The sequence below is a fragment of the Mycolicibacterium llatzerense genome (genome assembly GCF_025331195.1).
GTDB lineage: Bacteria > Actinomycetota > Actinomycetes > Mycobacteriales > Mycobacteriaceae > Mycobacterium > Mycobacterium llatzerense.
The window spans coordinates 984033-1041703 of the sequence record NZ_LXOV01000001.1; the positions used below are offsets into that span (position 1 = coordinate 984033).

At 67.4% G+C, this 57671-nt stretch carries 53 protein-coding genes (1 of these 53 only partly in view); 19 read left to right on the top strand and 34 right to left on the bottom strand.

Going from position 1 to position 57671, the window contains the following annotated elements:
- Together A7G45_RS05055 and A7G45_RS05060 are read left to right on the top strand one after the other, a co-directional pair.
- On the top strand, positions 1-638 hold a 638-nt coding region (locus A7G45_RS05055; protein ID WP_260934441.1), incomplete at its 5' end, for a PIN domain-containing protein.
- Between the two features lie 85 nt (positions 639-723).
- A complete protein-coding gene (locus tag A7G45_RS05060) occupies positions 724-3747 on the top strand; it encodes a trehalose monomycolate exporter MmpL3 (protein WP_260934443.1) in 3024 nt (1007 codons plus the stop codon).
- Here A7G45_RS05060 and A7G45_RS05065 read toward each other — a convergent pair.
- Positions 3707-4879 (bottom strand): AI-2E family transporter, encoded by a 1173-nt coding sequence (locus A7G45_RS05065; RefSeq protein ID WP_260934444.1) that lies wholly within the window; start codon positions 4877-4879, stop codon positions 3707-3709. The genes A7G45_RS05060 and A7G45_RS05065 overlap by 41 nt on opposite strands.
- 153 nt (positions 4880-5032) lie before the next feature.
- On the opposite strand from A7G45_RS05065, the gene A7G45_RS05070 reads away from it, so the two are divergent.
- The 3 genes from A7G45_RS05070 to A7G45_RS05080 are packed head-to-tail and all read left to right on the top strand — an operon-like array spanning position 5033 to position 7701.
- A complete protein-coding gene (locus A7G45_RS05070) occupies positions 5033-6142 on the top strand; it encodes a lysylphosphatidylglycerol synthase transmembrane domain-containing protein (RefSeq protein ID WP_260937984.1) in 1110 nt (369 codons plus the stop codon).
- Positions 6129-7340: a M23 family metallopeptidase gene (locus A7G45_RS05075; RefSeq protein WP_260934446.1), complete on the top strand. Its 1212-nt coding sequence runs from the start codon at positions 6129-6131 to the stop codon at positions 7338-7340. The genes A7G45_RS05070 and A7G45_RS05075 overlap by 14 nt, the downstream gene beginning before the upstream one ends.
- Complete coding sequence (locus A7G45_RS05080; protein ID WP_260934448.1) at positions 7330-7701, top strand: DUF3054 domain-containing protein; 372 nt, start codon at positions 7330-7332, stop codon at positions 7699-7701. Before A7G45_RS05075 ends, A7G45_RS05080 begins: the two co-directional genes overlap by 11 nt.
- Before the next feature lie 52 nt (positions 7702-7753).
- On the opposite strand, the gene A7G45_RS05085 is transcribed toward A7G45_RS05080, so the two are convergent.
- Positions 7754-8125, bottom strand: a complete 372-nt coding sequence (locus tag A7G45_RS05085; RefSeq protein WP_260934451.1) for a heme-binding protein — start codon at positions 8123-8125, stop codon at positions 7754-7756.
- Positions 8126-8225: 100 nt separating this feature from the next.
- Positions 8226-8756: a hemophore gene (locus tag A7G45_RS05090; RefSeq protein WP_260934453.1), complete on the bottom strand. Its 531-nt coding sequence runs from the start codon at positions 8754-8756 to the stop codon at positions 8226-8228.
- A gap of 412 nt (positions 8757-9168) precedes the next feature.
- Here A7G45_RS05090 and A7G45_RS05095 point away from each other — a divergent pair, with 412 nt between their 5' ends.
- Together A7G45_RS05095 and A7G45_RS05100 are read left to right on the top strand one after the other, a co-directional pair.
- A complete protein-coding gene (locus A7G45_RS05095; RefSeq protein WP_260937986.1) occupies positions 9169-12096 on the top strand; it encodes an MMPL family transporter in 2928 nt (975 codons plus the stop codon).
- Positions 12093-12632, top strand: coding sequence for a helix-turn-helix domain-containing protein (locus A7G45_RS05100; protein ID WP_260934454.1), 540 nt, complete (start codon positions 12093-12095; stop codon positions 12630-12632). Before A7G45_RS05095 ends, A7G45_RS05100 begins: the two co-directional genes overlap by 4 nt.
- 18 nt (positions 12633-12650) lie before the next feature.
- On the opposite strand, the gene A7G45_RS05105 is transcribed toward A7G45_RS05100, so the two are convergent.
- Both A7G45_RS05105 and A7G45_RS05110 read right to left on the bottom strand, forming a co-directional pair.
- A complete protein-coding gene (locus tag A7G45_RS05105; RefSeq protein WP_260934457.1) occupies positions 12651-13340 on the bottom strand; it encodes a hypothetical protein in 690 nt (229 codons plus the stop codon).
- Entirely contained in the window at positions 13337-14005 is a 669-nt protein-coding gene (locus tag A7G45_RS05110; RefSeq protein WP_260934458.1) for a hypothetical protein, read from the bottom strand. The genes A7G45_RS05105 and A7G45_RS05110 overlap by 4 nt, the downstream gene beginning before the upstream one ends.
- A 59-nt stretch (positions 14006-14064) precedes the next feature.
- Here A7G45_RS05110 and A7G45_RS05115 point away from each other — a divergent pair, with 59 nt between their 5' ends.
- Positions 14065-16038 carry a M13 family metallopeptidase gene (locus tag A7G45_RS05115; RefSeq protein ID WP_260934459.1) on the top strand — a complete coding sequence of 658 codons (1974 nt, stop codon included), beginning with the start codon at positions 14065-14067 and terminating at the stop codon, positions 16036-16038.
- A 67-nt stretch (positions 16039-16105) separates the two neighbouring features.
- On the opposite strand, the gene A7G45_RS05120 is transcribed toward A7G45_RS05115, so the two are convergent.
- Positions 16106-17176, bottom strand: coding sequence for a L,D-transpeptidase (locus A7G45_RS05120; protein ID WP_260934461.1), 1071 nt, complete (start codon positions 17174-17176; stop codon positions 16106-16108).
- Between the two features lie 224 nt (positions 17177-17400).
- On the opposite strand from A7G45_RS05120, the gene A7G45_RS05125 reads away from it, so the two are divergent.
- Positions 17401-17700, top strand: coding sequence for an MTH1187 family thiamine-binding protein (locus A7G45_RS05125; RefSeq protein WP_043985609.1), 300 nt, complete (start codon positions 17401-17403; stop codon positions 17698-17700).
- On the opposite strand, the gene ricR is transcribed toward A7G45_RS05125, so the two are convergent.
- The gene (gene ricR, locus A7G45_RS05130; RefSeq protein ID WP_043391193.1) at positions 17701-18054 is read right to left on the bottom strand and encodes a copper-sensing transcriptional repressor RicR; all 354 of its coding nucleotides are present in this window, start codon (positions 18052-18054) and stop codon (positions 17701-17703) included.
- A gap of 75 nt (positions 18055-18129) precedes the next feature.
- On the opposite strand from ricR, the gene ilvD reads away from it, so the two are divergent.
- Both ilvD and A7G45_RS05140 read left to right on the top strand, forming a co-directional pair.
- Complete coding sequence (gene ilvD, locus A7G45_RS05135; protein WP_071288480.1) at positions 18130-19830, top strand: dihydroxy-acid dehydratase; 1701 nt, start codon at positions 18130-18132, stop codon at positions 19828-19830.
- Positions 19831-20044: 214 nt separating this feature from the next.
- Entirely contained in the window at positions 20045-21199 is a 1155-nt protein-coding gene (locus tag A7G45_RS05140) for an ankyrin repeat domain-containing protein (protein WP_260934467.1), read from the top strand.
- 38 nt (positions 21200-21237) lie between these two features.
- Here the strand turns inward: A7G45_RS05140 and A7G45_RS05145 are convergent, their stop codons facing one another.
- Positions 21238-21861, bottom strand: coding sequence for a TetR/AcrR family transcriptional regulator (locus tag A7G45_RS05145; RefSeq protein WP_131630718.1), 624 nt, complete (start codon positions 21859-21861; stop codon positions 21238-21240).
- An 85-nt stretch (positions 21862-21946) separates the two neighbouring features.
- Here A7G45_RS05145 and A7G45_RS05150 point away from each other — a divergent pair, with 85 nt between their 5' ends.
- Both A7G45_RS05150 and A7G45_RS05155 read left to right on the top strand, forming a co-directional pair.
- Positions 21947-22921 carry an oxygenase MpaB family protein gene (locus A7G45_RS05150; RefSeq protein ID WP_043985607.1) on the top strand — a complete coding sequence of 325 codons (975 nt, stop codon included), beginning with the start codon at positions 21947-21949 and terminating at the stop codon, positions 22919-22921.
- 9 nt (positions 22922-22930) lie between these two features.
- Positions 22931-24274: a cytochrome P450 gene (locus A7G45_RS05155; RefSeq protein ID WP_260934470.1), complete on the top strand. Its 1344-nt coding sequence runs from the start codon at positions 22931-22933 to the stop codon at positions 24272-24274.
- A 58-nt stretch (positions 24275-24332) separates the two neighbouring features.
- On the opposite strand, the gene A7G45_RS05160 is transcribed toward A7G45_RS05155, so the two are convergent.
- The 8 genes from A7G45_RS05160 to A7G45_RS05195 form a co-directional block, all read right to left on the bottom strand.
- Complete coding sequence (locus tag A7G45_RS05160; RefSeq protein ID WP_260937988.1) at positions 24333-25142, bottom strand: PaaX family transcriptional regulator C-terminal domain-containing protein; 810 nt, start codon at positions 25140-25142, stop codon at positions 24333-24335.
- 94 nt (positions 25143-25236) lie between these two features.
- Entirely contained in the window at positions 25237-26448 is a 1212-nt protein-coding gene (locus tag A7G45_RS05165; RefSeq protein WP_260934471.1) for a saccharopine dehydrogenase family protein, read from the bottom strand.
- Positions 26445-27515: an alpha/beta hydrolase family protein gene (locus A7G45_RS05170; protein ID WP_260934473.1), complete on the bottom strand. Its 1071-nt coding sequence runs from the start codon at positions 27513-27515 to the stop codon at positions 26445-26447. The genes A7G45_RS05165 and A7G45_RS05170 overlap by 4 nt, the downstream gene beginning before the upstream one ends.
- A gap of 116 nt (positions 27516-27631) precedes the next feature.
- Positions 27632-28378 (bottom strand): DAPG hydrolase family protein, encoded by a 747-nt coding sequence (locus A7G45_RS05175; RefSeq protein WP_260934474.1) that lies wholly within the window; start codon positions 28376-28378, stop codon positions 27632-27634.
- Positions 28375-29715 carry an FAD-binding oxidoreductase gene (locus tag A7G45_RS05180; protein WP_260934476.1) on the bottom strand — a complete coding sequence of 447 codons (1341 nt, stop codon included), beginning with the start codon at positions 29713-29715 and terminating at the stop codon, positions 28375-28377. Before A7G45_RS05180 ends, A7G45_RS05175 begins: the two co-directional genes overlap by 4 nt.
- A gap of 177 nt (positions 29716-29892) precedes the next feature.
- Positions 29893-30330, bottom strand: coding sequence for an SPW repeat protein (locus A7G45_RS05185; RefSeq protein WP_260934478.1), 438 nt, complete (start codon positions 30328-30330; stop codon positions 29893-29895).
- 141 nt (positions 30331-30471) lie between these two features.
- Complete coding sequence (locus A7G45_RS05190; protein WP_260934480.1) at positions 30472-30852, bottom strand: hypothetical protein; 381 nt, start codon at positions 30850-30852, stop codon at positions 30472-30474.
- A gap of 26 nt (positions 30853-30878) precedes the next feature.
- On the bottom strand, positions 30879-31511 hold the full coding sequence (locus A7G45_RS05195) for an O-methyltransferase (protein ID WP_276554928.1): 633 nt from the start codon (positions 31509-31511) through the stop codon (positions 30879-30881).
- A 117-nt stretch (positions 31512-31628) separates the two neighbouring features.
- Here A7G45_RS05195 and A7G45_RS05200 point away from each other — a divergent pair, with 117 nt between their 5' ends.
- The gene (locus tag A7G45_RS05200; protein WP_260934483.1) at positions 31629-32630 is read left to right on the top strand and encodes a DUF4331 family protein; all 1002 of its coding nucleotides are present in this window, start codon (positions 31629-31631) and stop codon (positions 32628-32630) included.
- A 35-nt stretch (positions 32631-32665) separates the two neighbouring features.
- Here A7G45_RS05200 and A7G45_RS05205 read toward each other — a convergent pair whose 3' ends face one another.
- The 4 genes from A7G45_RS05205 to A7G45_RS05220 form a co-directional block, all read right to left on the bottom strand.
- Positions 32666-33157: a TIGR04338 family metallohydrolase gene (locus A7G45_RS05205; RefSeq protein WP_260934484.1), complete on the bottom strand. Its 492-nt coding sequence runs from the start codon at positions 33155-33157 to the stop codon at positions 32666-32668.
- Positions 33158-33169: 12 nt separating this feature from the next.
- A complete protein-coding gene (locus A7G45_RS05210) occupies positions 33170-33919 on the bottom strand; it encodes a DUF2786 domain-containing protein (protein ID WP_043391212.1) in 750 nt (249 codons plus the stop codon).
- A gap of 76 nt (positions 33920-33995) precedes the next feature.
- Positions 33996-35027, bottom strand: coding sequence for an alpha/beta hydrolase family protein (locus A7G45_RS05215; RefSeq protein ID WP_260934487.1), 1032 nt, complete (start codon positions 35025-35027; stop codon positions 33996-33998).
- 13 nt (positions 35028-35040) lie between these two features.
- Positions 35041-35880 (bottom strand): alpha/beta hydrolase, encoded by an 840-nt coding sequence (locus A7G45_RS05220; protein WP_260934489.1) that lies wholly within the window; start codon positions 35878-35880, stop codon positions 35041-35043.
- A 60-nt stretch (positions 35881-35940) separates the two neighbouring features.
- Here A7G45_RS05220 and A7G45_RS05225 point away from each other — a divergent pair, with 60 nt between their 5' ends.
- Together A7G45_RS05225 and A7G45_RS05230 are read left to right on the top strand one after the other, a co-directional pair.
- On the top strand, positions 35941-36975 hold the full coding sequence (locus A7G45_RS05225; RefSeq protein ID WP_260934491.1) for a sigma-70 family RNA polymerase sigma factor: 1035 nt from the start codon (positions 35941-35943) through the stop codon (positions 36973-36975).
- Between the two features lie 181 nt (positions 36976-37156).
- Positions 37157-38281, top strand: a complete 1125-nt coding sequence (locus tag A7G45_RS05230) for an NDMA-dependent alcohol dehydrogenase (protein ID WP_043391875.1) — start codon at positions 37157-37159, stop codon at positions 38279-38281.
- Between the two features lie 71 nt (positions 38282-38352).
- Here A7G45_RS05230 and A7G45_RS05235 read toward each other — a convergent pair whose 3' ends face one another.
- From A7G45_RS05235 to A7G45_RS05255, 5 genes are all read right to left on the bottom strand, one after another.
- The gene (locus A7G45_RS05235; protein WP_260934496.1) at positions 38353-39276 is read right to left on the bottom strand and encodes a DUF4349 domain-containing protein; all 924 of its coding nucleotides are present in this window, start codon (positions 39274-39276) and stop codon (positions 38353-38355) included.
- 293 nt (positions 39277-39569) lie between these two features.
- The gene (locus tag A7G45_RS05240; RefSeq protein WP_043985653.1) at positions 39570-40346 is read right to left on the bottom strand and encodes an SDR family NAD(P)-dependent oxidoreductase; all 777 of its coding nucleotides are present in this window, start codon (positions 40344-40346) and stop codon (positions 39570-39572) included.
- A 51-nt stretch (positions 40347-40397) separates the two neighbouring features.
- Complete coding sequence (locus A7G45_RS05245) at positions 40398-43427, bottom strand: alpha/beta hydrolase family protein (RefSeq protein ID WP_260934502.1); 3030 nt, start codon at positions 43425-43427, stop codon at positions 40398-40400.
- 144 nt (positions 43428-43571) lie between these two features.
- A complete protein-coding gene (locus A7G45_RS05250) occupies positions 43572-43976 on the bottom strand; it encodes a hypothetical protein (RefSeq protein WP_131630715.1) in 405 nt (134 codons plus the stop codon).
- A 45-nt stretch (positions 43977-44021) separates the two neighbouring features.
- The gene (locus A7G45_RS05255; protein ID WP_260934504.1) at positions 44022-44465 is read right to left on the bottom strand and encodes a MarR family winged helix-turn-helix transcriptional regulator; all 444 of its coding nucleotides are present in this window, start codon (positions 44463-44465) and stop codon (positions 44022-44024) included.
- 67 nt (positions 44466-44532) lie between these two features.
- Here A7G45_RS05255 and A7G45_RS05260 point away from each other — a divergent pair, with 67 nt between their 5' ends.
- The 3 genes from A7G45_RS05260 to A7G45_RS05270 all read left to right on the top strand — a co-directional run bounded on the left by A7G45_RS05260 (position 44533) and on the right by A7G45_RS05270 (position 47092).
- A complete protein-coding gene (locus A7G45_RS05260) occupies positions 44533-45303 on the top strand; it encodes a pirin family protein (RefSeq protein WP_260934506.1) in 771 nt (256 codons plus the stop codon).
- A gap of 170 nt (positions 45304-45473) precedes the next feature.
- Complete coding sequence (locus A7G45_RS05265; RefSeq protein WP_260934507.1) at positions 45474-46580, top strand: phosphodiester glycosidase family protein; 1107 nt, start codon at positions 45474-45476, stop codon at positions 46578-46580.
- Positions 46580-47092 (top strand): hypothetical protein, encoded by a 513-nt coding sequence (locus A7G45_RS05270; RefSeq protein ID WP_260934509.1) that lies wholly within the window; start codon positions 46580-46582, stop codon positions 47090-47092. Before A7G45_RS05265 ends, A7G45_RS05270 begins: the two co-directional genes overlap by 1 nt.
- A gap of 117 nt (positions 47093-47209) precedes the next feature.
- On the opposite strand, the gene A7G45_RS05275 is transcribed toward A7G45_RS05270, so the two are convergent.
- The 9 genes from A7G45_RS05275 to A7G45_RS05315 all read right to left on the bottom strand — a co-directional run.
- Positions 47210-49552, bottom strand: a complete 2343-nt coding sequence (locus A7G45_RS05275) for a hypothetical protein (RefSeq protein WP_260934510.1) — start codon at positions 49550-49552, stop codon at positions 47210-47212.
- A gap of 490 nt (positions 49553-50042) precedes the next feature.
- Positions 50043-50906 (bottom strand): mammalian cell entry protein, encoded by an 864-nt coding sequence (locus A7G45_RS05280; protein WP_260934512.1) that lies wholly within the window; start codon positions 50904-50906, stop codon positions 50043-50045.
- Positions 50873-51436, bottom strand: coding sequence for an Rv1363c family protein (locus A7G45_RS05285; protein WP_133425779.1), 564 nt, complete (start codon positions 51434-51436; stop codon positions 50873-50875). Before A7G45_RS05285 ends, A7G45_RS05280 begins: the two co-directional genes overlap by 34 nt.
- Positions 51436-52407, bottom strand: coding sequence for an RDD family protein (locus A7G45_RS05290; protein ID WP_260934516.1), 972 nt, complete (start codon positions 52405-52407; stop codon positions 51436-51438). Before A7G45_RS05290 ends, A7G45_RS05285 begins: the two co-directional genes overlap by 1 nt.
- Positions 52404-53048, bottom strand: a complete 645-nt coding sequence (locus A7G45_RS05295; protein ID WP_260934518.1) for a hypothetical protein — start codon at positions 53046-53048, stop codon at positions 52404-52406. Before A7G45_RS05295 ends, A7G45_RS05290 begins: the two co-directional genes overlap by 4 nt.
- Positions 53018-54577, bottom strand: coding sequence for a virulence factor Mce family protein (locus A7G45_RS05300; protein WP_226520320.1), 1560 nt, complete (start codon positions 54575-54577; stop codon positions 53018-53020). Before A7G45_RS05300 ends, A7G45_RS05295 begins: the two co-directional genes overlap by 31 nt.
- A gap of 3 nt (positions 54578-54580) precedes the next feature.
- Positions 54581-55768: a virulence factor Mce family protein gene (locus A7G45_RS05305; RefSeq protein WP_377041979.1), complete on the bottom strand. Its 1188-nt coding sequence runs from the start codon at positions 55766-55768 to the stop codon at positions 54581-54583.
- Positions 55768-57387, bottom strand: coding sequence for a virulence factor Mce family protein (locus tag A7G45_RS05310; RefSeq protein ID WP_226520319.1), 1620 nt, complete (start codon positions 57385-57387; stop codon positions 55768-55770). The genes A7G45_RS05305 and A7G45_RS05310 overlap by 1 nt, the downstream gene beginning before the upstream one ends.
- 10 nt (positions 57388-57397) lie before the next feature.
- On the bottom strand, positions 57398-57671 hold the final stretch of the coding sequence (locus tag A7G45_RS05315) for an MCE family protein (protein WP_226520318.1). Its footprint extends 1292 nt past the window's final position; the window shows 274 of its 1566 coding nt (coding positions 1293-1566); its start codon lies off the right edge, out of view — the gene reads right to left on this strand; the stop codon is at positions 57398-57400.

Sequence of the window (57671 nt, forward strand, 5' to 3'; positions counted from 1 at the left end):
CCCGGCCGCACCGGGTGCTGCTGGTCTGGGACGCACCGAACCTCGACATGGGCCTCGGGTCGATCCTCGGTGGCCGGCCGACCGCCGCTCACCGACCGCGATTCGACGCGCTGGGCCGGTGGCTGCTGGCCCGCACCAACGAGATCGCCAGCGGCAGGCGGCCGGACCAGCCGCCGGTGGCTCTGGAGCCCGAGGCGACGGTCTTCACCAACATCGCCCCTGGTAGTGCCGATGTCGTGCGGCCGTGGGTGGAGGCGCTGCGCAACGTCGGTTTCGCGGTGTTCGCCAAGCCCAAACTCGACGAGGGCAGCGACGTCGACAGCGACATGCTCGCGCACATCGCGCTGCGCCGCAGCGAGGGTCTGGCCGGCATCTATGTAGCCTCCGCCGACGGCCAGGCGTTCCGTCAACCGCTCGAAGACATCGCCCATGACGGCACTCCCGCGACCGTGGTCGGATTTCGCGAACATGCCAGTTGGGCGTTAGCGTCGGATACCTTGGACTTCGTCGACCTGGAAGACATCCCTGGTGTCTTCCGGGAGCCGCTGCCGCGAATCGGCTTGGATTCGCTGCCTGATCAGGGCGCCTGGCTGCAGCCCTTCCGGCCGTTGTCCGCGCTGCTGAGCTCGCGCGTTTAGGAACAACTACAGATGACGTGTGCGGTGGCCGAAAATGGCAACAACTTTGAGCAGGACTTTATGCAGATAATCGTGAGGAGCTGACGTGTTCGCCTGGTGGGGTCGAACGGTGTACCGATTCCGATACATAGTGATCGGTGTCATGGTCGCACTGTGCCTGGGTGGCGCCGTATACGGGTCCAGCCTCGGCGAGCATGTCACACAGAGTGGCTTCTACAACGAAGGCAGCGAGTCCGTCGCCGCGTCGGTCCTCGGTGACGAGGTCTACGGCCGCGACCGGACCAGCCTCGTGGTGGCGATCCTGACGCCGCCCGACGACAAGAAGATCACCGACCCGGCGTGGCAGAAGAAGGTCAGCGCTGAGCTGGACACCTTCGTCACCGACCACAAGGACAAGGTCGTGGCCTGGGTCGGGTGGCTGAAGGCGCCCAGCGACGGACTGAAGAAGATGACGACGCAGGACCTGCGGCACACCTTCATCACCGTCCCGATCAAGGGCGACAACGACGACGCGATCCTGAAGAACTACCAGGCCGTCGCCCCTGACCTGTACAAAGTCAACGGCGGCAACATCAAGCTGGCCGGCCTGGAGCCGCTCGCGAGCGAGCTGACCGGCACCATCGGCACCGACCAGAAGCGCGCCGAGCTCGCGATCGTGCCCCTGGTCGCGGTCGTGCTGTTCTTCGTCTTCGGCGGTGCGATCGCCGCCGCGCTGCCCGCGATCATCGGTGGTCTGACCATCGGCGGCGCGCTCGGCATTCTGCGGTTCACCGCCGAGTTCGGGCCGGTGCACTTCTTCGCCCAACCCGTCGTGACCATGATGGGCTTCGGTATCGCCATCGACTACGGCCTGTTCATAGTGAGCCGATTCCGAGAAGAACTGGCCGAGGGATACGACGTCGAAGCGGCGGTCAGACGTTCCGTCATGACATCCGGCCGGACCGTCGCGTTCTCCGCCGTGATCATCGTCGCGTCGTCGCTGCCGCTGCTGCTCATCCCGCTGGGCTTCCTGCGGTCCATCACCTACGCGATCATCGCGTCGGTACTGCTGGCCGCGTTCCTGTCGAACACCGTGCTACCCGCCGTCCTCGGCATCCTCGGCACCAACGTCGACGCGCTGGGTGTGCGCACCCTGTTGAAGGTGCCGTTCCTCGCGAACTGGCCGTTCTCGCGCAAGATCATCGACTGGTTCGCCGAGAAGACGCAGAAGACCAAGACCCGCGAAGAAGTCGAGAAGGGCTTCTGGGGCAAGTTGGTCAACGTCGTGATGAAACGACCGTTGGCGTTCGCCGTGCCGATCACCATCGGGATGATCCTGCTGGTCATCCCGCTGGGACAGCTGGCCCTCGCCGGTATGAGCGAGAAGTACCTGCCGCCGGACAACTCGGTCCGGACCGCGCAGGAGGAGTTCGACCAGATCTTCCCCGGCTTCCGCACCAACGCCCTGACCCTGGTCATCAAGAGCGACAACGGGCAGCCCGTCACCGACCAGCAGATCGCCCAAGTCCGGGCCAACGCCGGCACCATCAGCGGGTTCGTGACCCCGGACGGCAACGACAAGTCGAAGATGTGGGCCGAGCGGACCTACCAGGAGGGCGGCACCAAGGACCCGTCCGTCCGGGTGCTGTCCAACGGCCTCATCAACAGCGGCGACGCCGCCGAGAAGATCCACGAACTGCGCACCCTGCAGGAACCGCACGGCGTGCACGTGATGGTCGGCGGCACGCCCGCGCTGGAGCAGGACAGCATCAGCACGCTGTTCGACAAGCTGCCGTTGATGGTGTTGATCCTGGTGGTCACCACCACCGTGCTGATGTTCCTGGCGTTCGGCTCGCTGGTGCTGCCCATCAAGGCCGCCCTGATGAGCGCCCTGACCCTTGGCTCGACAATGGGCATCCTGACCTGGATGTTCGTCGAGAACGGGCACGGTTCCGGGCTGATGAACTACACCGCACAGCCGCTGATGGCGCCGATGATCGGCCTGATCATCGCGGTGATCTGGGGTCTGTCGACCGACTACGAGGTGTTCCTGGTGTCCCGCATGGTGGAGGCCCGCGAACGCGGCATGTCCACCGCCGAGGCCATCCGGATCGGTACCGCGACGACGGGTCGCCTGATCACCGGCGCTGCGCTGGTGCTGGCCGTCGTCGTCGGCGCGTTCGCGTTCTCCGACCTGGTGATGATGAAGTACCTGGCGTTCGGCCTGCTGATGGCGCTGCTGCTCGACGCCACCGTCATCCGGATGTTCCTGGTGCCGGCTGTCATGAAGCTGCTCGGCGACGACTGCTGGTGGGCACCGCTGTGGATGAAGCGCGTCCAGCAGAAGCTGGGTCTCGGCGAGACCGAGTTGCCCGACGAGCGCAAGCGTCCCGCAGTCCGCGAACCCGAGGACCCGCGTGCCCTGGTCGGTTCCGGGGCCCCGGTCCGCGCGCCGCACGATCCGACGCATCCGGCTGCCGGCCAGCGTGCCGTCCCGACCCGGATCAACCCGGGTCAGCCGCAGCCGCCGAGTCAGGCACCGACCAACCGGATGCCGAGCGCTCCCCCGCTGCCACCGGTCCTGCAGGCCCCGTCTGTGCCGCCGTCGGCCCCGCCGGCTTCGCTTGCTCAGTCCACTGAGCCCACTGAGCCCGCTGAGCCCGCTGAGCCCGCGACCACGCGATTCAGCGCCGCCAAGGGCGCTTTCCGCAACGTGGTGTCGAACGTGACCCGCGCGGTCACCCCGCAGAACGACCCGACGCCGCCGACCGCGGCGATCGGTGACCCGGCGACCACCGCCTTCGGTCAGCCCTCCGATCCCGCCACCACGGCGTTCCGCGCGCCGGGTGGTGTCCGGCCGGCCGAGCCGGGCCAGGGTGCCAGCGGCAACCGGGAGATCGAGTCGTGGCTCGGTCAGCTGCGGGGCAACCTCAGCGCCTCCGGACCGCAGATCCAGACTCCGTCAGACGCGCCCGCCGATCAGGGCAACGAGCCGACCACGGCGTTCCGCGCCCAGCCGGCTGACGCCCCGGATTCCACCGAGAAGATCGACACCGGGGAGACCCAGCGTCGCGGTACCGGCGGCGGGGTCAGCGCTGCGGATCTGCTGCGCCGCGAGGGCCGTCTGTAGCAGACGGCGTCGGCCCCTGCGAGACCGTCGCGGCGGCTACCGCACCGGCCTCGGCGAGTAGCTCGGCCTCGGTGGCCTCAGGATCGCTGGCGATCAGCACCCGGATGGCGCTGTTGAGGAACGCGACGATGGGCACGGCGATCAGTGCGCCGATGATTCCGGCGGTGACACCGCCACCGGCGATCGCCAGCACGACGGCGAGCGGGTGGACGGACACCGCGCGGCCCATCACGATGGGCTGCAGCACGTGGGCCTCCAGCTGCTGCACCGCGATGATCAGGCCGAGCGCGATCAACGCATAGATCCAGCCCTTGGCGATCAGCGCCACCACCACCGCCACGAAACCGGTCAGCACGGCACCGACCAGCGGAACGAACGCGCCCAGGAACACCAGGGATGCCAGTGGCAGAGCGAGGGGCACCCCCATGATCGCCAACCCGGTGCCGATGCCCACGGCATCGACCAGAGCGACCACGAACGTCGCGCGGACATATCCGATCAGCGAGCCGAATCCGGCCCGGCCGGCATCCCGCACCCGGTCCCGGACCGAGGCCGGGAAGATCCTGGTGACAAAGGCGTAGATGTCGCGGCCGCCGTGCAGCAGGAAGATCAAGGTGAACAGGACCAGCAGCAGCCCGGTGATGATCTCGGTGAGCGCGCCGGCGGTGGAGAAGACCCCGCTGGTCAGCTTGGCCTGATTGTTCTTCAGGGCGTCGATGGCGGTCTGCCCGACGCTGTTGATCTGATCGCTGCTCAGATGCAGGATCGGGCCTTCGGTCAACCATTTGCGGGCGCCGTCGATGCTCTTGGCCACCTGCTCGACCAGCGCCGGGGCGCCGTCGATGAACTGGAAGACGACGAACGTCAGGATGCCGCCCATCACCACGATGGAGCTCAGCAGCATCGCCGCGACGGCCGCACCGCGCGGCAGTCCGCGCCGCGTCAGCAGGTCCACGGCAGGCAGCAGGAACGCTGCCGCCAGGGTCGCCAGCAGCACCGGCACCACGATGACCTCGAGCTTGATGACGACCCACAGCACGGCGAGCACCGCACCGAAGATCGCCAACAGCCGCCATGACCAGGCTGCGGCCTTACGTACCACCGGATCGACCGCTGCGTCGGCTTGTGACATGGGCGCCAGCGTAGCGCCGCGGGATGACACCGCGACGTTGTTGCACAATGCTTACCGCACACGGCGAGCCGCCCGCGACACGCCGGATACGCTGTGTGCGTGTCGCACGAGGCTTCAGGAGGTCCGCTGACGGCTCGCCGTCGCGGCTCCTGGATGGCGTGCCGTCGCGGTGACGCCCGTCCGCAGTCGGGTCGGACGCGCGGCAAGTACTGGTGGCTGCGCTGGGTTCTCATCGGCGTCGCCGTCGCCGTGCTGACCATCGAGATCGTGCTGGTGTGGGAGCAACTGGCCAAGGCGTGGCGCAGTCTGCTGTCTGCGAAGTGGTGGTGGGTCGCCGCGGCGGCCGTCGCGGCCCTGGCCTCCATGCACAGCTTCGCGCAGATCCAGCGCACCCTGCTCCGCTCGGCCGGCGTCGAGGTCAAGCAGTGGCGGTCCGAGGCGGCGTTCTACGCGGGCAACGCGCTGTCCACCACATTGCCCGGTGGTCCGGTGCTCTCGGCCACCTTCGTGTACCGCCAGCAGCGGCTGTGGGGCGCGTCGCCGCTGGTGGCGTCGTGGCAGCTGGTGATGTCCGGGGCCCTGCAGGTGGTCGGCCTGGCCCTGCTGGGGTTGGGTGGCGCGGTCCTGCTCGGCGCGAGCAAGAACCCCCTGTCACTGATCTTCACGGTCGGCGGTTTCGTGGCACTGCTGCTGCTGGCCCAGACCGTCGCCGCCAACCCGCAGCAGATCGACGGCATCGGGGTGCGGCTGCTGTCGTGGTTCAACTCGTTGCGCGGCAAGCCCGCCGATACCGGGCTGGACGGCTGGCGCCGCACCCTCAACCAGCTGGAGTCGGTCAGCCTGAGCCGCCGGACCTTGACCGTCGCGTTCAGTTGGTCGCTGTTCAACTGGGTCGCCGACGTCGCGTGCCTGGCGTGCGCGGCCTATGCCACCGGCGGGCATCCGTCGCTGGCCGGCCTGACGGTCGCCTACGCCGCGGCCCGCGCGGTGGGGGCGATTCCCCTGATGCCCGGTGGGCTGCTGGTGGTCGAGGCGGTGCTGGTGCCCGGCCTGGTGTCCAGCGGCATGACACTCGCGGCGGCCATCTCGACGATGCTGATCTATCGACTGGTCAGCTGGATCTTCATCTCGGCGATCGGCTGGGTGGTGTTCTTCTTCCTGTTCCGCACCGAGAAGGACTTCGACCCAGATGCTCCCGGCTCCTCTGACGCCGCACCGCGTCCAGCGCCCGACGCGCCCGAGGCACCGCATGACACCGGGTAGCCGGGCGGCGGCGCTCCTGCTCGTCGCCGCGCTCACCTCCTGCGCACCGGTCCCGAAATCGGTTCAATCATCCACTCCGCCAAGCAGTTCCACCAGTTCCGCCGAGCCGATCGTCACGCCGGTGCTGGCCGACGTCGTGGCCGCGCCCGTCCCGGTTCCGGCCACCGACGGCCGCGTGCACCTGGCGTACGAACTGCTGCTGACCAACACCTCGCCCGAGCCCGTGACGGTGGACTCTGTCGCCGTCATGGGGCCGGCCGGCCCGCTGCTGCAACTGTCCGGCGCCGGCCTCGGCTACTGGACCCGGACCATGGGCACCCGGGTCAGCACCAACGAGCTGGGCCCCGGCCAGCGGTCGATAGTGTGGTTGGACGTCAGCCTGGCCGCGGGAAGCGCGGTACCCCAACAGCTTTCACACCGCGTGGTGGTCAAGGTACCCAAGCCGATGCCGCCGCTCGTGCCGCCGGTGGTGACCGAGAACGTCGCGCCCGTGACGGTGTCCGACCACAAACCCGTCGAACTCGAACCGCCGCTGCGCGGCTCCGGCTGGCTCGATGCCAACAGCTGCTGCGACATGACGCCGCACCGGATGGCCCTCAACCCGATCGACGGAAAGCTCTGGGCCGCAGAGCGATTCGCCATCGACTATGTGCAGCTGCAGGCCGACGGCCAACTGTTCAGCGGGGACCGCGCGAAGACGGACAGCTACCTCTACTTCGGCTCCGAGGTGCACGCGGTGGCCGACGGCCCGGTGGTGGCCGTGCTCGACGGCCTGCCCGAACAGGTGCCCGGCGTGGACCCGACCGGACTCACGCTGGCGCAGTACGGCGGCAACCACGTCGTCCAGGACCTCGGGAATGGGAACTTCGCGTTCTACGCGCACCTGAAGACCGGCAGCGTCAAGGTCAAGCCCGGTGATCGGCTGAGTACCGGGCAAGTCCTCGGAAACGTCGGCAATACCGGCAATTCTACTGCGCCGCACCTGCATTTCCACGTGATGAGCGCACCCGATCCGTTGCGCGCCGACGGCCTGCCGTTCGTCCTCCGGTCGTTCAAACTGACCGGCCGACTGGCCGACATGGCGGCCGCCGACGCCCTCGAGGTCGGCGGCCCCGCCCGGCTGGGCCCCGGCTTCACCGCCCGCGACGAAAACAATGTCAGCCCACTGAATCTGGACGTGATGACCTATGACAACTGAGCAGGCCACCGGAAACCGCAGCGCCGCACTGGCTTTCCTCGCCGATGTGGTGTGCGTGGTGATCTTCTGCACCATCGGCCGGCGCAGTCACGCCGAGGGCATCACGCTGGCCGGGGTGGCGCACACGAGTTGGCCGTTCCTGACCGGGACCGTGGCGGGTTGGGCGCTGTCGCGAGGCTGGCGCCGCCCGACGGCGCTGAACCCGACCGGGTTGGCGATCTGGGTCAGCACCGTCGCGATCGGCATGCTGCTGCGCAAGGCCTCAGGTCAGGGCGTCGCGGTCAGCTTCGTGATCGTCGCCTCGACGGTCACGGCCATCCTGCTGCTCGGCTGGCGCGGCGTGGCTCGATTCCGCAAGTGATTTGTGCACGAAAATCCGCGCTGGCCGCGGATTTTCGTACACAAATCCCTAGTTAGCGGGCGGCAGGGCCGGGGAGACCGCAGCGGTCGCGGATGTCCTTGAGCGGCTGCCGGATGCCCTGCAGCTCGGCCTTCGTCTGCGGGTTCGCGGCCAGGTACTGCTTGACCTTGGCATGCGACTGATCCTTCGACAGGCCCCGCAGGCTGGTGAAGAAGTCGTTCACATCCGGGTGGGTGAACAGGTAGGCGGAGGTCGACGCCTCAACGCCTGACTTGACGCCGGCTATGTCCGCAGAGGTGCAGTTCGGCGGCAGATCGTCGGCGAGAGCCGACGGGGCGGCACCGAACAGCACGCTGCCGGCGATCGCGCCGGCGCCGATGAAGCCGGCAACAGCGCGTCGCTTGGCCAGAGCGGTGAGCATCATGTGGTCAAACCCCTTCGTCGAGAGCTCCGGTAGCGGAACCCCGACGGGGCTACCGGCCCCACAAAGATAAGCAGAAGAGCTGGCTGACCGCCTGTTGTGCCTAGCGTGCGGCGGGTTGCGCCGCCGAGACCGCCTGGGCCGGCGGCACCGTCACGCCGGGCAGGGTGGGCGTGAACGGCACGGCGCCGGGCACGCTCGGCATCGCGGGCAGCGTGGCCGGCAGGCCGCTGCTCTGCTGCGCCGACTGCATCAGCCCCATCATCTGCGGCAAGGTCAACGGCAGCTTGCACTGCGAGGACAGCGTCACCAGCGGCGCCTGGAGGTTCTGCAGCGCGGCACCCTCCTGCGGGTTGGCGTCGAAGTAGGTCTTCAGCGCTGCCAACGACTGCGGGCCGGGTTGCTGCTGCGAGATGGTGGTCAAGGTCTGGTTGGCGACCGGGTGTGCATCCAGGTAGGTGCCGGTCGAGGTGGCCACCATGCCGATGGTCTTGGCGACCTGGCTGGCCGCGCACGGATCCTGGCCCGCACCGGCCGACGGGGCACCGAACGACGTCACCACGACACCGCCGAGCGCAGTTACAGCGAACACCCCGGCAAGTCCACGGCGAACGGTCACACTGGTCGTCTTCATGGCAAATCTCCTCACGGGTTTACCGGCCAACTACGGCCGTGTAAACACTCGGCAAACACTGCTTTCCCGGGGTGGCACCTGAAGACGTGCCGGACCGCATCCGGGATTGGGCTCCCGCCATCTTGCCATCGGCGCCGGGTCACTGCCCAATCCACACAGCAAACATCCAGGTCACCGGCCGGTTGGCTGCGGCCCGAGCGACGCCCCAACCGTCACACCCAGGGTTGCTGGCGGGTCCCGAAATTGCCCGGTTGCAGTTGGATCAAGGTTCCCGCCAGGCGCCTCAACGGCGCTCGCGAGCCGGTCACCCTACCCCATACTGGGGTAGGGTCGGCCGCACGCAACGCCGATCAAAAGCACTCCGGTGGCAACCGGGACGACCGCAGGAAGAAGGTTCGCCATCCAGCAGTTGATGATGCGGCTGAGCGGTCTGCTTCGGCGTTGGCGCTGGGCGGTTTTCGCCACCTGGCTGCTGCTCATGGTGCCGTCTCTGTATCTCGCGGCGACCCAGTCCAGCAATCTCAGCGGTGGCGGGTTCGAAGTCGCCGGCTCCCAGTCCCTGCACGTCCAGTACGAGCTCGAGGACCACTTCCCCGACGAGGGCGCCTCGCCGCTGGCCTTGGTCGCGGCCCCGAACGCCAACGCGTCGCAAGAAGACATGACCGCCGCCGTCGACGAGCTGAAACGCATCGCCGCGGGCTTCTCCAACGTCAAGGTCGTGCCCGACCCCACACAGGCCGAGCCGCAGGCCGGCAAACCCTACGTCGTGACGTTGCGGCTCGACTTCAACAACAGCGGCGCCGTCGACATCGCCAAGAAGCTGCGTAAGGCCGTCGGCGTCGAGGGCGGCAAGCCCGGTAAGACCGCCGACGGCAAGGTCCGGCTGTACGTCATCGGGCAGGGTGCGCTCGGCGCGGCCGCCAGTGAGACCACCAAGCACGACGTCGCCGAGGCCGAGAAGTGGAACCTGCCGATCGTGCTGATCGTGCTGCTCGCGGTGTTCGGGTCACTCGCCGCCGCGGCCATGCCGATGCTGCTCGGCGCCTGCACGGTGATCGTGACGATGGGCGTGGTCTACCTCCTGTCCATCTGGGTCACCATGAGCGTCTTCGTGACGACGACGCTGTCGATGTTCGGCATCGCGCTGGCCGTCGACTATTCGCTGTTCATCCTCATGCGCTTCCGCGAGGAGCTCCGTGCCGGCCGGGACCCGGAACAGGCCGTCGACGCGTCGATGGCGACGTCCGGGCTCGCGGTACTGCTGTCGGGGCTGACGGTGATCGCCTCGATCACCGGCATCTACCTGATCGGCACGCCGGTGCTGTCGTCGATGGCCACCGGCGCCATCCTGGCCGTCGCCGTCGCGGTGCTGACCTCGACCACCCTGATCCCGGCGGTGCTGGCCACGTTCGGCAAGCGGGTCGCCAAACGCTCGTCGTGGCTGCACGTCACGCGCCGCCCGGACGTCACGCAGTCACGGTTCTGGACCCAGTGGACCGAACGCACCATGCGGCGTCCATGGCTGTCGGCGCTCCTGGCCGCCGTCTTCCTGATCGCTCTGGCGGCACCGTCGTTCGGCATGCAGCTGGGCAACAGCATGCTGCGGCAGTTCCAGCCGACCCACGAAATCCGGGGCGGCGTGGCCGCGGCGGCCGAAGCGCTGGGCCCAGGTGCCCTCGGCCCGATCCGGGTCCTGGCGACGTTCCCCGACGCGACGGCCTCCGACCCGCAGAACACCGCGACCCTCGACGCGCTGCACCAGACCATGACGCAGGCGCCTGACGTGTCGCAGGTGGCACCGCCGGTGTTCAGCAACGACAACCGCAGCGCCCTGTTCTCGGTCGTGCTCGCGGTCGATCCCGAGGACCTGGTCGCGCGCGATTCCATCACGTGGCTGCGGCAGCATCTGCCGGGCGTCGCGGGCCCGAATGTCGCGATCGCGGTCGGCGGACCGACGGCGCTGATCATGGACTTCGACCACCGCGTCGCGAACACCGAGGTTCTGGTGTTCGTCTTCGTGTCGCTGATCGCGTTCGTGATGCTGCTGATCTCGATCCGCTCGGTCGTGCTGGCGCTCAAGGGCGTCCTGATGACGGTGCTGTCGGTGGCCGCGGCCTACGGCAGCCTGGTGATCGTCTTCGAGTGGGGCTGGTTCAGCGCGCTCGGGTTCAAGCCCCTGGAATCGCTGGACACCACCATTCCGCCGCTGGTGCTGGCGATGACCTTCGGTCTGTCCATGGACTACGAGATCTTCCTGCTGACCCGCATCCGGGAACGCTTCCTGCAGACCGGCAACACCCGCGACGCCGTCGCGTACGGCGTCAGCACCAGCGCCCGGACCATCACCAGCGCCGCGCTGATCATGATCGCCGTCTTCATCGGTTTCGCGTTCGCCGGCATGCCGCTGGTGGCGCAGATGGGCGTGGCGTGCGCCGTCGCCATCGCGGTCGACGCGACCGTCGTGCGGCTGGTCCTGGTGCCCGCGCTGATGGCGATGTTCGACCAGTGGAACTGGTGGCTGCCCGCGTGGCTGGACCGCCTGCTGCCGTCGGTGGATTTCGAGAAGCCGCTGCCCACCACCGACACCGGCAGCCTGGTCATCATCCCCGACGACATCTCTGCCCTCGGCCCCTCCGGCTCCGAACTGCGCAGCGTCGTCAAGTCCGCGGCGAAGCTGCAAACCCTTGCCGCACAGACGGTTACGGTCTCCGACCCGCTGGCGTTCAGCGGGTGCAGCGGCGGCGAGCCCGGCGAGCCGCAGTACGTGCCGCGGGCCGTGCCGCGCCGCATCGCGGCGGCACCCGCCCGCAAGGACGGGTCGCGCACCGGGCTGGCACTGCTGCGACGCCGCTCGCACGGTCAGTCCCGGTCCGCGTCGGACAACCCCGACGTGCACCCGGTCACCATGTGGGGCGGACGGCTGTCGGTCGCGCTCGACGCCCTGTCGCTCAGCGAGAGCGACGGCCCCGCCATCGAGCGCCGCAGCCCGGTGGAGACCACGACGGTGCTGCTGCCCACCGGCGACCGGCTGGAGATCCCGACGGGCGCCGAAACGCTGCGGCTCAAGGGCTACCTGATCATGTCCCGCAACAGCGTCCAGGACTATGCCGACTTCGTCGACCTGGTGTCATGCATGGACATCCGGACTGCGGCCGCGGTTCTCGCCGGAATTGACGGGTATTACTGTGGAGAACGGTCGAAGAACCAGTGGGTGGCCACCCAGTTGGTCCGCAGGTTGGCCGACCCGCACCCGTTCGACGACCAGGAAACAGCAGATTGGCCCGACGTCAAACAGCGTTGTCTGGCGGTGGCAGTGGCCATGTTGGAGGAGGCGAGGTGACGTTGACATCCGAAGTGAGGGACACCCCTTCTGGTGCCGACGATCCCGGTGCCTCTACCGCAGCCGGCACTAACGGCGCACCGACCGTCGCGTTCCCGGCGCAGGCCCCCGGCGAGAAGCCCGTCGAGTTCTGGTCGACGTCGGCCATCCGCGCCGCGTTGGAGAACGACGATCTCGCGGTGTGGCAGCGCATCGTCGTGGCCATCAAGCGTGACCCGTTCGGCCGCACGGCCCGTCAGGTCGAAGAGATCCTGGCGACGACCAACCCCTACGGCATCTCCAAGGCGTTGTCCGAGGTGCTGGACCGCACCCGCACCCAGCTCGAGGCCAACGAATGCGCCGAGGTGGCCCGCCAGATCCGGCTGCTGATGGAACGCTCCGGCCTCAGCGAGACCGAGTTCGCGTCCCGCATCGGTGTTGGCGCACAAGAACTTTCGGCCTACGTGGCCGGTACCACCAGCCCGTCGGCCGCGCTGCTGGTGCGGATGCGCCGGCTCTCGGACCGGTTCGCCCGGATGCGTTCCGCCCGTTCCTGAGCGGGCGTCCCACCGCGCCTAACGTGACGCGATCGGGGTCACGTCCATGACCAGCCAGTGCCCGTCCTGCTTGGTCAGCGTGACCCGCAGGCCCAGGACCGTTGCCTGCGCAGGCTTGTTGGGGCTGTTCTGAGTGGCCCGCATGACCACCGCGACACTCGCGAAATTCGGGCCGATGGTCTCGATACCGGCCGAGATGGTGCTGGCCTGGCCGGCCACCCCGCGACTGGTGAGATCCTTGGCGACCGCATTGAACTCGTTGCGGTAGGCCTCCGCGCGCTGCGGCGCCATCAGCGACGTGGCGCGGTCGATGGAGACGTTCGGTGCACCGGGGGTGAAGGTCGCCGACGCCTCCGCGACGCTGCTGGCGATACCGACCACCGTGGACATGTCGTTGCTGGTGGCGCGGTCCGGCACCGTCCACTTGGTGTAGCCCACGATGGCGGCCGCGGCCACGGCCACCGCCGTCAGCCCGACGGCCGCGAGCCGCAACTTGGGCGCGTCGTCATCGGTGCCCATCGTCACGCCGTCCCGGCGGAACAGCACGAAGTTGACCACCGACGCCTGCAGCACCAGCAGCCCGACGATCGTGCCCACCACGACCCACCACAGCGGCCGGTCCAGGGCCAGCCCGATGTAGACGAGGCTCGCCAGCACCGCGAGCGGCGCCAGGACGTCAAAGACCAGTACCCGCCACGCGTTCCTCATCGCAGCGACTCCAATCGCGAGATCAGCATCTTGCCGCCGACGTCGGACACCCCGAGGCGCAGCCGCCAGCGCACGGTCTGCGGCTTGGCACCGGCGTTCTGGCTCACGGACGTCGCGATCACCATCACCGTCGTGGTGTCCGACGAGATGGCGGCCAGCTCCGGCTGGACCGGCGGTTTGCCCTGCTCTCCCTGCGGCACGTGATGCAGCGTCTCCAGCGCGACGGACTCGATCTGTCCGGCGGTCTGGCTCTGCAGCTTCTGCACCAGCTGGGTGAACGGCGCGACCGTCGCGTCGAAGTCGGCGTTGAGCTGGCCGACCGTGCCCTCGTGCAGCTTCGGCACGTTGACGGCGACGTTGTCCTTGGTCATGTTGATCAGCAGGCTGGCCCACTCGGCGGCGGCCTTCATCGCCTGCGCCTCGTGCGCGCGTTCCGCATCGTCGGCGCGGTGGCCCAGGTAGACCCAGGTCGCGACGGCTACCGCCACCACCGCGATGACACCAAGCACCGCCGAGGCGATGCCGTAGGGGCTGAAGATTCGATCAGCCTGATCGCTCGACGGCGTGGCCTTGGCGGCGGGCTTGGCATCCGTGGCCGCGGGGGCCGGAGCGGCGTCTTCCGCGGTGTCTGTTTCGGCGGAGTCTTCGCTGCGCTCGTCGGGCATGCGCGTGAGGCTACCCGCAGCGCCCGCCGGCACTGCAGCGGCGATGGCAGGATGGCGAGGTGACTCTCGAAGCTACCTCTCCCCGATCCGGTATCGACCTGAGCTACCTCGACGCCGGGGCCCGTCCGCAGGACGACCTGTTCGGTCACGTCAACGGCCGGTGGCTCACCGACTACGACATCCCGGCCGACCGGGCCACCGACGGTGCCTTCCGGCTGCTGGCCGACCGCGCCGAGGAACAGGTGCGCGATCTCATCACGACGGCCTCGGGCCCGGTTGGCTCCGATGCGCAGCGCATCGGCGACCTGTACGCGAGCTTCATGGACACCGCGCGGGTCGACGCCGTCGGCCTGGCGCCGCTGCTGGCTGAGTTGGCTCTGGTCTCGGACGCCGCAGACGCTGCCGCTTTGGCCGCCGTGCTGGGCGGGCTGCAGCGCACCGGCGTCGGTGGTGGCGCCGGCGCGTACGTCGACACCGACTCCAAGGACTCGACCCGGTACCTGCTGCACTTCACGCAGTCCGGCCTCGGCCTGCCCGACGAGTCCTACTACCGCGAGCCCGCGCACGCCGCGGTGCTGGCCGCCTACCCGGAGCACATCGCGCGCATGCTGAGCTTGGTGTTCGGCGGCGACCAGGCCGAGACGGCCGCCCGGATCGTGGCGCTGGAGACCAAACTCGCTGCGGCGCACTGGGATGTGGTGAAGCGCCGCGACGCGGACCTGAGCTACAACCTGCGCCGGTTCGCCGATCTGGCCGACGAGGCACCCGGCTTCGACTGGGCCGGTTGGCTGTCGGCGGTGGGTACGTCGACCGACGTGGTCGCGGAAGTCGTTGTGCGGCAACCGGACTTCCTGGTGGCGTTCGCGGCGCTGTGGGCCGCCGAGCCGCTCGAGGACTGGAAAGCCTGGCTGAGCTGGCGCCTGATCAGCGGCCGCGCCCCGATTCTGACCGACGACCTGATCGCCGAGAACTTCGCGTTCTACGGCCGCCTCCTGTCCGGCACCGAGGAGATCCGGGACCGCTGGAAGCGCGGCGTCGGCCTGGTCGAGGGCCTGATGGGCGATGCCGTCGGAAAGCTTTACGTGGACCGGCATTTCCCGCCCGCGCACAAGGCCCGCATGGATGAACTGGTGGCCAACCTGCGCGAGGCTTACCGGGTCAGCATCACCAACCTGGAGTGGATGACCCCGGAAACCCGGCAGCGGGCGCTGGCCAAGCTGGACAAGTTCACCCCGAAGATCGGCTACCCCGCGCGCTGGCGCGACTACTCGGCGCTGGTGATCGACGGCGGCGACCTGTACGGCAATTACCTGCGCGGGCAGGCCGTCGAGCACGACCGGGAGCTGGCCAAGCTGGGCAGCGAGGTGGACCGGGACGAGTGGTTCATGACGCCGCAGACGGTGAACGCCTACTACAACCCGGGCATGAACGAGATCGTCTTCCCCGCAGCCATTCTGCAGCCGCCGTTCTTCGACGCCGACGCCGACGACGCCGCCAACTACGGTGGCATCGGCGCGGTGATCGGGCATGAGATCGGGCACGGGTTCGACGACCAGGGCGCCAAGTACGACGGCGACGGCAACCTCGTCGACTGGTGGACCGACGCCGACCGGGCCGAATTCGGTTTGCGCACAAAGGCGTTGATCGAGCAGTACGAGGCGTTCTCGCCGCGCGCACTGGAAGCCTCTCATCACGTCAACGGCGCGTTCACCGTCGGCGAGAACATCGGCGACCTGGGCGGGCTGTCCATCGCGCTGCTGGCCTATGAGCTGTCATTGGGCGGCGCGGAAGCCCCGGTGATCGACGGGCTGACCGGTGTCCAGCGCGTCTACTTCGGCTGGGCGCAGGTGTGGCGCACCAAATCCCGTGACGCCGAAGCCATTCGGCGCTTGGCCGTCGACCCGCACTCGCCGCCGGAGTTCCGGTGCAACGGCGTCATCCGGAACATCGACTCGTTCTACGAGGCATTCGATGTCAGTACCTCCGACGAGCTCTACCTCGAGCCCGCCGAGCGCGTGCGCATCTGGAACTAGCTGTCAGACGAAACGCGAAAACCCCCTATTTCCTTGGAAATAGGGGGTTTTCGCGGTTATTGGCGGGTCAGCGCGTGCCGGAGCCCGAACCCGAGCCGGTGCCCGTGGACGGAGCCGCGGGAGTCTGCATGCCCCACTGCCAGTCGCCCGCGCCGTCCGAGTAGTTGTACAAGCCAACCGAGTTCTTCACGACGATCGGGTCGCCGCTGCCGAACTGGTCGTAGAACCACTTGGCGTTGTCGGGCGCCAGGTTGATACAGCCGTGGCTGACGTTGCGCTTGCCCTGGTCGGCCACCGACCACGGGGCGCTGTGCACGAACGCACCGCTGTTGTCGATGCGGACCGCCCACTGCACCTTCAGCTTGTAGCCCTGCGGCGAGTCGACGGGGACGCCGTAGGTCGACGAGTCCATCACCACGTCCGCGAACTTTTCCAGCACGTAGTAGGTGCCGTTCTTGGTCTCGTCGCCGGCCTTGCCCATGGACATCGGGAAGGTCTTCTCGACCACGCCGTTGCGGCTGATGGTCATCTGGTGCGTGGCGTTGTCCGCCGTCGCCACCAGCGAGTCACCGGTGCGGAAGCTGGACTTGGTGCCCGCGGCATCGATGTTGACGACGGTGTTCGCCGGCCAGAAGGCGATGGGCCGCCAGCGCAGCTGCGTGTCGGTCACCCAATAGAACATGCCCGGCACCGGCGGGTTCGACGAGATGTGCACGGCGTCCTGCGCCATCTGCTTGTTGGCGATGGGCCGCGCGAAGTTGATGTAGATCGGCTTGGCCACGCCCACCATGGACCCGTTGACCGGATTGAAGGTCGGCGGGTTGAACGGCGGCTGGCCGACGAACGGCGTCGGGTTCTGGCCGGCCGGGGTGCCTGCCGGGATCGGCTGCGGGTCGCCGGGCACCGGGGCGCCAGGGATCGGGGCCGGCGGCGGCGCGGGAGCGAACGGGTCACCGATCGGCGGGATCGGCGGCGGCAAGGGCGCCTCAGTGGGCAGACCCGGGTCGAACGGCGCGGCTGCCACGCCTGGGTCCGGCGCGTCTGGGTCGGCCAGCGCCGACGGGGTTACGACGGTCATCCCGGCGACCAGTCCGGCCGCCACGACCGCGGTCAGGAGCTTGTTCTTCCACTGCGGCATCCGCCACCTCCAGTTCACAACTTTCCCCAGTGTCGCACAGCAATCTGGCCGGCTACTGGGACTGACCTGCGGCGCAGCCGCAGCACATCAGGCGGGAATGCCCCCTGACCTGGGTTGTTCATCGGCCGCGCGGCGTCATCTGTTACCTACGCCGCAAAGGCCCGCGATCCGCTAGGACCGCACCAATCGGGCGATCTCCGAACGATCCGCGCACAATCGACCATGTGATTGTTGCATTCAGCGTCAGCCCGATGGGTGGCGACGAAGCCGGGGGTGTCGGCGCAGCCGTCGCAGCGGCCGTGCGAGTGGTGCGAGAGTCGGGCCTGCCCAACGAGACCAACGCGATGTTCACGAACATCGAGGGCGAATGGGACGAGGTGATGGCCGTGGTCAAACGGGCCGTAGAAGCGGTAGCTGCGGTGTCGCCCCGCGTCAGCCTGGTCCTCAAAGCCGACATCCGCCCGGGCTACACCGGCCAGCTCACCGCGAAGGTCCAGCGCATCGAGAGTGAACTCGGCAGGTAGTCAGGACCGGACCAGCCGGGCGATCGCCGCGGAGGCCTCGGCCAGCTTCTGCTCGGCCTCGTCGCCGCCGACCGCCACCGCGTGGCTCACGCAGTGCCCCAGGTGCTCGTCGAGCAACGCCAGCGCGACCGACTGCAGCGCGCTGTTCACTGCGCTGATCTGCGTCAACACGTCGATGCAGTACTTGTCCTCATCGATCATCTTGGCGATCCCGCGGACCTGACCCTCGACCCGCCGTAGCCTCTTGGCGTAGTTGTCCTTGTTCGGCGAATAGCCATGTTGGGCCTCCTGCGGCGCATCGCCGTGAGAAGTCTCGGAGTGGCCTCCTGCGGCCCCCGACTCGTCTGCCGTCATAAGCCCAGCTTACCGCATACCCCTTAGGGGTATCCAATGGAATTTCGCTTGGCGGCGGCGGGCATAATTACCTGCATGTCTGCAGATCAGCCCGATATCAAGCCCCGCAGCCGCGACGTCACCGACGGCCTCGAGAAAACCGCAGCCCGAGGCATGCTGCGCGCGGTAGGTATGGGCGACGACGACTGGGTCAAGCCGCAGATCGGCGTCGGGTCGTCGTGGAACGAGATCACCCCCTGCAACATGTCGCTGCAGCGGCTGGCGCAGTCGGTCAAGGCGGGCGTGCACGCCGCCGGCGGTTACCCGCTGGAGTTCGGCACCATCTCGGTCTCCGACGGCATCTCGATGGGCCACGAGGGCATGCACTTCTCGCTGGTCTCGCGCGAGGTCATCGCCGACAGCGTCGAGACCGTGATGCAGGCCGAGCGCCTGGATGGCTCCGTGCTGCTCGCCGGCTGCGACAAGTCCATCCCCGGCATGCTGATGGCCGCTGCCCGGCTGGACCTGGCCAGCGTCTTCTTCTACAACGGGTCGATCATGCCGGGCGTCGCGAAGCTGACCGACGGCACCGAGAAGGAAGTCACCATCATCGACGCCTTCGAGGCCGTCGGTGCGTGCGCCCGTGGGCTGATGTCCCGCGAGGACGTCGACATCATCGAGCGCGCCATCTGTCCGGGCGAGGGCGCCTGTGGCGGCATGTATACCGCCAACACCATGGCGTCGGCGGCCGAGGCACTCGGTATGTCGTTGCCGGGCAGCGCATCTCCCGTCGCGATCGACAAGCGCCGCGACGAATACGCCCGCAAGTCCGGTGAGGCTGTCGTCGAGATGCTGCGCCGCGGCATCACTGCGCGCGACATCCTGACCAAGGAAGCGTTCGAGAACGCCATCGCCGTGGTCATGGCGTTCGGTGGGTCCACCAACGCAGTGCTGCACCTGCTGGCCATTGCCCGCGAGGCCGAGGTCGAGCTGACCCTCGCCGACTTCACCCGCGTCGGCAACAAGGTGCCTCACCTCGCCGACGTGAAGCCCTTCGGCCGCCACGTGATGAAGGACGTCGACGAGATCGGTGGCGTGCCCGTGGTCATGCGCGCGCTGCTGGATGCCGGTCTGCTGCACGGTGATTGCCTCACCGTCACCGGCAAGACCATGGCCGAGAATCTCGCCCACATCGCCCCGCCCGACCCGGACGGCAAGGTGCTGCGCGCGATGAACAACCCGATCCACCCGACCGGTGGCATCACCATCCTGCACGGCTCGCTGGCACCCGAGGGCGCCGTCGTGAAGTCGGCCGGCTTCGACTCCGACGTGTTCGAGGGCACCGCACGGGTTTTCGAGCGCGAGCGCGCTGCCCTCGACGCACTGGAGGACGGCACCATCACGCACGGCGACGTCGTCGTCATCCGCTACGAGGGCCCCAAGGGCGGCCCGGGCATGCGCGAGATGCTCGCCATCACCGGCGCCATCAAGGGCGCCGGCCTGGGCAAGGACGTGCTGCTGATGACCGACGGCCGCTTCTCGGGTGGGACGACGGGCCTGTGCGTCGGGCACATCGCGCCGGAGGCCGTCGACGGCGGGCCCATCGCGTTCGTGCGCGACGGTGACCGCATCCGCCTGGATGTGGCCAATGGCACGCTCGACCTCCTCGTTGATGAGGCCGAATTGGCTACGCGCCGTGAAGGATTCGAGCCGCTGCCGCCGCGCTACAAGACCGGCGTGCTGGCCAAGTACACCAAGCTGGTCCAGTCGGCCGCCGTCGGCGCGGTCTGCAACTAGGAGTCCCCTTCCCGCGAGCGTGCGTGTCTGTACATGGACACGCCGCCAACGGCGTGCATTTCGCGCACGCTCGCGGGCCGGTACAGTGACGATCGGGCGCGCAGGACCGCCCGACGTCCGCTCGAAGGGGCTCAGCCTCCCTGCTTGTTGAGTTTTTGTGACCGACCTCTTCTCGGCCCGATTCGCGGACGCGGGCGCATGAGAGGAGGCCGTCATGGCCAGCACACTGCCCACCAATCCGTCCCTGGACAAGCTGCGCGTCGAAGCACGCACGCTGCAACGGTCAAACGGCATTGCCCTGCACGCCGCCCAGTTCGCCGTCGCCCGCAACTATGGCTTCACCGGGTGGCCCGCCCTGGTGCACTACCTTCGGTTGGCCGCTGATCTGAGCGTCGACCCGGGCGCCGTCGACGAAGACGCCCTCTCCCCTGCCGACCGGTTCTGCTCGTGGGCGACGTTGCGCTACAACGAATCCGACGCGCCACCCCGTTGGCAGTCCGCCGCCGACCTACTGGCGGCCGATCCCGGGCTGGTCTCCCGCAGCGTCTGGGCCGCGGCCTGCGCTTCGGACCCGGTCGCGCTCGCCGACCATCTCGCCGGGCGACCAGCGCTCGCCAACACCGGCGGCGGGCCGTTCGGTTGGGTACCCCTGACGTATCTGTGCTACTCACGTATCCCCTTGGGCCGCAACGTAAACGACGTACTGGCGGCAGCCACGGTGCTACTCGACGCGGGGGCAGACCCGAACGCCGGCTATCTGTGGTGCGGCATGTCGACGCCGTTCACGCTGTTGACCGGGGTGTTCGGCGAAGGCGAACAGGGACCGCGCCGTCAGCCCCGGCATCCCCATGCAGCCGAACTCGCGACGCTGCTGCTGCGCCGTGGCGCCCATCCGGTCGATCAGCAGACGCTCTACAACCGGATGTTCCGCCCTGACGATTCACACCTGGAGCTGCTGTTCGCCCACGGCCTGGCCGACGCCGGGCCGAGTCCGTGGGAGCGCCGACTCGGTGAGGCCATGGAGACCCGGGAACAGCTGTGGCAGCGGCAGATTCACTGGGCCGCCGAGCACGGCTTCGGCGATCGCCTCGACCTGCTCGCCCGGCACGGCATCGACGTGTCCGGTGTCGATGTTGTCGTTCCGGCCTTTCCCGATGATCCGAATGCCCGCGACGACCAGGGCGCGACACCGCTGCACCAGGCCGCATGGGAAGGCGATCTGGAGCTGATCCGGCGGCTGCTGGAGGCGGGCGCCGACCCGTCCATCACCGATACGCGGTTCGGTTCCACTCCGTTGGAGTGGGCCGAGTATGCCTATCAGACCGAGGCTGCGGACCTACTCCGGCAGGGCGAGCCAAAGACGTTCTGACAGAAGTTGATCCACGAGACGGCGCGACGACCCCGTCGTCAGTAGACGAGATCTGCCAGGTGGCGCTTGGCGAAATCGCGCATCGCCGACTCATCATCAACCGCAACGAGTTTCGACGGAATCTCCACATACGACCGCGCGATCCGGACCAGAAGCTCCGAAACCACCAGCAACTCATCGTCAGGCATCTGGGCACCGCTGCGCCGCAACGAATCACGAACCCGCCCGGCGACCTCACCCACCGTCCACTCCCGAACCGAGGTGACCAAACCGCGCACCAGGGCCTGTTCCTCGAAGAACACCCGCCGGTACAGCCTGGAGGAATTGAGCGACCTGACCGCCCCGGCGAATGCCTCGACGACCGCCTCCTGCGGGCTGTGATTGCGAGTCGCCCGGTCCAGGTCATGCATTGTCGTGGTGAGCATCCGTTGCAGCACCGCGAGAATCAGCGCTTCTTTGTTGACAAACCGGCGATACAGGGTGCTGCGACTGACACCCGCGGCCCTGGCTATGACATCAAGACTGGCCCGGCTCAGCCCGACGGCTTCGAACTCGGACGCCGCGGCGGCGAGCAGCGCATCCACCTCGTCCGCGGGACCCGATTGCCCCGCAGATCCGCCGTCCGCCGTCATATTCAGACGCACCCACGCTGCATCGGCCAACACTAGCACTCTGACACGCTGACACAGGTATTGACATCTGTTTCACCCGGGTGTTGTCTCGAACCAGAAGTCGGGAGGCAAAACCATGACGATCGACCACGACGCAACCGGCGTCGAACGCGCGCGTGACCGCGACGGCCGGCTGTCGCCGGCCTTGCGCAACCAGCGGCCACTACGTCCGGATTCACTGGTCTGGAAATACTTCGGCGATCACCGCCTCAACCTCCTGCTCGGCCGAGCGGGGACTACCGAGAACATGTATCCGCAACTCGGGCAGGCAGTTTCGGACCACTCCGTCATCTTCACCGATCTGTTCGAACGGGTACGACGATCCCTCCCGCCGATCGCCAACACGGTCTACGGCGACGCGCCCACCAAGACCGGACTGCAGATCAGGAACTTTCACAAGCCGCTCGCGGGCACCATGTCAGATGGCTCGAAATATCACGGAACCCCTTACGTGGGTTTGGATCCCGAGACGTTCTACTGGGCACACGCCACCTTCATCGATCAACTTCTCACTGGCGTCGAGAGATTCATCAAGCCACTCACCCTCCAGGAGAAGGAACAGATCTTCGCCGAATCTCGGGACTGGTACAGCCTCTACGGTGTCGACGACAGCTTTCAGCCGCGGACCTACACAGAGTTCGTCCAGTATTGGGACCGCGTCGTCGCCGACGAGCTGGTCGGCAACACCAAGGTCGCGCAGTACACCGTCGGATACATCACCAAGGGCCTCTCCCGGGCATTTCCGGTACCGAAGCCGATCCCGCCCCTGTTTTGGAACCGGCTGTTGGCACCGGTGCTGGACCGGGTCGGATCCTTCCTCGGCGCCGGCGGGCTGGACCCAGCGCTACGAGACAAACTCGGCATCCCCTGGTCAGCCCGCCAAGAAGCCCGATATCGCCGATTCTGTGCAACGGTCAGGGCCCTCGGCCCTGTGTGGGAACGCCTCGCGCCGGTCTGGATGCGCTACATGAAACAAGCGGTTGACGGGTTCGAACGCGAGCACGTGGACCCACGAACAATCACTGCGCGGCCGCGCGCCATCGACGATTGAGGAGATGCGATGCTCAAGCTGCAAATGGCCGACGTACCCGCCGGATCGGGCTTGAAGCCGATTTACGGCACCTGCATCCCTGGCATGGTCGAACAGATCATGATGCTGCGGAACCAGGAGAAGAGCACTCGCAAGCAACTCGAACGATTCGGTGACATCACTTACAGCACGTTCTTCGGCCGGAACGTCGTCTCAGTGATGTCTCCCTCGGGGGCGCAGACCGTTACCACCAATCGCGACAAGGCTTTTGCCAACGAGCCGGCATGGGACTTCCTGATCGGTGTGGCGTTCCGGCGTGGCATCCTCCTGATGGACTTCGATGAACACCGGCATCATCGGGCGATCTTGCAGCAAGCATTCACGAACACCAACCTCAAGGGCTACCTACAGGAGATGCAGCCCGTGATCGCCCAACGGGTCAACCGATTGCCAACCGGGACAGTACGTCTGGGCGACGAGTTCAAAGCGATCACCCTGGACGTGGCGTTGGAGGCCTTCGTCGGCGTCAAGCTGCCACGCGAGGATGCGAACAAGGTCAACGAGGCCTTCATGCATTGCCTCGAAGGTTTGTCTGCACTGGTGCGCCACCCGATCCTGGGCGGCAAATGGCGTCGCGCCGTCGAAGGTCGGAGAGTGCTCGAAGAGTTTTTCTATCAGCACCTACCCAACAAGCGTGCCACGCAGACACCTGACTTGTTCTCGGTGCTGTGTCACGCGGAATCCGATGACGGTCACACATTCACCGATCGGGACGTCGTCAATCACATGATCTTCGTGCTGTTCGCCGCGCACGACACCTCCACCACCGCATTGACCACCATGGCGTACCACCTGGCCCGGTACCCACAATGGCAGCAACAGGCCCGTGAACAATCGTCGACGTTAGGTCCCGAAGTCGGATACGACACACTCGACCAGATGAACGTGCTCGACCTCGTGATGAGAGAGTCGCTGCGCCTGAACCCTCCGGTTCCCACAATCGTGCGGGAAGCACTGCGGGACACCGAGATCGACGGATACTTCATCCCGAAGGGCACATTCGTGTCGGTCACACCCCGCGCTGTTCACCTCAACCCGGCCGTTTGGCACAACCCCAATCATTTTGATCCCGAACGCTTTGCACCCGAACGCCACGAGGACAAGGTCCATCGATTCGCCTGGATTCCGTTCGGCGGCGGAGTGCACAAGTGCATCGGGCTGTACTTCGCGCAAATGGAGATCAAAACAGTCATGCACAACCTGCTGCGCAACTACGACTGGTCCGTACGCCCGGACTACCACTGGAAATTCGACCCGACCACCCTCGGCATGCCGAAGGACGGATTGACGGTCGAGCTGCGCCGCCTTCAGTGAAAGATCACGGCGGGCGCCGTCAGCGTCGTCATCGGCCGGCGCGACCCGACCGCCCCGCCTAGCCCTTGGTCACCTCGTCGATCACCTCGGCGTACCACTGGAACACTCTGATGCGTTGCGGGGCATCGCCTTTGAACAGCTCCGCCCAACAGGCGGCCACCTTCGCGCGCGCCGCGGCACCGATCCACGGCTGTGGCAACAACTCCGGCGGCAGTAGTGGATCGGGCTCGACGGCGCGGGTGAACTCGGCGGCCAGTTCGATCGCGATGGTCTGCTGCCGGGTCGGGGTGGCGTCCGACAAGGCGAGCAGTGCGCGGTCCGCGACGGCGAGCAGCCGTCGGTGCCGCTCGGCGATCTCGTCCAGCGGCCAGAGATGAGTGGCGAGGGCACGGGGCTCGATGAGGTCGCCGACGGCCAAATCCGCAGTCGTCATCGTGGTGACGTGCTCGGAGATTCGCAATTGCTCTGCCGCTGCGGATATCTCGCTATCCCAGTCGTTCGGGGAGACGTAGAGGCCGCCCTGAATGGCGGCACCGCCGAGGCGAACGATGGCGTCACGCATCGCATCACGCGCCGCCCGGACCGACTCCGGGACGGCGAACGCCACCACGTGCCAGCGCCCGTCCCACGGAGCATCGCCCCGATCCTGGGCGTACATGAACCGGATGTAGTCGCGATCCGGCGTGATGGTGCTGCGCAGCTCATCGGTCGCGCGCAGCACCGCCTTTCGGCCGCGCCCGTCCTGAGTGAACTGACCGTCTGCGACCAGCCGCTTGATGCACAGCCGCACCTGCTGGTCTGTCATGCCGAGCTCGCCCGCGACGTCATACAGCGCACCGGCGTCGATGGTCGCGTCGTCCCGCAGCATGCTCTCGACGAGGGTGCGGGTTGGCACCTCGATGGATGGGTCTTCCAACGGTCAGCTCCTTGCGCCCGCGGCACAACCGGCGGGGTTTCCAAGTCTAGGCACGCTCGTCCCGTTCGATGACGACCAGCGGCCGGTCGGCCGGCTGATCGAGCTGGCGGGCGAGGTCCGCGAAGAACCGCCGCGCATCGATGACGGCATCGGGCGGATGTACCCCGGGACGTCGCGCCGTGCCGTCGACGATCTGCGAAAGCCCCATGGCGAGTGGGATTCCGGTGGCCCGGGCCATGTCACCGAACAAACCCGCCGCGGTACCGGACAGGTCGAGATGGGTCAGCACCACGCGGTCGCGTCCGGAACTGGCACCGGACACCGCGGCGAAGAACGGCGGTAGCGTGCCCGGTCCGTTGCTGCTCAGAGACAACGGGACAGATCGTAAGTAGCGCAACAGGTTCGGCTTCGCGAACTGCAACGCTGCCGTCTCGTGGGTCAATCGGCGCCGGTCGATGTCGCGGCGCAGCACGTCGAGATAGGCCAGCGTCTGCGGCCGGATCACCATAAGGTTGACGGCCTCGCCGGTCAGCCCGAGCGTCCGCCGCAACGTGATGGGCTCGGGGTGACCGATCGAGTATGCGGTGCCGTGGCGGCCTCGCGGCAAGGTCAGCCCGATCGGGCGCAACGGGCGCTCGAACGTCAACTGCCCCGCCCGGACGGTACAAATCTTGCCGCTGCTCTGCAGCATCCAGTGCACGGCCGCCGCCGAGGGCCGCCCGTCCGGGCCCAACAGCACCTCGCCGCCGTTGTCGCCGGTGCCGGGTACGTCCACCGGCCACGCGGTGTAGACATCGCGGACCGTGTCGAGTTCGGCGGCCGCAGTCGCGGCGAGCAGATTGCTCACGCCCGGGCTGGCCCCCATCCCGATGACGGCGCAAATGCCTGCGGCACGGGCGGTTTCGTCCAGTTCGAGCATCTGCACCGTCGGTTCCCAGTCGTCGCAGATGTCGACGTAGTGCGTCCCCGTCGCGATCGCGGCCCGCAACACGGGGACCCCGAAGCGGTAGTACGGCCCGACGGTGTTGACGACGAGGTCGGCCGGCTCGAGCGCATCGCGGAGAGCCGCGTCGTCGGTGACGTCGACCTGGGCGGCGCTGATCCGCACCGTGGCGTCGGCGAGTTGTCCGCACAGCCGGCCGGCGGCGGCGCCGTCGCGGTCCGCGATGACGATCTCGTCGACCCCGGGCAGCTGCGCGGCGAGCCGGACCGCGACGGCACCCATCGCCCCTGGGCCACCCAGCGCGAGAATCCTCATCGGGCCTCCTTGGCGGCCGGTAGTTCCTGGACGTAACGCCGGAGGTTGTCCAGGTAGCTGGGTGCGTAGATCTGCCGCGGCGCGAAAGTTCCTATCGCGTAGGCCTTTACGCTATTGGGATTGCGTTCCAGGTCATCCCTGGCGAGGCTGTGTGATGCGTGCGGATAGGTCTGGACCGTCAGCAGCTCCGGACGTACCAGTTCGCGGTAGGCGCGCTCGGTTTCGGCCACGTCGACGTTCAGATCGTCCTCGCCGAGCTCCAGCAGCACGGGGACCGCGAGGCGCGGCAGCGTGGCAGTAACGTCGGCGCGGTAGTTGCGGGCGACGAATCCCCAGCGGTCCGCGGACATCGGCGACGAGTCGATGTGCGCCACGCGGTACTGGCGGTAGGTGGCGCCGTTGCGCAGCAGCTGGTTCGTCCGTTCCCGGCGGTCTAGTGCCGCGGCGAGTTCCGACTGCGGCGCCTGCCGCGCGCGCAGGTCGGCCCGCAGGTTGTATTCACCCTGGCGCAGCCAATTGATCGCTGGGCCAACCAGAATCACGAACTGCAGGTCGGGTTTGCGCGCCGCCACCTCGGGCACCACCCAGCCGCCCTGGCTGATACCCCAGACGCCGATCCGGTGCGGATCGATGTCGGCCCGGGTGCGGGCCCAGTCGATCGCGGCGCTTGTCTCGTCGGCCCGGTCGGCCATGCTCTGGTCCAGCCAGTTGCCGGGAGCGCCACCGATGCCGGGCTTGTTCCACGACAACGACGCGTAGCCGGCCCGCGCGAACGACTCCCAGATGGGCCGGTAGACCGCGTCGCGGCTGGCGTCGGCGGGCCCGTCGCCGTGCACGAACACCACCAGCCCGAACGAACCCGACCCGGTTTTCGGCAGCGCCAGTACACCGTCGAGCGGCTGCACCGGCCCGGGGATGGTGACGTGCTGCTCGCGGATCGCGAAGTTGTTGGCGTAGAGCACCCAACCGCCCGCCGAGAGCAGCACCGCGACGACACAGCCCAGCGTGATCAGCGTGCAACGCACCCAGCCAGGGCGGCGGCGAACACGCTCAGAACTATCATTCATGCAACGATCGTATCGTGATTGATAGTTTTGTGTCAGTGGCGTCAGCCACACCCGCTGAGCGGCCAGCTATGGCACGCGTTTCCAGGTTTCGCGTGCCATAACTGGCCGGTCGGCGGTCAGGCGAATTCGGAGTGCAGCTCGGGCAGGAAGCCGGCGAGGTGGTTCATCTCCTGCGCGCAGTGCACCAGCAGATCCCGTGGACGAGGTAGCTGACGCGCGGCAAGTACCCGAAAAGCGTGGTCCGCCAAGGACTTACCAGCACGGAAACTGACGTGCTGGCCGCCCATCCAGAATCGGGAGCGCATCTCGGCGCCATCCGGCGTCGGCCGCACCTGATGCACCAGCCACCCGATGTCGACCGGGATGTCGGCCGAACCCAGCCGGGCCGCGATGGCCAGCCCGGCGTGCCCTTGGGACGCCGGGTCGACGAATTGGATTGCCACCGAACTGAGCGCCGACCCGAGATACTCCTCGACCAGCGACGTCCGGCCGACATAGGCGAGGTCGTCACGACCGTCGCGCCATTGCGCCGACACATGCGCCCGGGGATGCCAGAGTTTGTAGCGGCGCGGATCGCAGCCGTGCCAGCCGAACCACCAGTCCCACATCTGCGGCGTCACGCCCGGCATATCAGTGCGCACGGCAACGGTGTAGCCGCCGTCCGACAGGCTGCCGTACCCGTTCTCGGTCTGCTGATAACCGTCCTCGGCCAGCGGTTCATCGAAGTCGGGCAGCACCGGGCCGGCCTGCGGCCCATGCTCGAGCGCCTGCACCACATGGCGGGGCAGCGCCGCCATGTCCGGGTTGAAGAACCTGCCGAATGCCGTGTCGGCGTCGTCGCCGCGATAACCCAGGTAGCTCATGTCCGACCCATCCACGCGTAGAAGCGACCGTCCGGGTCATATTGTGCGCGCACAGCGTCCAGTCGCGCCATGGCCGCATCGGTGGCGAACCGGGCCGGACGCGCCCCCAGGTTCTCGTCGGCCAGCTGTATCCCGGTGGCCAGGTGGGACATCGCCGCCATATTGGACCGGGCCCAGTCTCCGTACTTCTCGTCATCGGCGGGGTCGGCCCAGCCGGAGTAGAGCGCGAGATAGACCTCGTCTTCCAGGCTGTACGCCATGTCCTGACGGGCGGGCGACGGCCCCCAGTTCAGCCAGAGGAAATGCGACGGGTGCGGCGGCATGGTGTCGAGGATGTTCCGCACGCCCGGCAGCAGTTCGGCCGCCGAGGCCGACGTCCACATGTTGTCGGCGGCGTAGCGGTGGTCGCTCAGGTAGTTACTCATCACCGCCTCGTACCAGGTGGGCAGGTTCGTCGGCGCGTACGGCACGGCCATCAGGGCCTGCGCCCGTGCCGGGCACGTATCCAGCAGTGCCACCGCATCTTTCGCTTCGTTGTCAGTATCGGCGAACACCGGCGAGGCCAGCACGATGCCGGGTGCATCCAGACCAGAACTGGGCATGGCCCGCGAGGCGACGATCTGCAGCTCCACCCGGCGGTCGACGTCGGCGCTGATCGCGCGGGCCCACGCGTAGATCTCGTCGGCGGCCTCGAAGGGGTAGACGTAGAGGCTGCTGCTGCACACCGGCGGCTTCGGGTAGAGCCGCAGGTGAAATGCCGTCACCACACCGAAGAATCCCGGGCCGGATCCCCGTGCGGCCCAATATAAGTCGGGGTGATGCTCGGCGTCGCAACGGATCTGCTCGCCGTCTGCGGTGATCACATCGAGCGCCAGCACGCTTTCGCACGCCGGCCCGAGCACCCGGCTGTTCCACCCATAACCACCCTGCAGCAGGTAGCCACCGAGCGCGACACCCCGGCAGTGCCCGGACGGGAAGAACAAACCCTGTCGTTCCAGTTCGGTCGCCAGCACACTGCCGCCCTTGCCTGGGCCCACGACGGCGATCATCGCGTCGCGATCGACCCGGCAGACGTCGAGCCGGCTCACGTCGAGCAGCATGCCGCCGTCGCGTAGATGGTTGGCCGCCCAACTGTGCCCGCCGGAACGGATGCCGACAGACAGGCCGTTCGCGCGGGCATACCGGACGGCCACCACCACGTCGGCACTGCTGGACGCTTGCACGATGATGTCCGGAAAGCGCTGTGGCACACGCGCATTCCACACCGTCGCGCGGCGGGCCTCGTCATAGCCCGCATCGGTGCGGCGGAAATGTCGGACCTCGGCCAAAGCTGTCACCGCGATTCCTCACGCTTCGATGCCCACCCTCACCGAAACGTAGCACCAGGAATTGGCCGTCGCGTCAAATTAGCAATGCGGGACCCTCAGCCCGAGCACAGACCTGCCCGCCGGCCGAGCTCCTGACGCTCGGCTGGTGGGCAGTCTGCCGTGGGACCTACCTACGGCAGGTAGCGATCACCCGTGCCGGTCCGAGTTGCGCACCCGCATCCCGAAGTACATCGCGTACATGCCCAGCACCGCGACCAACACACCGCTGATCACGTGCGACCACATGACGCCGGCAGTGGGTCCGCCCCCATAGATCCAAGGTGAAATCACCAGCCACACACCGAGAACCGGCAGTGTCCAGGTCATCCCGTGGGTCCGGTCCAGCGCGCAGCCGAAGCACATGGCCAGGAACCCGATGGTGCCGCCCACGATCAGCGCGTTGACTGTCAGCTTGGCGGAGCCCTGGTAGCCGATGATCTGCGGCGACATCGCGACGTAGACCGCGGTGAGCAGGGTCAGCCCGAAGGTCGCCTGCGCCGCCATCGATTCGGCGACGCGGTCGTAGCGGGCCCGCAGCGCCAGGATGTCGGGGTGTTGATCTATCGATGAATGGACCGTAGTCATTTCATACCCCTTCCGTTACGCGGCAAGGGGTTCGGCCTCGCCGCACCCATCCATCACTGCCCAGGTTACGCGGATTTGGCGCGTCGAGAGCGGCCGCAGAATGGCAGAGATGTAGCGGCCCGATCGCGGCGTCCGACGGACCTATTCGGCAACCAGCACTGTCCGCTCCCCGACCGGATTGCTCAGCGGCACAATGATCTTGCCGGGCATGATCATCATGGTGCAGACCATGCGCTCGCGGTCAGACCGGCGGCCGGACGTCAGCGTGACCACCACGGACTGGTCCGTTTCCTGCACGGCGGCGTGCACCCCGCAGCAGTCGGGCGATCCGACCGAGATGTTCAGCGCCAAAGCGGGTTCCGGGTCCAGCCGGCTCCAGGACTCTGCCGTCAGCGGGTGCGCGTCCAGGATCGCCGGATCGTCGACGAACGTCGTTCCGGGCGACACGGGCGCTTCCGGTAGCGGCGCCGGATCGGCGGAGGCCGTCGGCGCGATACCGACAACCAGCAGCAATCCCGCCACCGACGTTCTCAGCCCAGCCCTGACCACTACTCCCCCACCCGGGCCACGGCGAAACCGTCCCAGCCCTTGGTGCCGACGGTCTGGATAGCGGCGGCCTGCAGCCGCGGGTGATTGCCCACGAGCTCCAGCATGTCGCGCACTCCGCGGGCCTGCAGGTCATCGGCAGCGGGTTCCAGCACCCGGCCCATCCTGGTCACGTTGTCGACGACGATCACCGCGCCCGGAACCGCCAGCCGCACCGCCCATTCCACATAGGCGCTGTTGTTCTCCTTGTCGGCGTCGATGAAGAAGAAGTCGAACTGCTCGCCGCGCTCCGCCAGTTGCGGCAAGGTGTCCAGGGCCGCACCGACCAGCACCTCGACCCGATCGGCGATGCCGGCAGCCTCGAAGTTGGCCCGGGCAATGTCGGCATGCCGAGCGTCGTATTCCAGCGTCGTCACGCGGCCTGCCGCGCCGACGCCGCGCGCCAGGTTGATGGTGCTGTAGCCGGCCAACGTGCCGATTTCCAGCACCCGGGTGGCACCGCTGATCGTCGCCAACAGCGACAACAACTTTCCGTGCTGCGCGGACACTTCGATCGCCGGCATCCCGGCCGTCACCGCAGATTGGCGGGCTGCAGCCAGCGCCTCGTCCTCGGTGCGCAGCACCTGGTTGAACATCTCGTCAACAGTCTTCGGATCTGGTTCCGTCACAAAGCCAGGCTAGCGCGGGCGGAACCCGTCGGTGATCGGCCGATTCAGGCTCGCGGCAGACCCCCGACGACTTAAATGACGCCTATGTCGAATCACTTCACCGGGCTCAGCCTGGGCCCGCCGCTGGGCGACCAGCGGCTGGACCTCTGCGATCTGTACGCGTTCCAATCGCCGGCCGACCCGGCCCGCACGGTCCTGATCCTCAACGCCAACCCAAGCGCCGACGCCCTGCACCCGGATGCCATCTATCGGCTGGCCATCGACAACGACGGCGACCTCTGCAACGACATCGCCTTCAGCTATGTGTTTTCCGAGCCCATCTCCGGCCGCCAGACGGTCGACGTATATCTCGCGACCGGCAAGGACGCCGAGTCACCGGAAGCGGTGGGCGACAAGATCTTCGAGGGCGTCGAGGTGTCATTCGGCAAAGAGCCCGTGATCGCCGAGTCGGACGGATACCAGTTCTTCGCCGGCGCGCGCAGCGATGCCTTCTTCTTCGACTTCGACGGCATCAAGAACCTGTTCGACATCAGGGGTGGCCGCAATTTCACCGCACTCCATCTCAGCGGCGAGTTCCCTTGGACCGGCGTGGATTCCAACACGCAGGCCAACGTGTGCTCGATGGTCCTGGAACTGCCGACTGCGCAACTGGGGGCCGCACCGGACATCCGGATCTGGGGCCGCTGCAGCGTGCGCCGGGACGGCGAGCTGCTCCATGTGGACCGCGCCGGGCATCCGTCGGTCAGCAGCTTCTTCAACACCGACGACACCAAGGAGGAGTACAACGCCAGCTTGCCGATCCATGATCGCGACCGCTGGCTGCCCATGTTCGTCCACCTCCTCGGGCACACTGGCGGTTACTCGGACGAGGAAGCCGTCGCCGCTGTCGACGCCGAGGGCATCCTGCCCGACATGCTGACGTTCAACCCCGCCGAACCAGCCAGGTATCCGAACGGGCGGGTGTTCACCGACGATGTGATCGACTACCGCCTGGCGTCACTCACCAAGGGCGAGTGCCCGCCGTCGGGCCTGAGTCCACACACCGACGTCCTGGACGTCTTCCCGTATTTAGGTCCGCCGCACTGATTTTCGATCGCTCGACGCCCGCGAGCGTGCGCGAATTAGCGCACGCCCTCTTTGGCGTAGACCACCCGCAGCACGTGCCCCACCTCGGGGCCCATGACCACGTCGGCCAGGTCGCAGAACGTCGCGGTGAACGCCGGCCCATGTGGCGGCACCGCGGCAGAGAGGTGGTGAGCCACCTCGTGCAGCACCACCAATTCTCTTAGCGCCCAGGTTGTTTGGCGTTCAGGTACCGCGATGACCGCGCCGCCGTCACCGGCTTCGTAGTGCGCGGCCGTCACGCCCCGACGGGCCCGCACGGCCACCGCACCGGCGTCGGGCCACCGCGCCGCCACTGCCGGCATGGTCAGCACCTGGTCGACGTAGCGCCGCACCGCGTCGACGGATCCGAAGCGGGCCTCGGGCGGCAGCGTCAGCTGAGCTCCGAAGAACTCGACCGCCCGATTGCCACGCTCGGATGCGCGGTCGAACAACGTGCGCACGAACTGCTCAGCGGCATACACCGCGGACTGTTGGGCGTCCCGGCTCATCGCTCCACCGGGTCACCTCTCCAGGGCAGTACGCGCACCGGAAAACTCGGGACTCGGTCCCAACCGCGCCCGGCGCCCGGCGCGGTCCCCGGCCTGCCGCGCCGCCGATGAGTAGCCGGCAGACGCGCTCGTCGCCCGCCAGCTACCGCGCGCCTGCGACGTCTTCTTGTAGAACGAGACCAGCTCAAGGTCCTTGTTGCGCAACGCAACCGCGGTCCCCGGCCGATCCGCGCGCTCGACCGTCGCCGCCTGCCGGGCCTCGTCCCGCGCGTCGACCAGCCGCTGCCCGACCCGCGCGCCGAACGCCAGCTGGAAGTTCAGCCGGGCGGTGATGGTCGGCGTCGGCCGGTGCGCACCGGTCGCGAGATACGCGTCGGACGACTTGACCATCTGTACGACCACACTCGCGTACAAGGCGTGGGTGGCGTCGATGTCCTCGGCGAACCCGTAGGCGTAGACAAACGTCGAATTCGACGCGATATCGCATTTCACGTCGTTGGCCCGCGCGATCAGCACGAACAACTGCACGAACGTCCGCAGCCCCCGGGTGCCGGCCTCCCCGATGGTGACGGTGCGCTGCACCGGCTCCTGCGCCGCGGTCCTGGTCGCCGCATGCGACCGCGCCACCGCAAGGTCGATCGAGGTGGTGGTGGCCAGCCGCTGCGCGGCTGCCATGAACGCCTCGGCTTCGTGCTCGTTGTCGGTGTTCTCGGCCTGCCGCAGCAGCGCCGCGATCCGGGCCAACATCTTGTCGTCACTCATCGTACCAACTACCTTGTCCGACAAGACCTTTCAGATACATAGTGCTTGTTTCATCCCCCATGGCGGCAGTGTACGACTACCGGCCGACAAATCCGTCCAGCGCGCTGACCAGCTGCGGAGACAGGGGCGCCTTGTTGGCGTAGTTGGCGACGTTGTCGCTGGGATCGTCGCGCAGGACGTGGCTGACGCCCTTCAGCGGAACCACGGTCAGCGCAGTGTGCGCCAACGCGGCGATCAGCGGCTGCTCCGCTTCACAGAATGCCTGCACGTCGGAGTCGGAACAGGTCAGCAGCACTGGGGTGCCGTTCGGGACCTTCGCGGCCAGCGCCAGCGGGTCGATGGCGTCCGCCTCCAGCACCGCCTTGGCGTTGGCGGCATTGAGGATCGCGCTCAGACCCTCGGGCAGCTTGGCCGGCGGGGTGCCCGTGGCCCGCGTCGTCGCGACCGCCGCCGCCCAGTCCGCCATCACCTGGTCAGCCTGCTGCCGGGTCTTGGCCCCGGCCTTCACGTCGGCGTCGACCGAGGAGCGCACCCGATTGGTGATGACGTCCAGATACCGGCCGGCCAGCGGCTGCAGCAGCGCGAGGGAATGAACCTTCGGAGCACCCTCGCTGGTGTCGGTGGCCAGCGCCAGCGCATGCACGGTGCCTTCACCCAAGCCGTACACCGAGATTCGTGACGTGTCGGTGCCCTTTTGCGTGGACAGGAACTGCACGGCCGCCTTCGCTCCGGCGGTGTAGACGGCGCTGCCCACGTCCCGCAGGTTCTGCGCGTGCGGGCCCACGCCGGTCTTGCCGGTGCCGACCTTGTCGTAGCGCAGGCTGTCGACGTTCTTGCCGGACAGGTACTCGGCGAGCTGCCGCATGTTGCCGACCTTGCCGGCGACGGCGTTGTCTCCGTTGCGGTCGGTCTGGCCACTCTCGGAGATCAGCAACACCGACGGGGCCGCGGCGGAGCCGGGGACATGGCGGTAGCTGCCGTGGATGGTCAGCCCATCGGCGACGAAGCTGACGTCCTCATCGACCCAGTCGGTTCCCGGGGTGGTCGAGCCACACGCGGCGACCGCCAGCACCGTCAGCCAAATCAACAGGCGGACAACCCATTTCACGGGAAAACTCCGGTCATAGGCGCACTTCGATCCAGCTGACGACGTCGTCGAGCACCACTGCCCGCTCCGGCTCGTTGAACACCTCGTGGTACAGCTCCGGATAGACCTTCAGTGCCACGTCGGAGGAGCCGACGCACTCGACCAGCTTGCGGCTGCCGGCGACCGGCACCAGCTTGTCGGCCTCGCCGTGCACCACCAGCAGCGGTGCGGTGAGGGCGGCGGCGCGCTGCGGCATGGTCTCGCCGACCTCGATCAGCACCTTGCCCACCCCGGCGGGCACCTTGCCGTGGTACACGAGCGGGTCGGCGTTATAGGCCGCGACCACCTCGGGATCACGCGACACCGCGTCGAACGGCAGGCTCTCCGCGGGCAGCCCAGGAAGGATGGAGCCCAGCAGCTTCGCCGCCAGCGCCAACGGCAGGCTGACCTGGGACCGGGCGTCGACCGCGGGCCCGGACAGCACCATGAGGTGGTAGTCGTCGGGGTGCTCGACGCCGTACGCGAAGACGATCCCGCCGCCCATGCTGTGGCCGAGTACGACCCGCTTGAGTTCGGGGTATTCGGCGGTCGCGATGCCGACCAGGTGGTGGAAGTCCCCGGTGTACTCGGAGATGTCGCGGACCACCACGCGCTTGCCGCCCGAGCGGCCGTGGCCCCGGTGATCGAGCGCGAACGTGATCAGCCCGGCCTCGCCGAACCGCTGCGCCACATGGTCATACCGGCGGGCGTGCTCGCCGAAACCGTGGGACAGCACCACCACGCCCGTCGGGTCGGTATTGGGCACCCAGACGTCGTAGACGATCTTGGTGCCGCCGATACCGTCGAAGCTGCGTTCGCTGCGGGTGGTGGCCATGCAGAGACAATATCTGGGGTCTGCCGTCGGCGCGTCCGTCGCCGTCGCGACTCCCGCCGGATGTCACACCCCCTGCGTACCCTGGGTCAGGTGAGTGTCCTCAGCGAATCCGGTGCAGCAGACACGTCGTCCCGGTCCCGCGATGCGTTCCTCGCCGACGCGCAACGGCACCGACGCGAGCTGCTGGCCCACTGTTATCGCATGACCGGTTCCCTGCACGACGCCGAGGACCTGGTGCAGGAGACCTACCTGCGTGCCTGGAAGGCCTACGACAACTTCGAAGGCAAGTCGTCGGTGCGCACGTGGCTGTACCGCATCGCGACCAACACCTGCCTGACGTCGCTGGAGGGCCGTCAACGCCGGCCGCTGCCGTCCGGGCTCGGCCAGCCGTCGGCCGATCCGCAGGCCGAGATCACCGAGCGCACCGACACCGCGTGGCTCGAGCCGCTGCCCGACGTGCATGACGCACCGGGTGACCCGCAGACCATCGTCGGCTCCCGCGAATCGGTGCGGCTCGCCTTCATCGCTGCGCTGCAACATCTTTCGCCGCGCCAGCGCGCGGTACTGGTGCTGCGCGACGTGCTGCAGTGGAAGGCCGCCGAAGTCGGTGAGGCCGTCGGGACGTCCACCGCCGCCGTCAACAGCCTGCTGCAGCGGGCCCGCGCCCAACTCGATGCGGTCGGCCCCAGCCAGGACGACGTGCTGGTCGCCCCGGAGTCCGACGAGGCGCGCGACCTGCTGGCCAAGTACGTCCACGCCTTCGAGTCGTACGACATGGACGCCCTGGTCGAGCTGTTCACCGCCGACTCGGTGTGGGAGATGCCCCCGTTCGACACCTGGTACTCCGGCCCGCGGGACATCGTCGAGCTGTCCCGGTTCAAATGCCCCGCCGAGCACCCGGGCGACATGCGGTTCGTCGTCACCACCGCCAACGGGCAGTCCGCCGCGGGCATGTACATGCGCAACCCCGAAACCGGCCGGCACGAGGCGTTCCAGCTGCACGTGCTGGACATCAAGCCCGACGGCATCTCGCACGTCGTCGCCTTCATGGACCCGACGCTGTTCGAGAAATTCGGGCTGCCGCCGCACCTCTGACGGCCGCCTGAGTGCGCGCCCGTCGTGGTTTCCGCACGCCTATCTACAGGGCCCGCGCACTACTGCTGCTAGTTTTCAGCCCACTGGTACGACATGTTCTGATGCCATATATGCGCTGGTAGAACGCCTGCCATAGCATCTTTCTGGAACGTGTTCTCGATTTGTGGCTATGATCTTCGTCATGAAGACCAAAGGTGCTCTGCTGTGGGAAGTGAACTCCCCGTTCCAGGTCGAGGAGATCGACCTCGGTGACCCCGTCGCCGACGAAGTACAGATCCGGATGCATGCCGCGGGCATGTGCCACTCGGACTACCACCTGACCACCGGCGCCACCCCGATGCCGCTGCCGTGCCTCGGCGGGCACGAAGGCGCGGGCGTCGTCACCAAGGTCGGCAAGAACGTCACCGGTATCGAAGAGGGCGACCACGTCATCCTCGCGTTCATCCCGGCCTGTGGCTCCTGCCCGCCGTGTATGAAGGGCTTCCGTTCGCTGTGCGACCGCGGTGCCGTCCTGCTGGGTGGCAAGTCGATCGCCGACGGCACCAACCGCATTCACGCCCGCGGCAAAGAGGTCGCGGCCATGAACCTGCTGGGCACCTTCGCGCCGTACATGACCGTCCACAAGGACTCGGTCGTCAAGATCGACAAGGACATCCCGTTCGAGTCCGCGGCCATCATGGGCTGCGCGGTGCCGACCGGCTTCGGTTCGGCCACCAACGTGGCGCAGGTTCAGCCCGGTGAGTCGGTCGCCATCGTCGGTGTCGGCGGCATCGGCATGAGCGCGCTGCAAGGCGCGGTGATCTCCGGCGCCAAGCACGTCATCGCCATCGACCCGAACCCGTGGAAGCGCGAGCAGGCGCTGAAGTTCGGTGCCACGCACGTCTACCCGTCGATGGCCGAGGCCATCGCGCCGATGATCGACCTGACCTGGGGCCTGATGGCCGACAAGGTGATCATCGCCGTCGGCGAGATGAAGGGCGAGTACATCGAAGAGGCCATGATCCTGACGGCCAAGACCGGAACCTGCGTCGTGACCGGCATGGGCTCGATGATGGACGCCGACGTCAAGATGAACCTCTTCCTGTTCACCATGTTGCAGAAGACGTTGAAGGGCAACATCTTCGGTGGCGGCAGCTCGCACATCGAGACCCCGCGCCTGGCCGCGCTGTACAAGTCCGGTCTGCTGAACATCGACGACATGATCACGCGGACCTACAAGCTCGAGGACATCAACCAGGGCTACCAGGACATGCTGGACGGCAACAACATTCGTGGCGTCGTCACCTTCGACGAGTCCGACTGGTAACTGCTTCTCGCGAGCAGACGTAAAACTGCCCCTTTTCCTCGGAGAAGGGGCAGTTTTGCGTCTGCTCGCGGCTATTCCTGCGGCGGACTGGCCGGTGACGCAGGCTCCGCCGGCACGTTGCGGTTGCGCCGCGAACCGGTCCACCTGACGAACCCGTAGACGGCCCCGCCGAGAACCGCGAGTGGCAGCAGCCACGGCAGCAGGAACCCGAGGGCCAGGACCAGGTGAGAACCGAAGGCCCACAACGTATCCCAACCATGTTCGACCTGTCCGAAGAACCCGTGATAGCGGACCGGAGCGGGGCCGCCCTGACGCTCGGCGGTGATCTGGACGTCGACGGAGCTGTAGGTGATCTGGTCGCGGAGCGTGTCGCGCTGCGCCTGCAGGCTCTGCAGCTCTGCCTGCCGCGACGACAGCGCATCCTCGGCCTTGATCAACGCATCGGGATCCTTGGAGTCACGCATGATCGCCAGCAGCCGGTCCACCGACGTCTTCAGGGCGGTGATCCGAGCATCGAGGTCGACGCGCCGTGCGGTGACGTCGTCGGTCTTCACCTCGAGCGTCTGGACGGTCCCGAGCGCCTTGAGTGAGGCCAGCGCGGCGTCGAGTCCGTTCGCGGGTACCCGCAGCACCAAGTGGACGCTCGCCCGGCCGGACGTCGACCCGGCGTCATCCGAGCGTTCGTCGACGCGTCCACCCGCCTTGTCGACGAGCGCAGTTGCCTTGTCCGCCGCAGCCGCCGGGTCAGCGGCGACAAGGATCAGCGACGCCGTCTTGACGACGTCCCGAGCCTGATCGACGGGCGGCGCAGGCGCTTCCGGGGCCCCGCCCTTGCTGGCGATGCCGCTCGCGTCCGGGGCGCCGGCTTTGAGTTGTGCGGTCGCCGGCGCGCTGGAATCGGCATGCCGACCGTTGCCGCCACATCCGGCGACGAGCCACAGCGAGGCGATAAACAGGGCGAGAAAAGCGACCGGCCGGAACCTCGTGCGCGTCATGCCATCCCAGCGTACGCAGCGTTTCACAGGATTTCCGTGGCGAATGTGCAGCCAGCGCGTCCCGCAGTTCCCCGCCACTGCGCAACGACTTCGCCGAGCCTGACCACAGGGCGAATTTCGGCGCGGCTTTCCGCCGTCAGATCAGGCTCGCGCGACTGTCGTGCCGAACGCGACTGCACGGCGCGTTCTGCGCCGGTTTTCCGCCACCCCGTTGCGTTCGAGACCCTTGCGCCCAAAACGAAAACCCCCAATCTCGTTGGAGATTGGGGGTTTTCGAAAGGTCCGGGAAGAAGCTACTTCGGAGGCATCCGGATGCCGCCGTCGACGCGGACGACCTCGGCGTTCATGTACGAGTTGGTCAGCAGCTCGACGACCATGGAGGCCAGTTCCTCGGGCTTGCCCAGGCGGTGCGGGAACAGCACGGACTCGCCGAGCTTGGCTTTAAACGCTTCGGAGGCCTCTCCTTCCCCGTAGATCGGGGTGTCGATCAGGCCGGGAGCCACGGTGTTGACGCGGATGCCGACTGCCGACAGGTCGCGCGCGACCGGCAGGGTCAGGCCCACGACGCCGCCCTTGGACGACGAGTACGCGGCCTGGCCGATCTGGCCGTCGAACGCCGCGACGCTGGTCATGTTGACGATGGCGCCACGCTCACCGGCCTCGGTGAAGTCGTTCTTGCTCATCTGGGTGGCGGCGATGCGGATGCAGTCGAAGGTGCCGACCAGGTTGATGTCGAGGACCTTCTTGTACAGGTCCAGGTTGTGCGCCGACTCGAACTCGCCGTCCTTGCCGATGGTGCGCTGGGCCCAGCCGACACCGGCCGAGTTCACCAGGGCGCGCAGCGGGCCGAGGTCAGCGGCGGTCTTGACCGCGTCGATGATCTGCTCGGTGTTGGTGACGTCGACGGTGACGAAGACGCCGCCGATCTCCTTGGCGAGCGCCTCGCCCTTTTCGGCCTGCAGGTCGGCAATGACGACCCGGGCACCCTTGGCGGCCAACTGACGGGCAACAGCCGCACCGATTCCTGACGCGCCGCCGGTGACGACCGCGCTAGCTCCATTGATATCCACGCCGACAGCGTATGCGAGGCCAACCACTCAGCGGGACGGACCTGGCAATGCTCAGGCAGCGTGCTTGCCGCTGCCTGATTCCGGGGCACGGTGTTTGCCGCCGGTCGACGTCGGGGCCCGGTGCCGGCCCGTTCCGGAGCTGTCACCGTCTGCCGCAGCAGCTGACGAATCCGCGCTCGCGGCATTGTCTTTCGGCTTCGGGGACTTGGCGCCCTTGGGCTTGCCCGCTTTGCGCTCACCCTTGCCTTTGTCCTTGCCCGCGGCGGTGGGCTTGCCGTCGTCCGACGCGGCACCGTCCTTCGCAACCCCGGCGACCCCGGTAGCTCCGGCGTCCGCGTCGTCGGCGGCGTGCTTGGGTTTGGCCGGTTCCTGGGTCTTCGGTGCCGGTGACTCGGTCTCAGCCGCTGTCGTGGTCTCCACCGACGGCGCGGTCTCCGTCGTGGTCGTCGTCTGCTTCCCGGTCTCCGCAGCGGTCGGCACGGCCGCGATGGCCGTCGGCGTCTTCGACTTGTTGGCCGTCGCGGTCGGCGCAGTGGCCGCCGTCGGCAGCGCAGTCGGCGCCTTGACCGCTGCGGTGGTGGACGGTAGCGCACCCAGGCTCAGCAGGTTTCCGCCCTTGCTGATCAGCGAGATCGCCTGCGAGATGGCGTTGGGCATCGACACCGGGCCGGTGAACGCGTGCTCGAATCCGGTGACCAGAGACGTGAACAGGCGCGGTCCCACCTTCGACCAGTCGATGTTCGGCAGGGTGCCGAACTGCACCGGCGTGGCTGCGGTGCTCAGGGTGCGCAGGTACTGGCCCGACGCTGGATCCCAGTACGCGTCCGAGTACCCCAGGTTCACCAGACTGGTCAGGACCGGCGACAGCGCATTACCCAATCGGTAGGCGGCGTTCCCGACGGGCGTCAGGCCCATGAGGTTCATCGCATCACCCGCGAGGTAGACGAGCTCCAGCAGCGGCAGGTGGTTCGCCGCGGCCGTCAGGTAGATGTTGGTGTTGGTCTGGCCACCGTTCTGCAGAGTGGTGACCATCGACTCCAGCTGCGTGATCAGCTGGCCGGCCGTGGTCGCCTGGTCGACGCCGCGCAGGATGTACGTCGGCAGCAGCCCCGCGGCCAGGTTGTTCATCAGCGTCACCGGATTCGCCCAGGCGGCGAAGTCCGACAGCGGCTGGTACTCGACGGTCGCGTCGACCTTCACCGGAACGAGGTTCGCGCCGCCCAGCGCCAGGCCGGTACTGCCCACTGCCGTTCCGCCGCTGCTGGTGATCGCCACGTCCGGGGTGACGGCATTGATGCCCAACAACCGCAACACCGACGAGAATCGTGCCAGCACACCGCCATTCGCACGGCCCGCGTTGTTGAGCAGAATCTCCGGCAACAGTGTCAGGCTGCCGGCAATCGACGTGGCACCCGAGTAGTGCAGCCCGCCCGGCTGCGACGACAGCTTGGCCAGCACATCCCGGTACGCCGCACCGGCCGAGAACGCGCCCAGGCCGGTACCCACCACGATCGGGATCCGCACCGACCCGACGTCGATCGACGGGATCGCATTGACGACGCCGAGCACGGCACTGCTCAGCACACCCGTCAGCGCGCTGGACACGGTGCCCGACAGCCCGCTGGTGGCACCGGTGACGACGCTGCCGACCACGCTCGTGACGGTGCTGGACACGGTGGCGTTGACCAGCGTGCTGATGCTCGTCCCGCTGGTCAGGCCCGTGACGAGGCCTCCGATGAGGGGATTGAGCGCATTCACGACCGTGCCCGTCAGGTCGATCGCGCTACCCACCAGCGGGAGGTAACTCAGCCCCAGGTCGCCGACGGCGGTGCTGATGGCAGTGGTCAACGCAGAGGTCAGCGTGCTGGTGCTGCCAACGGTGCCGTCCACGGTGCTGGTCAGGGCGCTGGTCAGGGCCGTCGTCAGCGAGGTGGTGAGCGAATTGGTCAGGGTGCTGGTGAGCGCGCTCGTCAGGATGGGCGTCAGGCTGGTCGCCAGCGCGCCGGTGCCCAGCGCGTTGGTCAGGTTCGTCGCGAGCGCGTTCTTCAGGGTGTCGGTGCCGAGGGTGAGGTACGCCGTGTTGTTGACGCGGTCGGCGATGGCCGTCTCGGTGCCGGGCGTCCAGCCGAGGTCGACGCCCAGCAGGCGGGCCAGGGTGAAGGCCGGGCCGGCGGTGGTCACGGAGATCGCATCGCTCTCGACGAGGCTGCCGAGGTTCAGCCCGGCCAGGTTCAGCAGCGAGCCGACGCCGATGTTGCCCGCGGCGTCCTCGAAGCCGGCGGCCTGCAGCAGCGGATTCACCAGATCACCGAGATTGCCGGCGACGATGCCACTGAGCGCGCCGGCGAGGGTGCCTCCGAGACCGTTGGTGAGCGCGCTGCCGGACAGGCTGCCGGTCAGACCGCTGGTGATGCCGGTGGTCAGCTGACCGATCAGGTCGGTGGCGACGAGGTTCGCCACCGTGGTGGCGAGGCCGGAGACGTTGACCAGACCCGAGAGGTTCAGCGGTATCCCGAGGAGGGGCACCGTGATGGAGAGCCCGCCCAGCATGGTTTGCAAGGGCGCGACCAGTGCGCTCACCAGTCCCGTCTGCAACGTGCTCAGGAAGCTCGTGCCCGTCAGGCCCGACAGGGCGCTGGTCAGCGCGGAGCTGACAGCCGCGCTGATCGCCGAGCTCAGCTGCGACGTCGTTCCGGAGCCCACTTGCGAGGTCAGGCCGGAGACCAGGTCGGGGCTCAGCAGATTCAGCAGCGACGGCACGTTGATGTTGCCGACGTTGGCGTTGAGGACGTCGGTCAGCAGGCTCGGCGGGATCTGCGCCAGCAGCGTCTGCAAGGTGACGGTTGGCGGCCGGCCGAACTGGTTGACCAGCGCCGGCAGGACAGCGTCGACGGTGTGCTGGAACGCCTGGTAGGGCGTGGTGGCCGCCGTCAGGTTCACCGCTTGCTGGCTCTGTGCCAGCAACGCCGTGGGCGTGGGAGCCGGCGCGACGACCGCGGTGGCGGTGGCCGTCACCGCTGCTACGCCCAGTAGTGCCAAACGTGGTCCGCGTACGTCGAGTTCGCGATGACTGCCGCCCATGTGCCCCGCCCCGTCCCGCAATATTGACTGCGACGACAGGACGCTAACACCGGCGGAACAGCAATTTCCGCAGAATTGACGGTTGTGTCATATGGCGATATTCGGTGCCACCGGGTCAGCAAACGTGCCGGCGGCCGGCGGGGACTACTGGGGGCAGATCAAGACCCGCTCGTGGAAGTGCCAACTATCGATGTTCACGTATTCGCCGGGGTTGCCCGGGACAGATCCACTCGAATCCAGTTCGGGGATGTAGACCGCGTTGATTCGCGCGCCGAAACCAAAACCGGTGTTGTACTTCACGCCACCGTCCTGCTCGATGGTCCAGTTCACCATGCCATCGGTATACGTGTAGGTCCTGAGGAGCTGAAGGTCCTTGCCGATGCCGAAGCTCTTTTCCCGCTTGAGCACCATCGGCGTGCCATCCACCGGCACACAGCGTTCCGCATGCGCCTGGGGCGCCGGCAATGCCACCAGCCCGGCCATCAGCGCGCCCCCCACCACAACGGCAGCGACTGAATGTTTCACGTGAATCCTCCCCGCAAACCCCACGGTCCCTACTGTAGCCGCGAATTCACTCCGACTCACAGGGTCCGTTCAGCCCAATCGCGCCAGGACCGTCGCGGTCCACCGCCGCAACGCATCCGCCTGCGTTCGGCTCATGCTGTCGAACACCACCGAGCGCACCAACTCGGCGTGCCCTGGCGCAGCAGCCTCGAGCGCGTCCCGCCCGCCCGCGGTGAGGGTGACGACGGCAGCGCGCCGGTCATCCGCGGACCCGGATCGCTCGATCAGCCCGCGCGAGCGCATGCGCGCCAGCTGGTGCGATACCCGGCTCTGCTCCCACCCGAGATGGGTACCGAGCTGACCCATGCGGCAGTCCGGTAATTCGCTGAGGGCGACCAGCACGTCGTAGTCCGCCAGCGACAACCCGTGGTCGCGCTGCAGCTGCCGGCCCAGCGCCAGCTGCAGGCGGCCGCTCATGGCCAGATAGGCGCGCCAGAGGTCCTGCTCATCGTCGGTCAGCCACACGAAATACATGACACATCATTTATGTTGTGCCGTCCAGTAGCCACACCTAAGCTCACCGACAACGACAGGGGCAGAAATGACGAGAAACCCGACTGCCGGCATTGATATCCGCCGCGCCGCCGACCGCGACGCCACCCGCATCTCGTGGCTGGACTCGAAGCATTCGTTCTCGTTCGGCGACCACTACGACCCGGCCAACACCCACCACGGCCTGCTGCTGGTGAACAACGACGACCGCGTCGCCCCCGGTTCGGGCTTCGAGACCCATCCGCACCGCGACATGGAGATCGTCACGTGGGTGCTGCGCGGATCGCTCGTGCACCAGGACTCCACCGGTAATTCAGGCGTCATCTACCCCGGGCTGGCCCAACGGATGTCCGCCGGACGCGGCATCCTGCACTCGGAGAAGAACGACTCCTGGCGCCTGACCGGCGCCGAATCGCACAGCGAGCCGGTGCATTTCGTGCAGATGTGGGTGGTGCCCGACGAGTCCGGCAAGACACCGGGCTACCAACAGCTGGAGATCGACGACGAGCTGCTGCGCGGCAAGCTGGTCACCATCGCCTCGGGCATGCCCGGCCATTCCAACGACACCGCCATCACCATCGGCCAGCGCAACGCGGCGCTGCACGGCGCGCGGCTGGAACCCGGCGACAGCGTCGAACTGCCGTCGGCGAAATACCTGCACCTGTTCGTGGCACGCGGCGAGGTGGCTCTCGAGGGCGCCGGGCCACTGCAGGAAGGCGATGCCGTGCGACTGACGGCGTCGGGTGGGCAGCGTGTCACCGCCACCACACCGGCCGAGATTCTGGTGTGGGAAATGCACACCGATCTGTTCGGCTCGTAACCCTGCGCTCATGGCCCCGCTCCGACCCCGGTCGGTAGCGGGGCCAATTGCCGTGTCCACCAAGGTGATTCATCCGTCACCCCGCCGTGATGCGGACGTGATCAAAGTTGACAGAGTGTTTGCTGTGGCTACGCTGAAGGTCGTTGTATCGGACCGGAGGAAGGGCCACAATGTCGTTTCTCGGGTCGACTCCCCGACGCGGCGTCGTCCACCGTCTGCGGCAATTGCTCACGCACACAACGGTTCTCGCCCTGGCCGCCGCGCTGGCCGGCACTGCTGGAGCACCGGCAGCGCACGCCGCCGACGGTCGCTCGCTACTGGTCAACGCCATCACGAACTACCGCGGCAGCTTCCTGGTGTACAACTTCGGCGGCGACCACCCCGCGCCTTTGCTCAACGCCGCGGGCAACTGGTCCGAGTCGGGCAACGGCGGCCATCTGCTCGTCATCAAAGCAGCGTCGCAGCGCATGAACCCGCGCCTGCTCGTCGACTCCCACCGCGGCATCCAATCCCGCTGCGAACGTGATCCCCGCGCCCGCACCGCCGAGGGACTGTGGCAGGCCTCCGAGGTCTTCACGCCACTGGAGGCGTGGCAGGCGCTGGGCCGGCCCACCATCGCGGTGAACGCCAACTTCTTCGACATCCGCGGCCAGCAGGGCGGGTCGTGGACCTCGACGGGGTGCAGTTCGCCGCTGGGCGCCTACGTCGACAACACCCGCGGCCAGGGCCGCGCCAACGCCGCCGTCACCGGCACCATCCCCTACGCCGGCAAGCAGGGGCTGTCGGGCGGCAACGAGGTGTGGACGGCGCTGAGCACCATGATCATTCCGTCCGACGGTGCGCCGTACATGATAACGCCAAGCAGCACAAGCGATTTCAACGCCGCGACCGGCGCAATCAACAACCTGGTGAACCAGGGCGCCCGGTTCGTCGCGGTCAGCGGCATCGGCCTGCTGGCGCCCGGTGACACCAGCCAGTTGAACGACGGTGGCCCCAGCGCCGCCCGCACCGCGCTGGCCTACGTACGGAGCCGCGACGAGATGTACATCTTCCAGGGTGGCAGCTACACGCCCGATCAGGTCCAGGACCTGTTCCGGGCGCTCGGCAGCGACACCGCCATCCTCCTCGATGGCGGTGGCTCCTCCGCCATCGTGCTGCGCCGCGACACCGGCGGCCGCTGGGCCGGATCCGGTACGCCGCGCGGTTCCTGCGACACCCCGGCAGTGCTGTGCGATTCCAGAGAACGCGCGCTGCCCGGCTGGCTCGGCTTCGCCTGATGCGTAAAGCGCCAGGCCGTCGCTTCCCCGGTGCCGCTGGCACCGGAATCAGCCTTGGCGCCAGCGCTTTTCGGCTCCTCCTCGATCTCGGAGCAGCCCGCCGGGGCCGTTCTGCCGCCGCCCGCGGTCTGGCGCGGCTCGTCCTCCTCGCCATGCGGCGCCCACACCGGCCTACCGTCACCGGTCTGGAGATCGAACGCTTCCCTGCGTGCCTGCGGATCGGCCTGAAGATCGGCCTCCGTATCGGTCTCGGGCTCTTCTGCCTCGGGCTCGGCGTCGGGGTCTGTGTCGGGCTGTGCCTGTGGCTCGTGGGCCGGCTGCTCGTCGGCGTCGTCGTTGTCACCGGTCGACTGGTCGGAGCGCTGGGTGTCGTCATTCGCGCGCCGGCCGGTGACACCGGCCGAGTTGAGCGGCGACGACGCCCGCTCCGCAGCAGTCGACGCAATCACGGCCGTCGGGCCGGTGGCGCCGTCGTCCGCCGGCAGGCCGCTCGTCAGGCCTGGTCCGCCTGACCTGACAACGTCGACTGCGGACCTACGCACACCCGCACTCGGACATTTGCGGCGTCGGTTCACTCGAAGACGAGAACGCCCGACGTGATTTCACGTCGGGCGTCTCTGCTGCCTGTGTCAGCCGGCGTGTGCGGCCGAGCCCCCACCGGTGGCGGCGGTCGACTTCGCGGCGCCTTCCTTCTTCTGCTTCTTGGTCTTCGGGCTGTCCTTGGCGACCTTCTCGGACTTGTCCTTGCCGGCCTTGGTGTCCTTCGTGACCTTGTCGGCCTTCTTGTCCTTCTTGTCCTTGCCCGCGGTGGACGTGCCGTCGGCATCGTCAGCGGCGTGCTTCGGCTTCTTACCGCTGTCCGGCGTGGACGGGGTGCCTTCCTCGGCGGCGTGCTTGCCCCCGGACTGCTCGGTTTCCGTCTTGGTATCGGACTTCGGGTCGGTCTTCGGGTCGGTCTTGGTGTCCTCTGCCTTGGGCTCGGCCTTCGGGTCGGTCTTGGGATCTTCGGCGGCCGGCGTGGTGCCGGTCGTGTCCTCGGCCGTCTTGCCCTTCTCGCCGGCCGTCTGATCGGTGGCCTGCTTGCCGTCCTTCTTGCTCGTACCGGTGAGGCCGGTGAGGCTGGCCGACAACGGTGCCAGCTTCGGCGTGGTCGACGGAATGTCCGTCGCGGCCGTCGGGCTGACGACGCCCTCCTTCGCAGCCAGCGAGTTGACCGTCGCGCCCTGCGTCAGGCCGCCCAGCGTGCCCAGCACGCCGTTGAGCAGGTTCTGCACCGTCCCGGCCAGACCGCCCAGCGGGTTGAAGCTGCCGAGCTTGCCGCCGGTCAGCAGCTTGATCAGCGCTTCGACAGCGTTGTCCGGCGCAGCGGTCGGGTTGGCGCTGAAGAACTCCTTCTTGAAGCCCGCGACCAGCGAGTTCATGATGTCCGCCGGCACCTTCTGCCAGTTGACGTTCGGGAACGAGAAGAACGGCGTCGGCGTGGCGGCGTCGTCCAGGGTGCGGCTGTAGGTGCCGTCCGCGTTGCGGACGACGTCGGTGTAGCCGAGGTTCACCAGGCTGGTCATGGCCGGGGCAAGCGCGTTGGCCAACTTGTAGATGGGGCTGCCCAGCGTGCCGAAGCTGACCATGTTGAGCACGTCGCCGGTGAGGTACATCGGCTCCATCAGCGGCAGCGTGTTGGTCGGGATCGTCAGATAGATGTTGACGGCCAACGGATTTCCGGACAGCAGGCCACCGGTGAGATCGCCCAGCTGGCTGGTCAGCTGGTTGGTCAGGGTGGCGGTCGAGATGCCGCGCAGCAGGTAGGTCGGCAGGGTGCCGGCCACCAGGTTGTTGGCCAGGCTGAACGGGTTGGGCCACGCGGCCAGGTCCGAGAACGGCTGGTATTCGAGGGTGGCGTCGACCTTGATGGGCAGCAGGCTCGCACCGCCGATGGACAACCCGGTGTTCAGCAGCGGGATGCCGCCGCTGTGCGCGGCCGCAACGTCCGGGGTGATCAGGTTGATGCCGAGCAGGTCGCCGATCGGGTAGAAGCGCGCCAGCAGACCACCGTTGGCGCGGCCCAGGTTGTTCAGCAGGATCATGGGCAAGACGGTCAGGCTGCCGAGGACCGGGCCCGAATGATTGGCGCCGCCCGGCTGGTTCGCCAGATCCGCGAGCACCTTCGAATACGCCTGCCCCATCGAGAACGCGCCGAGACCGAAGCCCACGGACAGCGGCACCCGCACGTCGATCAGGTCCAGCTTGTCCAGGCCGATGGCGTCACCCACGGTGTTGATGACCACCTGCAGAGCAGAGATCAGCGGCCCCAGGCCGCCGAGGTTCGAGGCCCGGTCGAGCACCTCGTTGATCAGACCCATGGCGCCGACGTCGAGGTAATCGGTGTTGTTGATCGCGTTGGCGATCGCGTTGGCGGTGCCCGGCGTCCAGCCGAGGTCGAGGCCCGCGATCTTCAGCAGCGTGAACACCGGCCCGGCCGTGACGATGTTGACGCCCGGGATGTCCAGGCCACTCAGGTCGAGGATGTTGTCCAGGCTGATGCCCAGCACGTCCAGCAGGCCGCTGAGCGTCACGTTGCCCTGGGCATCCATGATGCCGAGCGCGCTCAGCAGCGGGACCAGCGCACCGGTGAGAAGCGGGCCCAGCGCCGCATTGAGCAGCGGCGTCAGCTTGATCGGCAGCGCATCGAGGATCTGGCTCAGCAGATTCTTCGGCAGCTGGTTGATCAGGTTGGTGAGGTTGAGCCCGCTGAGGCCGCCGGCGGCGCTGAGCGCCTGAACCAGCGGCGGCAGCAGCGCTTCGACGCCGCCCTGCGCCAGGTTGTACGCGGCGTTGCCCACGCCGAAGGTGATGTCGGGCAGCACGCCCGGCTTCGGGAACGGCGTGGTGAATGCCGACAGGTTGACGGCCGAGTGCGACGAGGGCACTACGCGCGGAGTCGGCGCGTTCGGCACCGAGGCCGTCACCGTCATGGCGGTAGCTGTTGCGACAGTCGCACCCAGCAATGCCGCCCGCTTTGCTTGAACTCGCCCAGCCAGATGCGTAACAGCCATTTGCCCCGTCCCCTCAGCCGCCACAATCGGTTATCAACCGGACGGTAACATTAATGCATCGCAGCTCCAACACGCACTTTGACCAGCCGCTTTCCCAGATTTGGCAAACGGGTGACCGGAGCTCACACCGCGCCGTGTACGCCGTGAAGTCAGCTAATTTTCGTTTGGTGAAAATTGTTTGCTGGCCCACGCGTGCACCGGCCCGGCCCGCCGCACGGACCCGCCAAGAATTGACGTCGGCGACCACTGTGATGTGCACCCGCCGCAGGTCCGGACGTGATTCAGGCCATAGCGAATGGCCGCAGCCTGCACCCGACCAGGCACGCCGTCGCCTCGAGATGGCCGATTCACAGTGTGCTGACAGGTAGCGCGCGTCAATTCAGGCAAACACGCCGAATGAGGGCCGGCGCTAGATTTGGGGCGTCAGATCCAATTTGGTCAGGGCACTCATCTGACTGACCTTCCACTCGGCGCCGGAACGCTTCAGGGTCAGCCGGTACGACAGGTAGCGCAGCGAGGGGATGCCCTTTGTCAGCGGACTCGTCGCGACCGAGTTGGTGTAGACGATCGCGGTGGCCTCATTTGCACTGATACTTTCCACCGCTGTGCCCATCACCTTGGTCTGGTTGGTGACCTGGGCCTGCTTGTTGCTGGCAACGATCGAATCGACGAACTTGCGGTACTCCTCGGCGAAACCGCCGGCCAGATACTGCTGCGAGCGGTCAGCCAACTTGTCCATGTCGTTGGGCGAGTACGACCACAACGTGGTCACCGCCGCGGCAGCGGTCTTGGCGACCTCGAACTTGCTCTGAACCAGGGCGCGATCCGCCAGGTAAGGCTGCGCGGCGGCACCCGCGAACGCGGCGGCACCGGCGAAAAGGGCCGCCGCCACGACACCCGCGGCCAGCAGCCTGCGGCCCGCGGGGCGATGCGGCACCAGCACCACGGGCGCAGTTCCGGGCTCCTCGTCGGCTACGTCGTCAGCCGCTTCACTGCCCGAGTCTTCCTGTGCGGCAGTATCTTCCGGCTTCTCGTCAGCCGCGGTGGCGTCGTCGGCAACCTTGCCGGCCGCGTCGGCCGGCGCGGCGTCGTCAGTACCAGCGTCGGCGGCGGCGGCATCGTCGACCGGCGCGGCGTCGACGGCCTTCTGCCGGGGCAGCCGGTGCCGGCGCCGGGCCGCCTTGCCCTGCGGGGCGTCGGCCGTCCCCTGCGGAGCATCGGCCACAGACTCCCCGGGGGTCACATCACCGGATTCATGCGGCTGATCTTCCACTGCTGCCCTTCCTGCGTAGCCGTTACCACCCAACGCGAGCCACTTTCCACGGTCGCGTTGCCGTCCGGCGTCGTCGTCGTCAGCTTCATCGCGATCAGCACGTCGGCGCTGCCGTCGTCATTCCACCGTTGTACGCCGGCGTCTTCGACGGTTCCCTCCGCCGGTTGCGCGCGCGCCACCTGCATGAGGATCTGGTCGTGCTTGTCCTTGAACTGTTTGGCGAACTCGCCGGTGGACTGCCCCGCGATCTTCTCGACGTAGGCGTTGGCGTGGAACGGGTCGACCGCGGTGAAGCCCCTCATGAATTCTTTGACGTAGCCCAGCACGGCCGCCGACTTGGCCTGACTCGCCACGTCCTTCTCGTGCTGGACCAGCAGGTAGGTGCTGGCCGCGATCGCGGCGATCACCAAAACCGTTGTGACGCAGGCGATCACCGCCAACGCCACGCGGCGGGGCACCGCGGCCACAGCCTTGAAGTAGTCACCGGCGACGAAGCGCTCGGCAGCATCGATCTTGCGACGCGGACTCATCAGCGTCCTCCCCGCGGGCTCTTGAGCACCGTCAGATTCGACAACTGCCACTTGCCGTCGCCTGACTTCACGAACTCGACCCGCACGGTCGCGGTGATGAACCGCAGGGTGTTGGCGTCGACGCCGCGTTGCCCCTGCAGCGCGAGCAGCATGGTGGCCTGATCGGTTCCGGCGCTGAGGATCGCGCTGCTCACCGCGTAGTACTGGTTGGTCGTCGGTTTCTTGCTCACCGCCTGCTGCTGCTTGATCAGCTGGTCGCGGTAACCGTCGGTGACCAACGCCTGGGCGGTCTTGAAGTCGTTCTGATAGGTGTCGATGCCGTAGCTCAGGACGTGCTCGACGATCTTGGGACCCTGCTCGGAAATCTGGTGCCGCGCCTCGTCGACCGCGCGGTCGTGCCGGAACTGCACGCCGTAGCTCAGTCCCACCGCCGCCACACAGACCAGAGCACCGGCCACGAGCACCTGCCCGGCCCGCCGGCCGGGGTCCGCCGCGGGCGCCGGGGCGACGCGAACTTCGTGGTGCAGCAACAGATCTGCGAAAGTGCGGTGCCGCGGGTCCCAGAGCGGCCACAGCCAGCCCAGCAGCACCGCAACGGTATCCAACAGATGCGCGAGGTCACGCAGGACCAGTCGGCCCATACCGGCGGGAACGCCGGCCGGCACCCGCTCCACCCGGATGGCGAACAGCGAGCGGCCCAGGCTCCATCCGGTGATCGACGGCAACAGCCACCGGTTCACCAGGACCGCGGCCGCGGCCAGCGTGGCCACGGCGGCGTACGCCCACAGCGTCCATTCGGCCCGGGCGGCATAGCCCAGCAGGGCCATCACGGCGATGATCGCCACGCCCAGGAGCACGTCCAGCGCGAAAGCGCCGGCCCGCGCCGGCCACGAGGCCAACACCGGTGCCGCTTCGAACTCCGACCCCGTGCTCACTGCCTCGGCGCTCGTCGTCTCCTGACCAACCGTCACGAGGTGACCTGGTCGAGCTTGGCCACCTTGAACTTCCCGTCCACCGGTGCCATCTGCGCCCGCATCCGGTAACCGACTTCCTTGTCCTTCTCGGCGCTGTTGTTGATCTTCACGCGCACCGCCACCAGGACGTCGATGGACCCGTCATCGTTGTGCTTCTCGACGGCCGCGCGCATCTGCGAGATCTGCACCTGCACGTTGGCGGCCTTGTACGCCTCGAGCGTGATGCCGCTCATGAACGACGCCTGCGTCTGGTACGCGCCGGTGGCGCATTCGATGATCTTCGTCTGCGCGGCGATCATGGCCGACGTGTCGGGTGCCTGGGTGGCCGTGACGCAGTCCTTGGCCGCCGCGATGGCGGCCGTCTCGTTCGCCGCGAGCGCCTGACTCTCCCGATGCGATTTGAGCGCGAACCAACCGCCCGCGCCGACCGCGGCGGCCAGCACCACAAGCGCCAGGCACACCGTCAGGGCAATGCCCCGCCCGATCCGGGCGGGGCGCTGCGCACCCTCTGATTCACCGGTTTCACCCGGCGCCTCGATCGATTCCTCGGCAGACGGCTCTGTCGTCACCACGTCCTGGGACGTGACGTCCTGCTCATCGGTGGGGTTCAGCTGGCTGGTGCCAGCATCTCCTTCCATCCGTCGTCTCCTGGGTTGCTCGAGTTACTGACCGAATACTTCACACCGTTCGGTCCGACCACCTGACCGCTCTGCGGGTTGTAGGTGGCCTCTGGTCCTGCTGCCGGAGTGTAGAGGCACTTGTTGGGTTGCTGCCCGCTGCACTCCACCGTGCCCTGCCCCGGTGCGCTGATCGGGTCACTGGACGGCGCCGACGCACGCTCCGGCGGCGGCAGCATGTTGGCCGGCAGCGGGTTCATCCCGTTGTTGATCGACGGAGCCGGGATCACCTTGCCCGGGTCGACCGGCTGATCACAACGCGCGGCGGGGGCCGGGCAGTTCACGATCTGGTCCGGGGTGCCGTACCACGGGTTGGTGCCCAGCGGCTCGTACGGCTTGTTGTCGCGGCACTCCATGGGGCTCGCCGCGCGCTTCGCCGGGTTGTCCACACAGGGCAGGTTGCGCGAACCACGGACCGTGTTCTGGGCGTCCTTCGGGATCTTGCAGTACAGGCCCGACTCCAGCGGGGCGGTCGACGTGTCCGCCGGGGACCGCCACTTCGAGGCCGGCAGGAAGCCGGTGAGGCACGGCGGCGGCTGGTTGATGCCCAGTGCCAGGTTGATCGGGAGTTCCTTCTCGTAGACCGCGGTCAGCGAGTCGACGATCGGGCCGGCCATCGGCAGCACCACGAGCACCTGTTCGAGGCCCTTGTTGTAGCGCTTCAGCATGTCGAGCACGATCTCGACGTTGGCCAGCGACTGCGGCAACGCGTCACGGACCTCACCGAACACGGCGTTGAGCTGATCGGCCGTCGGCGCGCCCTGCTGGATGGCGTTGCGCAGCGCCGCGTCCTGCTGAGCCGACTGCGAGGCCAGCACATTCAGGTTCCGGGCCCACCGTGAAATGGCGTCACCGGACCTGACCTGACTGTCGATGATCGGGGCCGAGTTCTGAATGATGTCGTCGACCGAACCGAGGTTGTCCTTGAAGTCCCCCGCTAGCGCCTGGGTACCGTCGACGAGGTGCTGCAGTGACGGGCCGAGCCCGCCGACCGCCTCCGTGGTGTAGTCCAGCAGCGCGCCGATCTTCTCCTTCGGCAGCGAGGCGAGCGCGTTCTGTGTCGCGTCGAGAGCCGGACCGACCTCCTTGGGGACGGAGCCCTTGGTGATCGTCTGCCCAGCGGAGAGGTACCGCTTGGACGGGTTCTCCGGCGGCACCAGATCGATGAACTGCTCACCGACCGCGGACACCGAGTGGACGTTCGCCTGCACGTTGTCCGGGATGTCCACATCGTTGTTGACGTCCATGGTCACGCGCGCGCCGGTTACCGTCGGCTCGACGGCCAGCACCTTGCCCACCTGGTTACCCAGGTAGGTGACGTTGGCGGTCTTGTACAGGCCGCCCGAGTTGGGCAGTTCGGCGTACAGCCGATGCATACCCACGCCGAGGTAGGTCGGCAGCTTGAGGTACACCAGGGACAGCCCGACGAGCGCCGCCACAGTCACGATGCTGAAGATGATCAGCTGAATCTTCAGAAAACGGGTCAGCATCGGTCACTCCCCCCTTTCCACACGCGGGCCGCCCGGTGCGTTGGCCGGGTTCGGGGTGAATCGAACGTCCGGGATCATCGTCGCCGGGTCACGGCCCCACGACTGTTCCAGCGCCCGAGCCATACCCGACAGCCCGGTGCCGGTCAGGATGCCGTTGTCGATGGCACTCAGCGTCAGGTCGAGGTGCAGCGAGAGGTTCATGTAGTCGCCGCGGATGACCTTCGGGATGTTGTCGATCGGGAACGGCAGCGTGAACAGCAGCTTCATGGCCGGCACCAGGTTCGGCGACGTCTTGGCGATCTGCTTGAGCGCCCGCTGCAGCGTTGCGAGGTTGGTGTGGAGGTTCGCGTTGCTGTTCGACAGCGTGGTGTCCGACGCCTTCGACAGCCGGCCCAGCGCCAAGAGCGCGTTCGAGAACAGGTCCTGGGTCTTGTTGAAGTGCTCGATCAGCGGCGGCGTCTCGGTCAGCACCCGATCAAGGGTGTCGTTGCGATCCGCGACGACCTTCAGCAACGTGTCACTGGAGCGGATGGCCCGCGTAATGTCCTCACGCTGCTGATTGATCTCGTCCGTGAACGTGTCCAACCGGTGCAGGAACTCTTTGATCTGATCCGCGCGCCCGTTGAGGATGTTGTAGACCTCGGACTGGATCTTCTCGACGTTGGGCACACCGCCGCCGTTGAGGATTCCGGAGATACCGGCCAACGTCCGCTCGATGGTCGGGTACGCCGACGAGTTCTTCAACTCGATGGTGTCGCCGTTGCGCAGCGGTTGGGACGACGGGTCGGCCGGCGGGTCCAGCTCGAGGTGCTGGGCACCCAGCAGGCTGGTCTGCCCGATCTTGGCCTGCACGTTGCGCGGCAGGTTGATACCGGGGTTCAGATCCACCGTGAGGGTGGGCACCCAGTTCTTCAGCTCGATCGCTCGCACCCGGCCGACGAACACGTCGGCCACCCGGACCCGGCTGTTGGCGTTGAGCCCCAACGTTTCCGGCATCTGGACGTAGATCGTCGAATGGCCGGCCACCGTGCCCGGACCACCGGGCAGCGGCACGTTGGCGATACCGCGCCAGCCGCACGAGCTGAGGACCAGCGCCGCTGCCGACAGCACGCCGACCCGGCGGGCGTTACGCGCCCACCCACCGCGGTGCCGCGATGCCGAGGGTGACTTCGGCCCCATGGACCCGGTCATCATTGGCCTCCAACTTCGGCAGGAAGTGCGGGTCCGGCCGGCGCGGGCGCCGGAGCGGGTCCTGGGGCGGGCCCAGGTGCCATGGCACTCATCGGGCTCGGATCATTACCCGGTCGCGGCGGCGAGACCGGTCCCGGCTGCGGGTACCACGGCGGGGGCAGCGGGCTGCTCTCGTTGTAGGCGTTCGGCGGACCCGACATGTTGACGCCACCGGTCGGCGGAATGATGTCCGGGCCGCCCATGAGCTCGTCCAGCGACTCCGGCGTCAGCAGGTCCTGGGTCGACTGTCCGACCTTGAGTCCCTGCATGCCCGGTGCCGTGATCCAGCCCGCCTCGTGCTGGCCGTGTGACCACGGGGTGTCGGGCGAGAACACGCCCGGCACGGTCGTGTCCTTGTATCCGCCCGGGGGCTGCAGGCGCGGCTCTGAGTACGTGACCAACTTCGGCAGCGTCATGGCGGTGGTCGCCATGTTGATACCGAACGGCAGATAGTTGAACTTGATGGCGTCCATCACCGGGGCCAGGTACTGCGCGCACAGCTCCGCAGAATCCTGGTAACCCAACCGGCTACCGGCCTGGATCGAGCTGCAGATGAACTGCAACGGGTTCGAGAAGTTGGTCACGCCCGGCAGCACACCGGAGGCGATCAGACCGCCGGTCGCCGGCGAGTAGATGTTCTCGAGGTTGGCCAGGAAGTTCGGGTAGGCGTGCAACGCACGTTCCAGGCCGTCCCGCGGCTCCGGCTGCAGGATGGCCGTCGTCGCCTCGGACACGTTGTTGATGTCGTGGGCCAGGACGCTGCCGTTCTTGTCCAGGAAGCTCCGGGTCGTCGCCATGACCTGGTTCAAATCCTTGAGCGCCGACGCCAGCTCCTGGTCGGTGTTGGTGAACTTGTTCGTGAATGACGCCAGGTCGTTGTTCAGCGACACGAACTGCTGATCGCTCTGGTGCAGCGCGTTGACGAACACCGCCAGACTCTTGATCACCTGGAAGAAGTCGCCGCGTCCCTGGTTCAGGGTGTTCACCGCATCCGACAGACCCTTGAGGGTCTTGTTGAACTGCGCGCCCTTGCCCTCGAAGCCGTCGGCGAACGACTCGATGATGTCGCCGAACGGGCCCTTCGGTTGCTCCTTGGTCGGACCCAGTTCGGCGAGGATGCGCGTCAGCTGATTGCGCAGCTCGTCGTACTCGATCGGAATCTGGGTGCGTTCCTTCGGAATCACGGCGCCGTCAGCCATCGTCGGCCCACCGGTGTACGGCGGAGAGAGCTGAACTACGCGGGACGCGACGAGGCTCGGGTTCAACACCGACGCCGACGCGTTCTGCGGCACCTTGAAGTGATTGGAGTAGTGGAAGACGACCTTCATCTGATCGCCGTGCGGCTCGGTGGTATCGATGGCACCGACCTCGACGCCCATGATCTGAACCTTGTCACCCGGGTACAGCGCGAGTACCTCAGGGAAGTAGGCCGTCACCGTGGTGGTGGTCATCTTGCGGTACAGCTGCAGACCGAAGAAACCGAGCAGCACGATCGCCACGAGCGCGAGCGCACCACCGATGACCGTCCCCTTGGACAGGTTCGGCTTCTTGATGTTTCGGATGCTGAAAACAGTCGACATCGTGGCGGCCCTATCCTTGCGACCCTGGCGGGAGGAACGGCGGGTTACCCGGCAGCGGCGCGGTGCCGGCCGGACCGGCGCTGGGACCTGGTCCCGGCGGCGCCGGCGGCGCGATCAGCGGCCCGGGGATCGGAGCGAATCCGGGCGCGATGTCGCTGTCACCGGGCTGCGGCGTCAGCGGAACCGTCCGGGCACCGACGGGTGCCGGCGGCAGCGGCACCGGCGTACCGGGCACGTTCTCGGCCGGTTGGCCCGGGAACGCGGCCGACGGCACACCCGGGCCG

Bases quoted from the DNA above. Each gene is read 5' to 3' on its own strand.
- A7G45_RS05070 (WP_260937984.1), top strand. From the start codon at position 5,033: ATGGCGTGCCGTCGCGGTGACGCCCGTCCGCAGTCGGGTCGGACGCGC.
- A7G45_RS05305 (WP_377041979.1), bottom strand. From the start codon at position 55,768: ATGACCGGGTCCATGGGGCCGAAGTCACCCTCGGCATCGCGGCACCGC.
- A7G45_RS05205 (WP_260934484.1), bottom strand. From the start codon at position 33,157: ATGAGCCGGGACGCCCAACAGTCCGCGGTGTATGCCGCTGAGCAGTTC.
- A7G45_RS05300 (WP_226520320.1), bottom strand. From the start codon at position 54,577: ATGCTGACCCGTTTTCTGAAGATTCAGCTGATCATCTTCAGCATCGTG.
- A7G45_RS05195 (WP_276554928.1), bottom strand. From the start codon at position 31,511: ATGTTCAACCAGGTGCTGCGCACCGAGGACGAGGCGCTGGCTGCAGCC.
- A7G45_RS05265 (WP_260934507.1), top strand. From the start codon at position 45,474: ATGTCGTTTCTCGGGTCGACTCCCCGACGCGGCGTCGTCCACCGTCTG.
- A7G45_RS05225 (WP_260934491.1), top strand. From the start codon at position 35,941: ATGTCACACCCCCTGCGTACCCTGGGTCAGGTGAGTGTCCTCAGCGAA.
- A7G45_RS05080 (WP_260934448.1), top strand. From the start codon at position 7,330: ATGACAACTGAGCAGGCCACCGGAAACCGCAGCGCCGCACTGGCTTTC.
- A7G45_RS05270 (WP_260934509.1), top strand. From the start codon at position 46,580: ATGCGTAAAGCGCCAGGCCGTCGCTTCCCCGGTGCCGCTGGCACCGGA.
- A7G45_RS05150 (WP_043985607.1), top strand. From the start codon at position 21,947: ATGACGATCGACCACGACGCAACCGGCGTCGAACGCGCGCGTGACCGC.
- A7G45_RS05170 (WP_260934473.1), bottom strand. From the start codon at position 27,515: ATGAATGATAGTTCTGAGCGTGTTCGCCGCCGCCCTGGCTGGGTGCGT.
- A7G45_RS05210 (WP_043391212.1), bottom strand. From the start codon at position 33,919: ATGAGTGACGACAAGATGTTGGCCCGGATCGCGGCGCTGCTGCGGCAG.
- A7G45_RS05185 (WP_260934478.1), bottom strand. From the start codon at position 30,330: ATGACTACGGTCCATTCATCGATAGATCAACACCCCGACATCCTGGCG.
- A7G45_RS05120 (WP_260934461.1), bottom strand. From the start codon at position 17,176: ATGCCGCAGTGGAAGAACAAGCTCCTGACCGCGGTCGTGGCGGCCGGA.
- A7G45_RS05220 (WP_260934489.1), bottom strand. From the start codon at position 35,880: ATGGCCACCACCCGCAGCGAACGCAGCTTCGACGGTATCGGCGGCACC.
- A7G45_RS05065 (WP_260934444.1), bottom strand. From the start codon at position 4,879: ATGTCACAAGCCGACGCAGCGGTCGATCCGGTGGTACGTAAGGCCGCA.
- A7G45_RS05140 (WP_260934467.1), top strand. From the start codon at position 20,045: ATGGCCAGCACACTGCCCACCAATCCGTCCCTGGACAAGCTGCGCGTC.
- A7G45_RS05110 (WP_260934458.1), bottom strand. From the start codon at position 14,005: ATGCCCGACGAGCGCAGCGAAGACTCCGCCGAAACAGACACCGCGGAA.
- A7G45_RS05295 (WP_260934518.1), bottom strand. From the start codon at position 53,048: ATGGAAGGAGATGCTGGCACCAGCCAGCTGAACCCCACCGATGAGCAG.
- A7G45_RS05105 (WP_260934457.1), bottom strand. From the start codon at position 13,340: ATGAGGAACGCGTGGCGGGTACTGGTCTTTGACGTCCTGGCGCCGCTC.
- A7G45_RS05095 (WP_260937986.1), top strand. From the start codon at position 9,169: ATGATGCGGCTGAGCGGTCTGCTTCGGCGTTGGCGCTGGGCGGTTTTC.
- A7G45_RS05275 (WP_260934510.1), bottom strand. From the start codon at position 49,552: ATGACGGTGACGGCCTCGGTGCCGAACGCGCCGACTCCGCGCGTAGTG.
- A7G45_RS05085 (WP_260934451.1), bottom strand. From the start codon at position 8,125: ATGATGCTCACCGCTCTGGCCAAGCGACGCGCTGTTGCCGGCTTCATC.
- A7G45_RS05230 (WP_043391875.1), top strand. From the start codon at position 37,157: ATGAAGACCAAAGGTGCTCTGCTGTGGGAAGTGAACTCCCCGTTCCAG.
- A7G45_RS05200 (WP_260934483.1), top strand. From the start codon at position 31,629: ATGTCGAATCACTTCACCGGGCTCAGCCTGGGCCCGCCGCTGGGCGAC.
- A7G45_RS05285 (WP_133425779.1), bottom strand. From the start codon at position 51,436: ATGAGTCCGCGTCGCAAGATCGATGCTGCCGAGCGCTTCGTCGCCGGT.
- A7G45_RS05235 (WP_260934496.1), bottom strand. From the start codon at position 39,276: ATGACGCGCACGAGGTTCCGGCCGGTCGCTTTTCTCGCCCTGTTTATC.
- A7G45_RS05160 (WP_260937988.1), bottom strand. From the start codon at position 25,142: ATGCTGCGGGACGACGCGACCATCGACGCCGGTGCGCTGTATGACGTC.
- A7G45_RS05245 (WP_260934502.1), bottom strand. From the start codon at position 43,427: ATGGGCGGCAGTCATCGCGAACTCGACGTACGCGGACCACGTTTGGCA.
- A7G45_RS05260 (WP_260934506.1), top strand. From the start codon at position 44,533: ATGACGAGAAACCCGACTGCCGGCATTGATATCCGCCGCGCCGCCGAC.
- A7G45_RS05155 (WP_260934470.1), top strand. From the start codon at position 22,931: ATGCTCAAGCTGCAAATGGCCGACGTACCCGCCGGATCGGGCTTGAAG.
- A7G45_RS05310 (WP_226520319.1), bottom strand. From the start codon at position 57,387: ATGTCGACTGTTTTCAGCATCCGAAACATCAAGAAGCCGAACCTGTCC.
- A7G45_RS05090 (WP_260934453.1), bottom strand. From the start codon at position 8,756: ATGAAGACGACCAGTGTGACCGTTCGCCGTGGACTTGCCGGGGTGTTC.
- A7G45_RS05165 (WP_260934471.1), bottom strand. From the start codon at position 26,448: ATGAGGATTCTCGCGCTGGGTGGCCCAGGGGCGATGGGTGCCGTCGCG.
- A7G45_RS05255 (WP_260934504.1), bottom strand. From the start codon at position 44,465: ATGTATTTCGTGTGGCTGACCGACGATGAGCAGGACCTCTGGCGCGCC.
- A7G45_RS05075 (WP_260934446.1), top strand. From the start codon at position 6,129: ATGACACCGGGTAGCCGGGCGGCGGCGCTCCTGCTCGTCGCCGCGCTC.
- ilvD (WP_071288480.1), top strand. From the start codon at position 18,130: ATGTCTGCAGATCAGCCCGATATCAAGCCCCGCAGCCGCGACGTCACC.
- ricR (WP_043391193.1), bottom strand. From the start codon at position 18,054: ATGACGGCAGACGAGTCGGGGGCCGCAGGAGGCCACTCCGAGACTTCT.
- A7G45_RS05175 (WP_260934474.1), bottom strand. From the start codon at position 28,378: ATGAGCTACCTGGGTTATCGCGGCGACGACGCCGACACGGCATTCGGC.